Source organism: Gluconobacter sp. P1C6_b (assembly GCF_018811945.1).
Classification (GTDB): Bacteria; Pseudomonadota; Alphaproteobacteria; order Acetobacterales; family Acetobacteraceae; genus Gluconobacter.
Genome location: NZ_JACRVU010000012.1, coordinates 56,231 through 103,524, shown reverse-complemented (window position 1 = coordinate 103,524; position 47,294 = coordinate 56,231). Strand labels below are relative to the sequence as shown.

The window sequence follows — 47,294 nt, the reverse complement described above, 5'->3', positions numbered from 1 at the left end:
GCCAGAACCATCCCAGCGCACCGGTGCGCCACAGGATGCTCCGAAGCAGTAACGTCACAAAGACCGCCGCTACGGCATAAATGGAAAGCGGTGCAACGAAAACGCCAAACAGGTCAACTTCAGCCAGCATCAGGGACCGACCCCACCGTCAACCACCAGACTGCCACCCGCCAGACTGTAAGACAATTCGAACACAACGCTCCTCGCTCAGCCTCATCGACTCCCACTCAGTGAAAAAAGAGTCGGTGGGTGATATGGATCAAAAACTGAACCTCCTGACGAAAATGTCAACAGGATCTGTTTTCAATTGTGATGGTGTCATATAATCTATTGCCATGTCAACAGATGAGGTGTCAGCAGAAATGACCGTCCAGTACGATCCGTCCATTCTTCGGGACAGCAGTTTTCATGACATGGGGCTGACCTTTCATGTCCTGCGACTGTCGAGCCTGTGGCGGGCGCAGCTGGACCGTCTCCTGCGGCCCGAGGGCATGACGCTCGCGACAATGCGGCCCATGGCGTACCTGATGGTGATGGGAAACGGGATGAAGCAGAGCGATCTGGCGTCCGTCATGGGCGTGGACAGTTCGGCGCTCGTGCGGGTTCTGGATCATCTGGGGCGGGAAGGGCTGATTTCGCGGATGCCCGATCCACAGGACCGTCGCTCCAACCTTCTGGTTCTCACGGAAGCCGGGTGTGAGCGGTGCCGTCAGTTCCACCGCATCGCAGCGAGTCTGGAAGCCCGTCTGACCGAGGGGCTGCCTTCGGATGCCGTGGCGATGCTTCGCAGCCAGCTTGGTATGATGGAAGGGAAATTTTCCCTCTCCGGTTTTTCTTCCCCCTGATTTTCCGGACCTTTCATGCGCAATCCTTTTCGCCAGCTTTTTTCTTTCGACCGCAACAGCGTGCGGTGGCGGAATTTCGTCTTAACGGCGGCTTTTACGGCCAGGGTGTTCCTGTCCATCGGCATTGCGCTCTTCCTCGCGTTCATGATCCAGCTGGAATCGCCGATGAGTACGGTGACGACCGTCCTGATTGTCGCGAACCCGACCGTGGGCGCGCTTGTCTCCAAAAGTGTGTGGCGTATGACCGGAACGGTGATCGGCGCGGCCCTGAGTACGGCTGTCATGGCCATGTTCGTGCAGTCTGCCGTTCTCTATTTCATGGTGCTTTCGGCGTTCGTGGGGCTGGCCTGCATGACGGCGACATGCCTGCGCTATTTCCGGGCCTATGCGGCGGTTCTGGCGGGTTACACAATCATCATCGTGGCCGTTCCCGCGTTTGCCCATCCCGAGAATATTTTCATGTCCGCCATGATGCGCGTTTCGGACGTTGCACTTGGAATCGTGGTGACGGCAGCAGTGTTCATGGTGACGTCGCCCCGCAGACGTCAGGGCACGATGGACGCGCTTTCGGAGGCGTTCCGCGAGACGATCCGTCATGCCCTGGTGTTTCATGAAGGGCTGATGAACCGTTCCGGGGGGCGGGATGCTCCGGGCTCGGAACCTGTGGGGACTGAAGGGGCTTTCAGGAGCCTTCCGCAGACAATCTATGACGGACGGCAGCGTCTTTTGGGGCAGCTGGCACGGCTTGGACCGGCTATTGAATACGCAGCAACGGACAACCCCGATATTCATGCCGGGGTGCGGGGATACCGGCTCGCCGTCAGTCGCATGACGGGGCTTGTCGCGTCCTATCATCCGTACTGGCGTAATCTGGGAGTAGCAAACCCGCTCTCGGCGCCTGTTCATCGCGAGATCCGTGACACGCTGACCCGACTTCTCGTCCTGACGGAAACCGCCGGATGGATTGAGCGGCCGCAGGGTGTGCTGGCCTGTCTGGAAGAATCGCTCGGGCGGCTTGAGGTTCTGGAAGGAGGAGCGACATCCCCTGCGGTTCAGGCGTCCGTCGATAATGTTCGCGACATTCTTCTTCAGCTTCGTGAGACGGTTCTGGACCTGTCCAGCCCGCGCGGCCCGCATGTTCGTGTCCGGGTGCTGCCTTATCTGGAATGGATGTCGGCGATCTATAACGGGCTGCGCGGCATGCTGATCGCCTTTCTGGCCTGCATGATCTGGTACATCACCTATTTCCCGACCGGGCCGATGATGATCATGTATGTGGTCGCGGCATCAAGCCTGCTGTCCACGGCCCCCTCGGCGGCAAGGGCCAGTCTGCCGATGGCGATCGGGACGGCGCTGTCGGTTCCGGCCTGCTGGCTGTGTCATATCGCCGCGCTTCCCCGCGTGGACGGATATCCGATGCTCTGGCTGTCGGTTTGTGCCTGCATGCTGCCGGGCGTGTGGCTCCAGTTCCATCCGCGTTATGGGGTAGGGGCCTTTGGCTACACGGTTTTTCTGGCCATGCAGTTGATGGTGACGAATACCATGGTGGTCGATGACATCACGCTCATCAATACATGGCTGGCCATCCTGATGGGATGTGCGTTGCTGGTTCTGGTGTTCCGGGTGATCATGCCGGCCGATCAGCGGCTTTATGCCTCGCGGCTCGTCATTTCCCTTGGGCGCTCGCTTCAGAGCCTCTCGGCCCGGCCTGCTGCGAAGGTGCCGTCCTGGATGGCGTGGGAAGGGACGCAGATCCAGAAGGTCTCCATCCTGTTGATGCGTCTGTCTCTGGTCGCGTCTCCGATCGATCGTCAAGGTTATGTGGATGGTGCGTTTGCTGCCCTGTCACTCGGGCGTCTGCTGATCCGCCTGCGACAGGCTGTGGAACCGGCGGGATTGAGTGCTCATGAGAGGGAGGCTCTGGATATGGCGCTTGCGTCCTTCAGGACGCTGCGCCGGGATCCCGTCAGGACGGCTGCGTCTCTCATGGCGTCCGCCCGGCTGATCGGGGCGGACGAGGCTTCTGGTATGGAAGGGCTGTATCGGGTTCGTCTGGTGTCGTGTCTGGAGCAGATCGCTCATATCATCGACAGTATTCCGGGCTTCTTCCATGCGGATGGACCGTTGCATCTCTGGTATGACGAGCGGGGGCCTGCGACGCTGGTTGCGGTCAATCCGGCGCGGTAAGGAGGCGCGGTGAGGATCAGGTCGTTGTTCGCTGGCGGATGACGTCCAGCGACAGGGAGGCGGCTTCCAGAATATGCTGCTTTGTCAGGCGGCCGAGCTCCTCGCCGTCGCGGGCGCGGCAGGCCTGAAGGATCTGGAAATGTTCGGCGTCGGTCGCGGTTTTCCGACCCGGCAGTTCCAGATGGGCGCGGATATAGCGGTCGAGCCGGGAATGCAGGTCGTGGATCATGCCGTATAGTCGCGGGCGCTGTGCCGCGGCATAGATGGCGCCGTGAAACTCCCAGTTCAGACGCCCGGACTGTTCCATGCCATGGGTGCCCCCTGTTCCGCTGACAAAGGCCTCATAGGCGTCCTCGATCCGCGCCAGATCGACACGGGTGAGGGACGTCATCGCCAGTCCGGCCGCCATGCTTTCCAGCGAGGCGCGGATGTCCGAATATTCCAGAATATCCGCCTCGCTCAGCCCCGTGACCACAGCGCCACGATGGGGCAGGAAGGCGATCAGGCCTTCCGCCTCAAGCTGTTTGAGGGCCTCGCGGACCGGGATGGTCGAGACGCCGAAATTGCGGGCAAGTTCCGACTGTCGCATCGGCTGGCCATCGGTCAGGATGCCGTTCGTGATGGCACGGCGCAGGGCTTCGGCGATTTCGAGCGAGGCCGAGCCGCTTTTCGTATCAACAGGAGTGAAAATCGGCTCGGCTTCGCTCATGGGGTTGGTCGTCCGTCAGTTAGGGGCGATCCTCTTAGCATGATCGTAACGAACGATCATGTCAGGCCCTGTCATTATCCGATGGTCATCAGGCTGGCATTGCCGCCTGCTGCCGTCGTGTTCGTGCTGATGACCTTTTCCTGAAGCACCCATTCAGGGCGGATCGGGCTTTTTGCGTCCAGCATGTGGAGTTGAACGACTATGCCCGAACGCGACAGGGCCGTGCGGGCCTGTTCTGCCATCTGCTTCTCTTCCGGAGACGCAAGGATCGTCCGGCATCCCGCAACACGCCCGCCCTGCGTGCGGCGGATATGCAGCGCAAGGGCATCGGGAAGATCGGATACCCAGTCCGAAGCCACGTTGGGCCCCTGAACGAACGCCGTGTTTCCACCGCTGAGGGCGAGGCCCACGGCGCGGAGCATGGTCTCGCGGTCGCTGGCGATGCACAGGACGGCGCCACGCGGCAGAAGCTGATACAGGTTGGTTTCGCCGACCGGGCCGGGAAGTTCGCGCGTGGTGCCGCACATGCCATGCTGCATGCCATCCACGATTGTCTGATAGAGCGGAAAACTTGTCCGCATCAGCCAGGACAGGAACAGGCGTGCGGGCTCAGGCAGTTCCTGATTTTCCCAGCCTGTATGGTCAGGGACCATGCTCATCAGGCGACGCAGGATCAGCGGACCACCGGCTTTCGGCCCCGTGCCCGACAGCTTTTCGCCACCGAAAGGCTGGCTGCCCACAACCGCGCCGACCATGTTGCGGTTGACGTACAGGTTTCCAGCCTCGATGCGCGAGGTGACATGCGCCATGCGGCTTTCGATCCTTGTGTGCAGACCGAAGGTCAGGCCATAGCCGGACTGGTTGATGGCGTTGATCAGGGCCTCGAAGCCGCTGGATTCAAAGCGCAGGACATGCAGGACCGGTCCGAAGACTTCGCCATTGAGGTCCGCCAGACTGTCGATCTCGATGATCGTCGGGGCGATGAATGTGCCGTTCGATGTCGTGTCCGGTAGGGGGAGGGACCAGACGGCACGGTTCTGTGCGCGGGATGCGTCGATATAGGTCTGGATGCCCGACTGGGCTTCGCCGGAAATGACCGGGCCGACATCCGTGTGCAGTTCCGCCGGATTGCCCACGCGCAGTTCTTCGACCGCACCACGCAGCATGGTCAGGACGCGATCGACGCAGTCTTCCTGAACGCACAGGACGCGCAGGGCGGAGCAGCGCTGGCCCGCACTGTCGAACGCTGAGACCAGAACATCCGCGACCACCTGTTCGGTCAGGGCGGAACTGTCCACGATCATGGCGTTCTGGCCGCCGGTCTCGGCTACGAACGGAACGGGCTGCCCGTCCGCGCCGGTGCGTCCGGCCAGCGTGCTGGCAATCAGGCCGGCCACGGCGGTGGAGCCGGTGAACATCACGCCCGAAATCCGCGGATCAGCCACAAGGGCCGCGCCGGTCTCACCCGCACCCGGCACAAGTCGAAGGGCGTTTTCCGGAACGCCGGCTTCGCGCAGAAGGGCGACGGCGCGCAGGGCGATGAACGGTGTTTCCTCAGCCGGTTTTGCGACGACCGTGTTGCCAGCTGCCAGTGCAACCGAAATCTGTCCCAGGAAAATGGCGAGAGGAAAGTTCCACGGGCTGATACAGGCGACGATGCCGAGCGGCGTGCTGCTGCCTGCCTGTGCCGTCTCGCGGGCCTGCACGGCGTAGTACCGCAGGAAATCAACGGCTTCGCGGACTTCGGAGAGCGCATTGGCATAGGACTTGCCCGCTTCGCGGACCAGAAGGGCCATCAGCTCGCTCTGATGATCTTCCAGCAGATCCGCTGCACGATCAAGCTTTGTGCTTCGTGCGTCGGCGGACAACGTCGCCCATGCCGCGCCTTCGCTTTCGGCCGCATCAATGGCCTTGCGGACATCCTCTTCGGTTCCGAAACGGACACTGCCGATCCTGTCCGAATGGTTGGACGGATTGCGGATCTCCTGCGTCTCACCCGAGCAGGACAGGTCTTCCAGAATTTGTTCTGCGGAGGTGCAGACGGCTTCGGCCAGAGCCGTGACGGTGTGTTCGTCAGTCAGGTCCAGTCCGCGGGAATTGGTGCGTTCGGGCGCGAACAGGTCCTTCGGCAGGGCAATGGCCGGATGTGAGGCGCCCGGCGGCTGGACGGCTTTTGCGAGCGCGACCGGATCGGCGATCAGGGTCTCGATGGGCAGGCTTTCGTCGCCGATCTGGTTGACGAAGGACGAATTGGCGCCGTTTTCCAGCAGGCGACGCACCAGATAGGCCAGCAGCGTTTCATGTGAGCCGACCGGGGCATAGACCCGGCACGGGCGGTTGAGCTTCTGCGGGCCGACGACTTCGTTATAAAGCGTCTCGCCCATGCCGTGCAGACACTGGAACTCGTAGTCGCCGATCTGGAAGTTCAGGCCAGCCAGCGTGTAGATCGTGGCCAGCGTGCGGGCGTTATGGGTCGCGAACTGCGGGAAGACGACATCGCGCGCCGCCAGAAGCTTTTTCGCGCAGGCGATATAGCTGACATCCGTGTAGCATTTGCGCGTATAGACCGGGAAATCCGTCTGGCCTTCGACCTGCGCTTTCTTGATTTCGCTGTCCCAGTACGCGCCCTTCACCAGCCGGATCATGAGGCGGTGTCCGCTGCGGCGGCCGAGGTCGATCAGATAGTCCAAGACCTTCGGGGCACGGCGTCCATAGGCCTGCACGACGATCCCGATGCCGTTCCAGCCGTCCAGTTCCGGGCAGTGGCACAGATCTTCGATCAGGTCGAGCGAAAGGTCCAGACGTTCGCTTTCTTCGGCGTCGATATTGATGCCGATGTCATAGCGGCGGGCCTGAATGACGAGGTCCTTCAGCGTCTGGCCGAGTTCTTTCAGCACGCGCTCGCGCTGGGCAAAGGCATAGCGCGGATGCAGGGCCGAGAGCTTGATGGAAATCCCGGCCTTCTCATAGACATTCGCGCCGCGTGCAGTCTGGCCGATCACATCGATCGCGCGTTCGTAGTCACGGCGATAGCGCAGGGCGTCGGCTTCGGTCATCGCCGCTTCGCCGAGCATGTCGTAGGAATATTTGAAGCCGCGGTCTTCGGGTTCCGTGCTGACCTTGCGGGCTTCCTCAATGGTTTCGCCAATGACGAACTGCTCGCCCATCATGCGCATGGCGATGTCGAGTGCGCGACGTACCAGCGGCTGGCCCCCACGTCCCACGAGGCGGAACAGCGCGGCGGCGAGGCCCTCATCCGTGTCGTTGGTCAGCTTGCCCGTCAACATCAGCCCCCAAGAGGCCGCATTTACGAAAACGGATTTTTTGCCGCCAACATGGGACAGCCAGTCTCCCGTTCCGATCCGGTCGCGGATCAGGGCGTCCCGGGTCGCGGCATCCGGAATCCGCAGTAGGGCCTCGGCCAGACACATCAGGGAGACGCCCTCGGCGGAGGACAGCGAGAATTCCTGCACGAGGGCTTCAACGCCGCCCGGGCGACGCTGCGTGCGCAGGGAGCGGGTCAGATGGCGGGCGACGTCAAACGTGTTCTGCTGTTCCGTTTCGGTCAGCGTGGCCTGTTCGATCAGCGGAAGGATGCACTCTGCCTCGGGCCTGCGCATGTCTGCGGCGATGGCCTGACGAAGAGAGGAGCGGACTGGATAGGACGGCACAAAAGTTGACATGGACTCAGCCTCGGACACGACACTCGGTCTGAGTTCTATAATCATATACGATCTCGAATAAAATATATGAAATGAGGGTCAGATCATTTTTATGGCGTATCTTTGCATCCGAAGCGTTCGTGCCATGTCGGGAGTGCGGCGCTCCCGGGAAGAGGGGACGCCTCGTACACGCCTCGGGCGATGGCGCGGGCCGTGACCTGGGTGGCGGCATGGAGGATTTCGGTCCAGTCCTGACGGAGGGGAGCGGGTTTGTCGCAGGTCGAGACGCCGATCATGGCGTCCCCGTCCAAGGGTAGATGGGCTGGAAACACGCCCCGTGCCACGCCATCCTGTGCCAGCATGGCGAGGCGTCTGGCCTGCGTCTTGGTCAGGGTGGCGTCCGTGACGATAAGGCCGATCGTGGTGCCGGTGACGGAGGCCCATTTGGAACGCAGGCGCAGATCCTCGGCTTCCAGATGTGCGGGCATGCCCAGGCCGCCGAATTCGTCACCCTGCTCGAAAGGCGCGCCCCAGAAATGGGGGCCGTCGCCGATCGTGGCCGTTCCGACGGCATTGACGGCGACCAGTGCGGCCACGCGGTGCCCGGCGGGTGTGATCGCGCTCGCCGAACCCAGCCCCCCACGCAGAGTGGCGGTCGTCGCGCCGGTACCTGCGCCAGCCGTGCCCAGCGCGAAAGCTCCGTCGCGGGCGCTGGTCGCGGCCTGATGGCCCATTTCGGCATAGGGCGAATAGCGGCCCCATGTCGTCTGTCCGCCCTGTGGCAGATCGTAAAGACTGGCCTGTACTACGATGGGTACGCGGATGGTGCCCTGCGGCAGAGGCGTGTTGTCGAACTGCTCGCGTAGCCAGGCCTGAACACCGGTTGTCGCGTCCAGCCCATAGGTCGAGCCACCTGACAGGACGACCGCATGGATGTGTTCGACCATGTTTTCCGGCTCCAGCAGCGCGGTTTCCCGCAGGGCTGGCGCGCCGCCCGGGAAACTGCCGGAGGCGATGACGGGGCGATCGAACAGGATCGCCGTCACGCCCGTGCGCAGGTTCAGATCCTGGCAGTGACCCACGCGGATGCCGGGAATGTCGGTGAGAAGGTTCAGACAGGTCATGACGCCTCGCGGGTCAGTAGGTGTTTTCAAGAAGCGCCTTTGTGGCGGGCTGCGTGGGTGCATCCAGAATATCTGACGCCGCGCCAGATTCCACGATCCGGCCCTGATCCAGAACGGCGATATGGTGTGACAGATGGCGGATGATGGCCAGATCGTGACTGACGAAAACATACGACAGTCCATGCCGCTTCTGAAGATCGAGCAGCAGGTTCAGGACAATGGTCTGTGTGGAGACGTCCAGCGCGGAGACGGCTTCATCGGCGATGATGACGGAAGGACGCGTGATCAGGGCGCGGGCGATGGCGATCCGCTGTTTCTGGCCGCCGGAAAAGGCTCTCGGGTAGCGGCTGGTGATATCGGCGGAAAGGCCGACGTTCTGGAGGGCTGTGCGGATGCGGGCGTCCCGATCCGGGACAGGACCGAGCGCTTCCCCCACGATATCACCGACCGTCTGACGTGGATCGAGCGCGCCAGCCGGGTCCTGAAAGATCATCTGGATCGCGGGGCGGATTTTCTTCCGCATGGGCCCTGATGCGGTCGCGAAATTCTGCCCCTGATACAGGATCTGCCCTTCATCGGGCGCTATAAGGCCGCTGAGGATACGACATAGGGTGGATTTTCCGCTTCCCGAGGCCCCGATGATCCCGAGCGTCTGGCCAGCTTTCAGGTCAAGGCTGATGTTTTTCAGAATGGGGAGGCGTGCAGATCGCGTGAAGGAAAAACCCTGTCGGCCTGTCCTTCCATACGTCACATTCCTGGCCTGAAGGATCGGGGTCATGACGGCGCCGTAAAGATGGGCAGGGGCGTAAGCGGCGTGCGGGCCGCGCCGTGCAGGGACATGGCCAGAAGCGCCTGCGTGTAGGGATGGCGTGGGGCGTCAAACACGGAGGCGGTGGCGCCCTGTTCCACGCAGGCGCCGTCTTTCATGACCAGAACATGATCGGCGTGATGGCGCACCAGGCCGAGGTCATGGGAGATCATGAGGACGGCCATGCCCTGCGTCTCGCAGCGGCGCGTTACGAGGGCCATCATCGTGGCCTGGGTACGGGCATCGAGTGCTGTGGTGAATTCGTCCGCGATCAGGAGTTCGGGCTGGCAGGCCAGTGCCATGGCCAGAAGGACACGCTGCCTCTGGCCGCCCGAAAGCTGATGGGGATAGGCGCGTTCGCTAACGCCAGCTTCAGACAGGCCGACCTGCTCCAGAAGCATCCGCATTTCCGTGTCGATCTCGTGTCGGGAGAGCGTCGTATGGAGGCGAAATGTGTCTCCGATCTGGGTCCCTATACGGCGCGTGGGGTTCAGGGCCGTCATGGGTTCCTGAAAGACCATGCCCAGTCTTTTGCCCCTGATCCGGCACCAATCCTGTTCGGAGAGCGTGGAAAGCTCCGTGTCTTCAAGCCGGATGCTCCCGTGAGCCTGAAAACCGGGGGGCAGAAGTCCCATCAGGCTCAGGGCAAGCGTGGATTTTCCAGAACCGGATTCTCCGGTAACGGCAAGGATCTGTCCCGGTTCAAGCGTGAAGGAGACGTCATGCAGGGTCGGCCGGTCCGGGCTCTGGACGCCCAGACTCCGGACATGGAGCAGGGAACTCATGGGGTGTGCTCCTCATGGGCTGCGTCCAGCGTATCCCGCAGGCCATCCCCGAACATATTGAAGCCCAGCACGAGCAGCATGATCGTTACTCCCGGGATGGCGACCAGGAGCGGATGATCGAAGATATGGATCTGATACGATGCCAGCGCGCGTCCCAGATCCGGGCGAGGCGGCGGCGCGCCCAGACCGAGATAGGATAGTCCGGCATCGGACAGGATCGCGAGGGCCAGCGAGGATGTCGCCTGGACTGTCAGGAGCGGCAGGATATTGGGCAGGACATGTCGGCGCATGATGAAAACCGGGCCACGTCCGGCCAGTCGGGATGCGGCGATATAGTCCTGAATGAGGATGGAACGGGCGGCCTGCCGGGTGATGCGGATCTGGGCCGGGAGGCCAAACAGGGCAATGGCAAGGATTTCACCCGTGGCGGAGGCACCAAGAGCGGTGACGAGAAGGGCGGCGATCAGGATGGGCGGGAAGGCCAGGCCCAGATCGGCCAGTCCCATGATGGCTCTGGCGGATCGGGTCGCCGCGATCAGGCCGAGTGCCGTCCCCACAATTGTGGCGAGGCAGACGGAGATCGCGGCGATCGTCACGCTGCTGAAGGCTCCGGTCAGGACATTGACCAGCAGGTCGCGGCCGAAAGGATCGGTTCCGAGCGGATGCAGCGGGGATGGCGGCGCATAACGGTGCAGGACGTCAATGGCCGGCGCGTGACCGCCATCGAGCAGCGCAGTGACGGCTGCGGGGAGCAGGACAATTCCGAGCAGGATGCTGCCTGCCCGGAGCGTCCGGTTGGAATGCGCCTTCACGACGGGTCTGCTCCAAGGCGCGGATCCAGCCAGCGCACAAGGAGCGTCATCAGGAAGTTGAGGAGCATTACCCCCGCGACAATCAGCATGACGAGGTTCTGCACGACGGGAATGTCGCGCTGGTTGACGGCCTCCAGCAGGAGCTTTCCACAGCCGGGCAGGCTGAAGACGCTCTCGACGATGATGGTTCCGGTTACAAGGACAGGAAGCTGGATCCCGGCCAGGGTCAGGACGGGGATCAGAGCGTTGGGCAATGCGATGCGCCATAGAACGCCGCGTCTGCTGTAGCCCTGCGCGCGGGCCGTGCGGAGGAAATCCTGCGACAGGGTTTCGATCAGGGACGAGCGCATGAAACGCGCCGTGATGGCGGCCTGCGGAATGGCGAGAGCTATGGCGGGAAGGGTGAGGGCCCTGAGCGCCGGGAGGGCGCCATCATGCCAGCCGGGAAAGCCGCTGGAGGGCAGCCAGTGCAGGGTCAGGGAAAACAGGAACGTCATCATCATCGCCAGCCAGAAATCCGGGATGGATTTGAAAAGCTGGACGAATCCCATCAGTCCCGTATCAAGCATTGTTCCGCGCTTCGCGCCCGCCATTACGCCGAGTGGGATGCCTGCGCCCAGAGAAAGGAGCATGGCAAGGAGAATGAGGGGCAGACTGCTCTGCAGGCGTTCGTCGATCAGGCTGCTGACAGGGACGTCATAAATGTAACTCCGGCCCAGATCGCCACGGAGGAATGCGCTGATCCAGTGCGCATATTGCGCAGGCAGGGATGATTCCAGCCCCAGTTTCTGGTGCAGGGCGGCCAGACTTTCGGGGCTTGCATCCATTCCGAGCATGACCGCTGCGGGGTCGCCGGGCAGCAGGTTCATGGCCGCGAAAATGACGAGGCTTGCGACAATAAGGAGAAGCAGCCGTTCCAGTGGGATGCGGAAAGCAGCCATGCCCGTCATGGCGCCCAGGAAACGCCGGCGACCGGACAGCCTGCAATGGGCTGGTTGGTCCACAGCCCCTTAAGGCGCCGGTTCATGACGGTTTCGCGGGGGATCGCGAACAGGAAGACATTGGGCTCGTCCTGTGCGAGCTGTTCCTGCATCTGCACGGAAAGCTGATGCCGCCGGACCGTATCCGCCGTCGCTTCGTACTGTTCTGCGAGCCCGTGAAAGACGGGGCTGTGATAGTGAAAATAGACGGGCGTGCGGTCATAGATTGCGATGTCATGGGGCTCGGTATGGGCGATGACGGTCATGTCGAACTGGCCCTGTCCGTAAACCTGACCCAGCCATGTCGGCCATTCCACGGGCTGAAGCGTCACGATCAGCCCGACCTGTTCCAGATAGGCGGCAATGAGTTCGCTGCTGTCCCGCGCATAGCCGATGGGCGGGAAGGTCAGGGTCAGATGCATGCCGGGTGCCACGCCCGCCTCTTTCAGCAGGGCGCGGGCATGCTCCGGATCGTAGGGATAACGGTCGGGCAGGGGAACATAATCAGGATCATCCGGCGCGATATGGGATTGCAGAAGCGTCCCGTCTCCGTCGGCTACGGCCTGGATCAGCGCCTTGCGGTCAATGGCCTGTGCGATGGCCTGCCGGACACGGATATCGCTGAACGGGCGTCGGGCGTTGTTGAGCGCGAGAATGGCCTTGAAGGGAAAGCTGCCCCGGACGACCTGCAACTGCGTATTTCCGGTAAAGCGGCTCAGGATTTCTCGGGACGGGAAAGACGGATAGGCATCCAGCTCCCCGGCCAGCAGCGCGTTACTGGCGGAAAGCGGATCGGGCATGAAGCGGAACGTCACCGATCTCAGGGCGGGGCTGGCACCCCAGTAATCCGGATTGCGGGTCAGGGTCAGGTGGTCCCCGCGCCGCCATTCACCGAACATGAACGGCCCCGTGCCGACGGGATGGCTGATGTTCTGGTCCACGGACGCCGGCGAGAGAATGGCGGCATCGTTCCAGGCAAGCTGATAGAGGAAACTGCCGTAAGGATGCTGAAGCCGGATACTGACATGCTGGCTGTCCGGGCATGAGATGTTGGTGATCTGGCTGAAAATGGCTCTGTGCGGGTTGGTGCTGTCCGCCGCACCGGCCCGGAGCAGGGAAAACTTCACGCTGTCGCAGGTCAGGGGTGTGCCATCGTGGAAACGCACGCCGTCATGAAGCGTGAAATCATAGGTCAGACCGTCTGGCGAGATATGCCAGTCCTGCGCCAGGAGGGGTGTGAGGGCGCCGTGTTCGTCCAGCCGCATCAGCCCCTCATAGATGTTGCCGTATGTCACCATCCCGATGGCTTCGCTGGAGCCGCGCGTCGGATCCAGGCCCGGCGGTTCGATGGCCAGACCGATCGAGAGCGTATCGCGCGCATCGGCCGCCCGCGCCGTCCCGGGGAGGTGAGACGCCGGAAAGCCGACCGCGAGAACGGTCAGGAGAATGAACACGGTTTTCAATCAGGCGCTCCGCGAATTTGCAGCCTCAGGGCGCAGGATCACGGAAAATAGGGCCTTCGTCGCCTGAGCGAAAGGGGCTGCGCTTCAGGGACGCGGGCTGGTGCTGGCGATCCGGGCAGCGAGCTGTTCGACGAGGGTCCGGGTCAGGGCGACCTTGCCGCTGTCGGTCGTCACCGAGCCCTGTGCGGTGAAGGAGCCACGGCTGCGCTGGACGGGCTGGTGTTCGTCCGAGGGGATCAGCGCCCAGTCGGCGGTCAGGGCACCCTGACCACTGCTGTCGAGATCCAGTCGGCTGATATTGACTGCAAGACGCAGGGCCGGTGTTTCGGCCAAAGGCTGCGTGGTCACGACATAGCCTGGCCAGTCCTGTCCCAGATGGGCGGCAAGAAGGTCGGTCACGCCCTGGGACAGACGGCTTCCCCAGCGTCCGTTGGGGCTGCGGTCAAGCTGGTCGCCGTGGCGTATCAGAATATCCTGACTGTCGAGATAATCCGGGAGTGTGACATGCGACACGTTCAGAACCGGGGCCGATGCGGGTAGGGTGCCGCTGTTCTGCGCAATGGCGGGGGCGCCAAGCGTGTAGAACTGCATGGGTGGCGCGGCACAGCCTGACATCAGGGCGAAGGCCAGAAGGGCTGCGGATCGGGTCATGAGCCGTGTCACGGGTTTGGTCTCCGGAAGGAACAAAGGACGTCGGAACTGTCTGCTCATGGCCGGCGTCCTGTGAGGAGAAGCTGAGGATTGCGCTCCACATCCGTGGCAAAACCACGCAGGGCAGACGCGGCGGCGGCGATATCGCGCAGGCTTGCTTCGAGATTGGCGCGATCGGCAGAGCGCGGGGACGTCATGCTCTCCAGATTGGCCAGACTCTTCGTGGCCTGCTGGACGGCGTCGTTGCTGTTCTGCAGGACGGCATGGAGTTCATGGCCGCGTGCATTGAGCTGGGTCGTGCCCTCATTGGCCAGCCTGTCCACACTGAGCAGCGTCCGCGTCAGGACGGGTTCGAGCTCCGTCACCGTCTTGCGGGCGGCATCGACCATGTTCCGGCTGTGATCGGAAGTGTCACGGATGCTCTGCACGAGTGCTGGAAGTTCTTTGTCGAGCTGGTCCGAGAGCTGCCGGACCGATGCCAGCGTCGCATCGGCGTTCTCGCCGATCTGCTTCAGCGGCAGGTCCTGAAGGCTCTGCGTCATGGCCGCAATGGTGGACTGCCTGGTCGGAATTTCGGTGATATGCGCGATATCGGGATGCAGCACGGCCGGGGTCGAAGGCGCGAAATCCAGATCGATTTCAGACGTGCCGGTGACGAAGCTCTTGAGGTTCATCTCCCCGCGCAGTCCCTGCTGGACAAGGTCTTCCATGCTGGGGCGGTGATGGCTGTTGTTCGTCAGGATGATATTATCCGGCCGCATCGTGACGAAGACGGGGATATAGGCGTCTTTTGTGGCAGGATCGTACTCGATGACGACGCGGTCTACCGCACCAACCTGAACGCCTCGGAACGTGACGGGCGCACCGACAGTCAGGCCCGAGGATGCGCCATGGAACACGAGAACGGCTTTTTCCGTCCGGCTGAAAGGATGGAAATTGCCGAACAGGACGAACGCCGCGACAATCAGACCCGTTCCTCCAAGGACGAAAGCGCCGACAAGAGCCTGCCTGTTCATCACGTGTTTCCTTCTTCGTCGCGTTCACGGTGCATGAAGGCATGCACCTGTGGATCGGTACAGTGATCGCGCAGATCACGGGGCGAGCCGTGGGCGATCGGAGTTTTTGTCTTGGCATCCAGAAAGATGCCGTCATCCGCGATATGGAACAGGCTCGACAGTTCATGGCTTACGATGATGATTGTCGCTCCAAGCCCGTCCCGCAGGTTCAGGATCAGGTCATCGAGTCGGGCGGAAGTGATTGGATCGAGGCCGGCCGAAGGCTCGTCGAAAAACAGGATGTCCGGATCAAGTGCCAGGGCACGGGCCAGACCGGCACGTTTGCGCATCCCGCCGCTGATTTCCGACGGATAGAGATCAATCGCCTGCAACATGCCGACAAAACCCAGTTTCAGTTCCACGAGCCTGCGGATGACATCGGGTTTGAGGTCCGTGAACATCTGCAGGGGCAGGGCGATGTTCTCGCCGATCGTCATGGAACTCCACAGCGCGCCACTCTGGAACAGCACGCCGAAGCGGTGGTTCAGATCCGTGCGATGGGTTTCGCTTCCGGCCCAGTAATTCTCATCCCCGACATGATATTCGCCGGCGGACGGGCGCAGCAGGCCGATCATGCTCTTGAGAAGCGTGCTCTTGCCGCAGCCCGAACCCCCCATGACGGCGAAGATGCTTCCCTTGCGTACGTCGAGCGAGATGTTTTTCTGGATGATCTTGGGGCCGAAGGAGAGCGTGATATCGCGCAGGGACAGGACGGTCTGGTCAGGCATGGTCAGATCCCCAGAACATCGGCGATGACGGCGAAGATTGCGTCGATTGCGATAACGCCCACGATCCCCACCACGACAGCCCGTGTGGCAGCAATGCCCACATCCGCGGCCGAGCGGCCGGCCTTCAGGCCGATCCGGCAGCTTGTCAGACCGATGAAGGCTCCGAAGACGAGGCTCTTGGTGAAGCCGAAAATGAACTGGCCGATATGGAAGGCGGTGATGGTCTGATGGAAATAGCCCGCCGCCGTGATGTCCAGCATCGAGATGGCCACGACGAAGCCGCCCAGCATGCCAATCAGGCATCCGTACAGGTAAAGGAACGGCATCGTGATGATGAGGGAGAGGACGGCTGGCAGGATCAGATAGGTTGAGGTCGGAATGCCGAAGACGTTCAGGGCATCGATTTCCTCATTGCCCTGCATGGTGGAAATCCGTGCGGCATACGCGCCACCCGTGCGTCCGGCCATGATGATGGCGGTCATGACGGCGGCCATCTCACGCACCATGGCAATCCCGACCAGACTGGCCACATAGATGCCGGCGGCGAACTTCTGAAGCTCGACAGCGCCAACGAATGCCAGGATCGCACCAATCAGGAAGTTGACGATCCCCACGATGAGCAGGGCGTACGGACCGGCATCGGCCGTATTGGCCAGCAGATCGACCATGCGCATGCGGCTGCGGCCGAGGAGCGTCAGGAGTGCGCCCTTTGCCGTCAGCGCGCCCAGTTCGGTGACCACGCCGACTTCCGTCATCGATGCGATGGCGTGATTGCCGACTGTTTCCAGAAAAGGGGTGCGGGCCGTCTTGTGATGGACGGGTTCGTCGGGGACTTCCGGCAGCAGTTCGAGAAGCTGGCGCATCGGGCCGGGCAGCGTCTGCATGTCCAGACTGATGCCAGCGTCATGGGCGACGCGCTTGAGATCCCACAGGAACGCCACAAGCCCGGTATCCCAGACCTGAAGATCGGATGTCTGGAAGGACAGATGGGCGCCGGGCGCCTTTTTCAGCCCGTCTTTCGGGAAAACGGGAATATTGCCGGCCCGCGCCTGCCAGGTACCGCTCAGAACCATGACCGGCGCGGTCTGCTCTCCCTGCAGATGCCACTGCGGCGTTCTGTCTGCGGGCTGTGCGGCTGATGGTCCTGTCGTGGTCTGATCTGTCATGGACTCTGCATTTCCGGTCCTGACATCCCCTGATGCTGCAAAAGAGCGGAAAGGCTGGCGGGAAGTGACACTAAAAGAAACAACTGGCTGGCGGTTACGGGCGAGACGGGGTGGAAATCCGATCGCCGTCCTGATGTGGCACCTTATCGGCTGCAGGCAAAAGATCAATGCTCGCGAAGGGTTCTGACATGGATCGACTGTATCCGAAGAACGTTGTTCTTTTCCTGACGGGAGGGCTGACTGTTACGGAGATATTTCTGTTATGCTCATTCTGTCACGATTTGGAACCTGAAAACCCTCTATGGCCAGCCAGCTTTCCCTGATTGTCCCGTTCTGGAACGAAGAAGCCGCCATCAGCCATTTCGTACGGAGCATCCTGCCTGTCCTTGACGGGATCGCGGACACTGACTGGGAAATCGTCTGCGTCGATGACGGCAGCAGCGACGGCACCCTGCGGGAACTGATCGGGTTTTGCGAAACCGACCGGCGGTTCAGGGTGCTCGAACTGTCGCGCAATTTCGGCAAGGAAGCCGCGCTGACGGCCGGTCTCGATGCGGCGACGGGAGATGCGGTCATCATCATTGACGCCGATCTTCAGGATCCGCCCGAGATCATCCCGAAAATGGTGCAGGCCTGGCGCGATGGTGCGGAGGTCGTGCTGGGCAAACGGATCGACCGGTCCAGTGACAGTCTGCTCAAGCGCAAGACGGCATCCTGGTTCTATGCGCTGCATAACCGGCTTGCCCATATCCGGATTCCGGAAAATGTGGGGGATTTCCGCCTGATGGACCGATGCGTGGTCGAGGCACTCAAAAGGCTGCCCGAACGCCAGCGGTTCATGAAAGGCCTGTTCGCCTGGGTTGGCTTCCGGACGGTCAGCATCGATTACGTCCGTGCGCCCCGTGCGGCGGGCATGACGAAGTTCTCTGGCTATTCCCTGTGGAATTTCGCCCTGGAAGGCTTCACCAGCTTTTCCTCCGCCCCTATCCGGCTGTGGACCTATCTGGGAACGGCAGGTGCGCTGCTCTCCATGTTTTATGCGCTTTTCATCGTGTTGCGGACGATCGTCTGGGGCAATCCCGTGCCGGGTTATACATCCCTGTTCGTGGCGATCATTTTTTTCAGCAGTGTACAGATCATCAGTATCGGCATGCTGGGGGAATATATCGGCCGTATTTACATGGAGACGAAGCAGCGCCCGATTTACGTGTTGCGTCGCACGTACTGACGGGTCGAATGCTGTCAGGCATTCTGTTGCGTGATCGTAAAAAACAGCTACTCTTTTCCGTAAAGGATCAGGGCAGAGGAGAAATACGGAACATGCCGGAAAGGCTCGCCACAAAAAGGCACGGTTTTCTGAAGCGGCGCCATGTCCTGCTCGGAGGGGCTGCGGCCTGTGTCAGTCAGATGGCCGCCTGCGCGCGTCCGGGTTCTTCGTTTGGCTCAGTGGACGTTCTCGTCCGGGATGCCATCAGAAGAGGTGAAGCTCCGGGCGCCGTGGTCGCGATCGGACATGATGAAAAGATCGTGCACCGGTTCGTCTATGGAAAACGGGCGCTTGCTCCGGTGTCCGAACCTCTGGACTGGGAGACGCGCTTTGACATGGCGTCCCTCACCAAGCCGACCATGACAGCGCTCGCGGTCATGCAGTTGGTCGAGCAGCAGAAGCTGAATCTGGATGACCGCGTCAGCCAGTATTTTCCGGAATTTGTATCCAATGGAAAAGGCGATATTTCGGTTCGCCTGCTCATGACCCATTATTCCGGCCTGCCGCCGGACATTCCCCTGAAGGACCCCTGGACCGGAAAGGCCGAGGGCGTCAGAAGGGCCATGATGTCTCCGCTCGCCAATCCACCGGGCGAGAAGTTCGTTTATAGTGACATCAATTACATCATGCTGGGGCTTCTGGTCGAAAAGCTGAGCGGCCTGCCGCTCGATCAGTATGCGCGGATCAATATTCTTGAACCGCTGGGCATGACGGAATCCGGCTATCTTCCGGCAGCCGGTCTGCGCTCCCTCATCGCTCCGACACAGTACGACGAGCAGGGCAACATGCTGCGTGGCGTGGTGCATGATCCGACGGCGCGGAGAATGGGCGGTGTGGCCGGTCATGCCGGGCTGTTCTCGGATGCGCGGGACATGACGCTTTATGCACAGGCCCTTCTGGATCGTCTGAAAGGACGTCCGAGCCGCTTCCCCCTAGAACGGGAGACGCTCATCCTCATGACCACGCCGCAGCAGCCGGCGGGAAAAACGGAGCTTCGGGGACTCGGCTGGGACATCGACACCCATTATTCGTCCCCGAGGGGAGACGTGTTTTCCCACCGTTCCTTCGGACATACCGGCTTTACCGGCACGTCTCTCTGGATCGACCCGGACAGCGACAGCTATGTGCTGATCCTGACCAACCGGGTCCATCCTTCAGGGGGGCACAGTGTTGTGCGGCTGAGGCATGATATCGCCACGGCAGCGGGAAGGGCGCTCGGCCTTTCCGCGCCGGTCTAGGAATTTTTCGCTGCTGCGTTTCAGGGAACGTGCCGGACACCGACGAAGGGGTGAACCGGATCCTTCGGACAGGATCCGGGATAGAGGGCGATCAGTTCCAGAATATGCTGCGTCAGGGCATCGCGGCTGGTTCTGATCCTTTCTCCTTCGGCCTGCCGTACGGTATCGCTCTGCGACAGGAGATCGCCAGCATAGCCGACTTCCCGAGCCATTTCCGTATCCGGCAGTGCGGAGAGCGGTACGAACTGGACCGGAAGGTCAATCGTCTGAGCTTTTGTGCGGTTCGCGTCCGCCTGAAGGCCGAAAACGGGCAGCGTGCCGGAACTGCTGACCGAAAAGCTGCCCGAGGACGTAAAGCTCCCCGACAGTGACAGCGTAACCGGCCCGGAAATCATGGCGACAACCGGGTCGGCACCATGCTGGCTGCATTGCAGGGCGAGGACGTTCCGATCGAACCCTGCCTTCTGCTCCTCTGTCCAGTCCTGCACATGGGATGTGCTGACCACGCCGGTTTTCGTCAGATCCAGCTGGATGCCGGAAATGGCCTCACTGATCGTGACAGGGGACGGAGCCCCCGCCGAACAGCCGCTGAGAAGGGCAAGTGCCAGTATGCCCAGAACAGGACGACCGGGGAAAATCCGGCCGCTCATACGCCTCTCACTTCCGCCAGAAGGGCCTCAAAGGCTTCTCCGTTCGGTGATATGCCGGGAATGCCGATCCAGTTCTGACGCGACAGCAGGCCATAGGCTTCGTCGGCAATTTTCGTGAAGGTGTCCCAGGGCATGAATGTCCGCGTGCCCCAGGTATTGAAGAAAAGCCCTTCGGGATTATAGCCCACGACAGCGATGGCATGACCGCCCACCGGCGTGCGGTTGGAAATGGCGTTCCAGTCCCATGTCGCGCCCAGGGGAAGATCCATGAAGCCCTGAGGCACCTGAACCCCTGCGAGAACACCCCCAAGATAACAGATGCCGCGACGGATACCGTCGCAGTCCTGCGGATCGATCGTGCCGTAAGCCGTCAGGTAATCCAGGGTCTGTCCCGGACGGTGCAGACCCTGGCGCAGCCAGAAGTTCAGCTCATCCAGCAGAACCGTCCCATTATCCCGAGCCCCCGTCTGCGGATCGAACCCGGTGACGGCTCCGTAGTTGTTCAGCACCATGTCCGTAGACAGCACGACCAGCCCCTGCGCGGCATGGGTCCATGTCGCCGTCAGGGCTGCATGGGCCGCGAACGCACAGCAGCCATACCGGTCATTGCCCCACATCTGATAGGGCACCCCCCCGGACCAGTCTTTCTGCACCGGAACGGCGGGAAGGCGTGAGGCCAGTATGGGCGCCAGGCGGTAGGTTCGCAGATCATGCTTGGGCGCACGTTTGCCAAGGCATCGGGACATGGACAACTCCGGCAGGAACATAAAAAAGGAGCGGTTCAGGTGAACCGCTCCGGTCTTCGGACGGATGGACGAAAAAGCGGACGGAGCGTCAGACGCCCTGATAGATCCGGGCGCGGATCAGTTCCGGCGACTGCGTGGCGGCTGTGAAAGGGGCGGCCGTAACGCCTGCGAGAGCTTCGACCAGCGGGATCATTGCAGACACCGTGCTCATGTAAGTGGCGGCGGAGGGCGAGTAGACCTTCACGATCGGCGTTGCGATCGCCAGCAGAGTCTGAAGATCCGTACCGAGGCTCTTGGCCCAGTCCTTGCCGGTCGCAATCGTGATGGAGCCGTTCGAGTTGGCCGCAACCTGTGCGGTCACGCTCTTGATCTGGGCGATCAGGTTGTCGAACGTCGCTTTGTCCGTAGCGGACAGATGACTTTCCAGATCTGGAATGCTTTCGATGGCCTGAACCGCATAGGCAATGGCGGCAGCGTCACTGCTCAGGGCCTGGGTGTTGAAAGTGGTCGTGCTGCCGGTGGTGGTGCAGGCGCTCGTGGAAGCGAGAAGAACGGCGCCAAGGCTCAGGGCGATCAGACGGTTACGCATCAGTAAAAGCTCCAGAAATGAAAAAGCCGCCTCAGGGGGCGGCTATGGATCGTGAAAATGAAAATTGTCTCCGGGCAGGCTGTCAGCCCGGCTGTGAAATGACCGGGGTTGAAATCAGTTGACGCGACGGGGCGGCTCACCAACCTTCGGATGTGTCGAGACCATATCCAGCCCCAGTTTTTCGGCGTCTTTCGCACGAGAGGAGCCAACCGGCACCATGATGGCTTTCGCCCCAGGCTGATAGGCGCTGGTATTCCAGCCTTTCGCCTGCGCGATCATGCTCACGATCCGGAACAGCGGCAGCAGCTTCGACGTGCTGGCCGGTGGTTTCCAGAAGCGAAGAGCCAGCGCGGCCGCGGCAATGAGAAATGTGATGATTGAAACAATATCGCCAGCGTATCTGGCAGGCAGATAGGGCAGGATTGTCTGGAACAGCGATGTCCAGTCCATTGTCACCTCCGGCTATGAAAAACCGCCCCGAAAAGGCGGCCGTGTCAACACACACTGCCGGTCTAGGGAGGAGTTTTCGCACGCACCAAGGAGAAAATGCCGTCAAGCGCCAATTGGCAGTTTCCGCACGCTTTCGGCAGCGGGATCAGTCGTTTGACGATCCTTCCTGAACACCATACGGTTCGGCATCATCACGAGTATTACAGGCGATTTCATGGCTTTCAATTTCAGGCTTGCCGCAGTCCTTGCGGTTTCAGCGTTTTCCCTTTCAACGGAAGCGCATGCCGCTTCCACGAACCCGTTCTTTTCGGCCAGCACGCTCCCCTATCAGGCTCCCCGTTTCGATCAGATCTCGGACAGTGACTACGCTCCGGCCTTCGAGCGCGGAATGGCCGAGCATCTGCGTGAGATCAAGGCAATCGCCGGGAACCGCGCAGCTCCGACGTTCGACAACACCATTGCCGCCATGGAGCGCGCGGGCCAGACCCTCAACCGTGTGCAGATGACGTTCTACGGTGTTTACCAGGCCAATACCGACGATACGCTGGACAAGGTGCAGAGCCAGGAAGCGCCCCGGCTGACGGCCCATGAAGATGAAGTCTATCTGAACGCGAAGCTCTTTGCCCGTGTGAAGTCCCTCTATGACCGCCGCGAGAAGCTCAACCTGACGCCCGAACAGGCCCAGCTTCTCGACATCTATTACCAGCAGTTCGTCCATGCTGGCGCCCAGCTCTCCGCGGCGGACAAGACGAAGCTGCGCGCGATCAACACGCGTCTCTCCAATCTTGAGACGCAGTACGAACAGAAGCTGATTGCCAGCGCCAAGAACGGCGCCCTGATTGTGGACAACAAGAAGGCGCTGGCCGGTCTGGATGACAACACGATCGCCTCAGCCGCCAAGTCCGCGCAGGAGCGGGGACTGACCGGAAAATGGGTCATCCCCCTTCAGAATACGACGCAGCAGCCCGCCCTGTCTTCCCTGACGGATCGCGAAACCCGGCAGGCCCTGTTCGAGCAGAGCTGGACCCGTGCCGAGAAAGGCGACGACAACGATACCCGCGCCACGATCGCCGAACTGGCAGAACTCCGCGCGCAGAAGGCCGCGCTCTTCGGCTATCCGAATTTCGCCGCCTATACGCTGTACGATCAGATGGCCAAGACGCCGGAAGCTGCGGACAACTTCATGCAGCAGCTCGTCCCGGCCACGGTTGCGGAACAGAAGCGCGAAGCCGAGGTCCTGCAGAAAGCCATCCGCAAGGACGGCGGGAAGTTCGATCTGAAGCCGTGGGACTGGGAGCATTATTCCGATCAGGTACGCCGCGCGAAGTACAATCTCGATCAGGATGAAATCAAACCGTATTTCGAGCTCAAAACGGTCCTGACGGATGGTGTGTTCTTTGCCGCCAACCAGCTTTACGGGATTACGTTCCAGCAGCGGACGGATATCCCCGTCTATCAGCCTGACGTCATGGTCTTTGAAGTCCATGACAAGGACGGCTCTCCGCTGGGCCTGATGTATTTCGATTACTTCAAGCGGGACAACAAGTCCGGCGGTGCGTGGATGTCCAACTTCGTCGGGCAGTCCAGGCTGCTGGGTACGAAGCCCGTCATCTACAACGTCGCCAACTTCACCAAGGCGGCCCCCGGCCAGCCGCAGCTCATCACGTCCGACGACGTGACGACCATGTTCCACGAGTTTGGCCACGCCCTGCATGGGCTTTTCGCGGACCAGACCTATCCGTCGCTGTCCGGCACGAGCGTGGCGCGCGACTTCGTGGAGTTCCCCTCCCAGTTCAACGAGAACTGGGCGCTGGACCCGAAAGTCCTGTCGAATTACGCCCGGCACTACAAGACCGGCGCTCCGATGCCCAGGGCCCTGGTCGAGAAGATCCGCAAGGCCGCACATTTCAATCAGGGCTATGCGCTGGGTGAAATCGTCGCCGCAGCCGAGCTGGACATGAAGTGGCACAGCCTACCCGCGACGGCACCGCGTCAGGACGTGGACAGGTTTGAGAGCGATGCGCTGAACAGCACGGGGCTGGACGTCGCAGCCGTTCCGCCGCGTTATCGTTCCAGCTACTTCCTGCATATCTGGTCCAACGGATATTCCGCCGGCTATTACGCCTATCTGTGGACGGAAATGCTGGATCAGGACGTGTTCTCCTGGTTCCAGGAGCATGGTGGTCTGACACGTGAAAACGGACAGCGCTTCCGCGACATGATCCTCTCGAAGGGACACACCATGGATTACGGCCCGATGTTCCGCGCCTTCTACGGCCGCGACCCGGACATCACTCCGATGCTGGTGCATCGTGGGCTTGTTTCCGAACAGGGCAAGTAATTACAAGCCGGGAGGAAAGACCTCATCTTTCCTCCCGGTCTTTTCTTTCTGGACAAAAATATGCCGACACCCATGAGCAGAATGAGATTCCTTCCTTTTTGCGGCCCATTCCTTGCGATGCTTGCCGCGCTGTATTTCGGCCTGAAGACGTTTTTCGGCCTCGGAGCCTCACCTTTCGGCGATGAATCCGGCCATATCCTCGGCGGACTGGCCATCGTCAGGGGCGATATCCTGTATCGCGATTATATCGACGCGCACGGCCCGCTGATTTTCGCCCTGTCGTGGCTCGTCGGCCTGGTGACCGATTTCCGCCATGCCTATCTCATGCGGCTCATCCCGGCTGTCTGTACGATGGCCAGCGCCATGACCGTCTTCCTGTCCCCGGCGCTCAGAAAACCATCCGTTCGGTGCCTTGCAACTGCGGCATGGCTTGTCGCAATGGGCGCGCAGTGGACGATCCAGGCGTTCAACATGGACAGTTACTGGACCATCGGTGGTGATCTGCTTGCGGGCGCCATGGCGCTGCTGGTTCTTCCGGTTCTGCTGGGAGAGGAGGTTGGCAACTGGCAGGCGCGATGCGGTGGGGCCTGCATCGCCCTTCTGCCGCTCACGGCCTATTCCTTCGGTCCGACAGCAGTCCTGCTGGGGCTGGTCATCATTGCCGTAAGACGTCCGGGCTACTGGAGCGGAATCCTGCAGGTTCTGCTCGGTGCCGGCGCGGCCCTTGTCCTCAGCGCGCTCTGGATGGCGGTTTACGGCGATCTGGGCGGTATGATCGCCTATCACTTCGTCGCCAACCAGTTCTACTATGCCCCCTATATCGACGTGGGCCTTGGCACCCTGTTTCTCAGCCTTGTTCCATCCTTCCGGCCCGATACCACGATCCAGTCCCTGGCCGTAATCTGCTTCGTGATCGGCAGTATTCTCGTTCTCGCAACATCCCGGCACAGACTGTCAGCCCTGCTGCTCGTGGGAGCGGTGCTGATGATGCAGGTGCGCGGCGCATTCGGATTTCAGAACGGAACATTCGTCATGGGCGCGCTCACACTCTGCGTTCTGATGATGATGCGGGTATTGCAGTCCCATGACCGTGCCGCACCATGCCTCGCGCTCGCCTTCTGTGTCCTCTATGTCATCGGGGCCCGGCACGCCGTCTCCTCACTCCATGGCCTGACACGGCAGCAGCAGCGTCAGGCTGGCTTTCATCCGATCCGCGAAAACAGGGATGTCGGCTTCGTGAAGGCCATTCAGGCCCATTCCCGCCCGGATGAGCGCATTCTGGTTATTCCCTATAATCCGGACGTCTATATTTACGCCGGCCGTCTTTCCATGAAGAAATACCATGAATACCTGCCATGGGAGGCGGACTACGCGCGTCACCCCTGGCATGGCTATGAGCGTGACCTGTGCCATGACCTTCCGCAGGATCTTCCGCCCGTCATCTATTTCGATGATTATCACGTGTGGGGCAGGTGGGCCCCTGCGGATTTCATGCCCTGCGTCCTGAAGATACTCGCGCAGGATTATCAGCGCGATCCGGTTGAAAAGAGCGTCTATATCCGCCGTGATCGTGTGGAACCGGTAGCACTGAAAGACGCCGCTCCGATTTCTTCTTCCCAGAACCGTAACTGAAGATATGGTCTTGCCATGACACAGAAGACATTCCCCCGACGCAGCCTGTTTCTCGGTACTGCCCTGACAGCGCTTCTTTTCGCTCCGGTCGCCGGTCATGCAGACCCGACAGCCGAGATCAGCCCGTCGCGCATGTCGGAGACGATGAAGATCCTGGCGTCCGACCGCTTCGAGGGCCGTGCCCCCGGAACGGAAGGGGAGAAGGTCACGGTTCCCTGGCTGATCGAGCAGTACAAGGCTCTGGGGCTTGAACCGGCAGGCGAAAATGGCGGATGGACGCAGACGGTTCCCATGCTCCGGACCAGAACCGCTGCGAACGGTTCCATCAGTGCCCGGACCGGTGATAGGGCGCTCCCCCTGATCCAGCTTCAGGACATCTATCTCTCGACGCTGCTGCCGGAAGACCGCCTGCGCGTCAAAGACGCTCCGATGGTTTTCGTGGGCTATGGTGTGCATGCGCCGGAGCGCCACTGGGATGATTTCAAGGGCGTCGACCTCAAGGGCAAGGTCGCGGTTTTCCTCGTCAACGATCCCGATTTCGATGCGGCTCCCGGTGAACCCGTCGCCGGTCGCTTCGGCGGCAAGACCATGACGTATTACGGTCGCTGGACCTACAAATACGAAGAAGCCGCCCGCCGTGGCGCCGTCGCTGCCCTGATCGTGCACGACACGGCAGGCGCGTCCTACCCCTGGAGCACGGTCGTGGCACCGGGCGGTGAGGCGTATGATGTGGAACATGCTGCCACCGAAAGCCGCCCCGTCCCCGTTCAGGGCTGGCTTGAAGGCAAGGCTGCGGCTGCGCTCTTCCGGCAGGCCGGGCTGGATCTTGATGCCCTGCGCATTAAAGCCCGTTCCCAAAGCTTCCGTCCCGTCACGCTGAAGCACACGACGTTCTCAGCCGACCTGCCGGTCACGGTCGATCGTCTGCAAAGCCAGAACGTGCTCGCCAAGATTACGGGCGCGAAATATCCGGACGAGACGGTCATGTTCGGGGCGCATTGGGACGCATACGGCAAAAGCACCGACGCGCAGGGCCATACTGTCATCCGTCGCGGTGCGATCGACGATGGCTCCGGCATTGCGGCGCTGTTTGAAATCGCCCGCGCCTTCAAGGCCGGACCGAAGCCCGACCGTACCATCCGTTTCGCCGCCTGGACGGGCGAGGAGCGCGGTCTGCTGGGATCAGGCTGGTACGTTGCCCATCCGCTGGCGCCGCTGGACAGGACGGCTGCCAATCTGACGATGGACGTGCTCCAGATGGCAGGACCTGCGCATAATGCCTTCATTATCGGCGCCGGGCAGGACACGCTTCAGGAGCAGTTCGCCGCTGCCGTCGCCCTTCAGGGCCGCACGGCGCAGCCGGAAGCGATGCCCGAGCGTGGCGCCTTCTATCGTGCGGACCATCTGCCCTTCGCGCGTGCCGGGGTGCCGGTGCTTGCTGTCATGGATATGGCCGGAAAGTTCGCTCTTCTGAAAGGTGGGACGGAAGCGGGCGGCAAATGGCTGACGGCCTATATGGCCTGCTACCATCAGGCCTGCGATGCCTGGAGCCCGGACTGGGATGTGCGTGGTGCCGCGCAGGACGTCTGGGCCGTGTGGAAAGTCGGGCATGACGTGGCCTTTTCGCATGACTGGCCACAATGGAAGGCTGGTTCGGAATTCGCCGCGATCCGCCAGAAGACCGCTCCGGCTACGGTTCAGTAAGGCACGTTTTTCCGGTTCCGTCAGATCGTCCAGGGCGGAACCGGCCCATAGCGCTCAACCAGAAAATCGATCATCGCCCGGATCTTGAGCGGGACATGCGGTGTCGGCGCATAGACGGCATGCAGTTCCGGCCCTGTCATGACGGCCACATCGAGCGGCAGCGGAACCAGTCTGCCGGATTTCAGTTCATCCGAGACGATGAATGTCGGCTGGTAGATGATGCCCTGTCCCGCTACGGCAGCCTCGCGCAGGATATCGCCGTTATTGGCGTGCATGGGGCCGCTCACCGGGACCGTGCGCTCGCCATTCGCACCAAAGCTCCAGCGCGCGCTGCTGATCTCGTCGCCGAGCGTGTAACCCAGACAGCGGTGGTTCGTCAGTTCGGCAACGCTGCGGGGCGTGCCATACTCTTCCAGATAGGACGGTGCTGCGCAGACCACGAAATCGACCTGCGCCAGCCGGCGCGACCGCAGTGCACTCGATGGCATCCGTCCGATGCGCAGCGTCAGGTCCCATCCTTCCGTGATCGGATCAATCCGCCGGTCGTCCAGCCCCAGTTCGACCGTAACGAGGGGGTGGCGTCGGTTGAACTCTGGCAGGATCGGTCCGACATGCCGTATGGCGAACGAGACCGGCGCATTCAGGCGCAGAAGCCCGCGCGGCTCCTGGTTTTCCGCCGAGACTTCCTGTTCCATCTCTTCCAGATCCGTCAGGATTTTCTGACAGCGGATGAATAAGAGACGACCCGGTTCCGTCAAAGACAGCCTGCGCGTACTGCGATGGAACAGCGAGATCCCCAGGCGGCTTTCCAGAGCGGCAATATGTTTCGTGACCATCGTCTGTGACAGACCCAGCGAACGTGCGGCACCTGAAAAGCTGCCTTGAGCCACCACTCTCGCGAAAACCTGCATGCCCGTGAAGCGATCAAGCATTCACCTCACACTCCTGGTGTCAGATCCTATCCCGGATGAGGGAATTATTCTTTTTGGGTGAGGGTGGCAAGATCAGTTCCATCGCACGGAACGGAGGCAATCACGATGACCCTGAAAGATCAGGACACTACGCGGCAACCCGTTCTTTTTCTGCCGCATGGTGGCGGTCCGTGCTTCTTTATGGAGTGGGGGACGACATGGGATCGCATGGCAGCCTATCTCCGGTCTGTAGAGCCATCCCTGCCACGTCGTCCGAATGCCATTGTGGTCCTCTCCGGCCACTGGGAGACATCGGATATGGTTGTCGGATCAGCAGCCCATCCGTCGCTGATCTATGATTATTACGGCTTTCCACCTCACACCTATCAGCTTGAATATCCCGTACCCGGAGCGCCTGCCTTGGCCGGGAAAATCCGTGACCTCGTGCGTAACAGGGGCATTGCCTGCACAGAAAATGCCACGCGCGGACTGGATCACGGAGTGTTCATTCCCTTCATGCTCGCATTTCCCGATGCGGATATTCCGGTCGTGGAAATTTCTCTACCCGGGTCGCTGGATGCCGCAGGCGTTCTGCAAGTGGGGGAGATGCTGGCGCCTCTGCGGGATGAAAACATCCTGATTGTGGGCACGGGCATGACTTACCACAACATGCGTCATCTGATGCGCCCCGATGCCGTGTCGGATGCCAGGTCGGTCGCATTCGACACCTGGCTTCAGCAGGCGGTCGAGGCTCCGCCTGATCGTCGCACAAAGAGCCTGCTGGACTGGGAGCACGCCCCATTCGCGCGGGAGTGTCACCCCCAGCCAGAACATCTCCTGCCGTTGATGTTTGCCGCCGGAGCCGCGGGAACTGACGCAGGTCATTGCGATTACAACGATATCGTCATGGGGAAGGCCCTGTCCGGTTTCCGGTTCGGCTGATCTCCTCAACTCACCTTCCATGAAAGATCATGACGTCATGCAAACACGTTTTCTCAAGAGCGCAGGCGCTGCGTTCGCTCTCGCCCTCCTGTCTTCCACGGCTTATGCCGCCAACCCTGCTGAGGTGCAGTCCGGCGCCTATACGGTCGAGACCACCCATACGCAGATCGGCTTTTCCGTGCTGCATTTCGGCTTCACCTATTATTCCGGCCAGCTTTCCGGCGTCACCGGCGCGCTTCAGCTTGATACGGCCAATCCGGAGGCCTCGCACCTGAACGTGACCATCCCGGTTTCGAGCATTTCGACCACCAGCACGGTTCTGACAGGCGAACTCAAAAACAGTGAATGGTTCGATGTCGCGAAATATCCGGATGCGACCTTCGTCTCGACGCAGGTCCGCCGCACAGGCACAGATGAGGCTCTGGTGACCGGCAACCTGACGCTGCATGGCGTCACGCACCCGGAAGTCCTGCACGTCCATTTCGTGGGCGCAGGCGTCAACCCGATGGACAAGGCCTATACGGTCGGCTTTCAGGCCGAAGCGACGATCCATCGCAGCGATTTCGGCGTGAAGAAATATGTCCCCTATGTCGGCGATGACGTGACGCTGACGATTGCCGGGGCGTTTGAGAAGACTGCCGCGAAATAACGCGCATAAAAAAACGGCCCACGAAAGTGGGCCGTTTTCTTTTTCGGACTGTCCGGAAAAATCAGGACGTCTTGCGGACTTTCCATCCGGTTTCCTTGAGCAGGAAGCCGAGCACAATGGCAATTCCGATACCGACGACCAGCGGCAGGAAAGCCGTATGGAACTGTTCCATCGTCTCCGGCGCATCCTTGCCCATGAGGGCGGAAACAAGCGGGGACATGATGCCGGTTGTGCCGAACACGAGGAAGTTCATGACACCGGCGGCCGTTCCCTTGACCTCGGGCGGATTGACTTCCTTCATCGAGGAGAACGGGATCATGGCCGCACCGGACGCAATACCCATGATCAGCGCCACGGAGTAGTGCGGCATAACGCCGACCGGCACGTAAAGTGCGCAGAGCGACGCTGCCAGCAGCACCAGTGCGCCGCCGATCATGACAGGCTTGCGACGGCCGATCTTGTCGGAAATCCAGCCCAGAAGCGGGCAGCCGATGACCCAGCCGATGGGGACCATCGACACATCCGTGGCCGCAAAGCCCATCGTCGTGTGTTCGCCCTTGCTCAGCATCAGCGCACCCCAGCCCAGAGCACCGATCGTGGTCGGCACGAAGAGCAGGCCACCGGCAAGACCGGCAATCCAGCTCTGCGGGTTGGAGAAGATGATCTTGAAGGGACGCAGCAGGTTGGCCATGGAAAAATCACCATGGTGTTGGGCGCTGTCACCCGTATCGCGCGGCATGACGAAAAAGACTGCCACAGCCAGCAGGAGCCCGATGACACCAAAGCCCAGCCAGACCGACTGCCAGGGGATGTGGAAAGACCCATGCGGATCGATCAGGATGCGCGTCGGCTTGGAGCCGAAGGCGGCACCAGCCATGCCCATGCACTGCGTCAGACCGACGAAAAGCGCCAGCGTCCGGGCCGGAAGATAGCGCGCGGCAACATAGGACGCACCGACGAAGGCACAGATCGCACCGATGCCCTGGATGATGTAGCCGCCAATACCCGCAACCAGACTGCCCTGGCCGAAGATCAGACAGCCCACGCCCGTGATGGCAATGAACATCGGCATGATGGCATGGGCGCCATAGCGGTCCAGCAGCACGCCCACTGCAAGGGCCATCAGCGCGTAGACGATGTAATAGGACGCAATCATCAGGCCGAGATGGCTGTTGCCCCAGGCCTGGGTCAGCTCATCCTGCATGATGCCGGGAGCGGAACGGATCGCATACTGATAGAAGTAGAACAGCGCGCACAGGAACCATGACAGCACATAAAGCGGCTGAAGTTTCTGCGGTTGCGTCGGGGACGGATTCAGGGGCTTGGGGGGCGCCTGAGTTGTTGTGCCGGACATGAAATTCTCCAGTGTGTCATGGCGGGCCTGTCAGACCGGAAACCATGACTGTGAGGGCGTGAAAGTCTTGAAAAAGGCCTGTTTGCGATTGGAATGATTTGTCAGGGAATGTGAATATTTCACCAGATGCTATTGCTGGAAGGGGTAATAACGGAAGGTCACATACACCGTATGTCCGTAAGTCGTGGGATCGACGGCATGATCCGCGCCGTCATTGCCTTTGAAGGCGAACTTCCGGATATAGGTGTACTGAAGCCCGCCCATGACACTGCCGTAATGGCCGTCCAGGAAGTGCCACCAGCCACCCGTCGTCAGGGAGGCCAGCGTTCTCGTCTGGGCGGAGCACGTTCCGAATTCGTATTCACAGCCGGACAGGTTCAGGTCTGTCGCGCCATAGCCATGCTGGATGCCATCGGCGCCCAGATAGGTGCGGCGTCCCGCGCTCTCCACACCGCCATAGGTGTAAAGCAGCACGGAGCGTGCCGGATGCCCGACCAGCCCGAGCGACCCCATGATTTCCGGGATCGGAGTGGGATTGCCGTTGCTGTCGAAGGTCGTATCGGGAATGAGGCTGGGGCCGTAACGTCCGACACCCTGACCGGCAAGCACGTTTCCGGTCAGCTGAAGCTTGTCGGTCCCGAGCGGCACGGTCATGCCAGCGCCCACGCCACCGCCGAACTGGGTGCTTTTATGGGTATGGTTCTCCCCGGCCGGCTGAACCAGTCCCCGGAACCAGCGGGCAAGACCAAAGACTTCATAATGCCCGAACGACGTATCGACTGCCGTTTTGAGGACGATGTCGGGTGCCGGGTTGTAGCTGTACTGCGTGTTCGGATTCAGCAGGACGCCACCGCTATTGGCGTAATAGACACGTGGCCCGGCCAGATGGCCGTAACTGGCTGGCAGGGTCCCACCGGAGCTGAGCGTATCAGAGAAGCCGACCGTCGCCTGGGGGTCCTCGATTGACAGCGCGATCCAGTATTTCTTGTCCCAGTCCTTGGCGATCCGGATCTGTGGCACGCGGGTAAAGGTAATGCCCGGGATCTGGTTGTTATCCGTAACGGCCGGGAGCTGTTCCTGACGGGGAATGACGCCCTTGGCGTAATTGGTCGTCAGGCTCCAGGCCTGGCCCATGAGGACGTGCAGCCCCCAGTCTTTCTGCGTGAAGGTGAAATATCCCTGCCGCAGACGGGGGGTATAACCATTGATCTGCACACTGTTCGTCGTCCCGCCAGACCCACCGAAATCGGTTTCCACATAGGCCTGAAGACGGACGGACTTGGTCGGATTGGCTTCCAGAAGCGTGGAGAAACGTGAAAGCTGTGCGGAAAACCGTTCCTCGCTCAGCCCGTGATTTGGGCTGTTGGCATACGGGAAATTGTTCCACGCCGTCGCAGGGCCACTGGTCATGTTCGAACTTCTCCAGATGTTGGAGAAATCGATGAACCCGCCCAGCCTGACGGTCAGATTGCCAATCTGGAAGACCGGCGGAAGATGATCCACTTCCGTCTGGGTAATGGCGAGCGGACTGGACGATGTCAGGTCGATGGATGTCCGGTGCGCCTCGTTGTGCTGGTTCCCCAGCCACTGGAACAACGGCGGCGGTGTCTGATGGGCCGGCGTAACGATCGGGGTCGAAGGGACCGTTGCGGAGCCTGCCGTGACGCTGTCCGGGACCAATCCCGCTGTTGAAACCGGCATGATCCCGCTGCCGGGGCGGGGAATGCTGCCGGTCGGAGAGGACGGCGATGTTGCCGCTCGGGCGGTTTCGATTTTGGGAGCCTCGCCCTTTATCGGCACCCTGTGCGCGACGGATGTTTTCGCGGCATTCGGATGGGCCGCATGGGAAGCAGATCCGGCATGGCGGCGTTGTTCAATGGCCTGGAGACGGCCTTCGAGCATGCGCATCTCTGCCTTGATGGCGGCCAGTTCCTGGTCGTCGGCGCTCTGGGCGAAGGCCGGAAGGGGGGCACCAATGAAGAAGACGGCACCCAGAAGCAGTCTATACCGTCTGGGCAGGTAATTTCCCGTGATCTTCAGGCCACCGAGAGGAGACACACTTTTCCCTTCCTAAAATCCGTCCGAGGAATTCCATCAATTACCCGACCGCCACGCCGGGCATGTCGATGGGAACTGCCCGTCAGGAGAGACTTACGCGGTCACGGAAGTTTGAAAATTGATATACCTCAAAAATAACGAAAATTACACATTATTTATGGATCAGAATAACAACTTACCACGCTTTATGGAAGTATATTCGCTATCCTGCTCCAGGTATTTAATGATTTTCATATTGGGGACAGGATACCGAGGAGGGGTTATTCAAATACATCCCTCCTCAATAATGGTTACTGTATTTTCTTATTTGGTCTTCTTTTTCTTGCCCTTGGAGCGTTTTTCCTTTGCTGCGCTCTGGGACGGGGCGGATGTTCCACCTTTGGCGCGCTCGATGACGAACCTGGCATAATCGTCCATGTCGCCATCGAAGGGAACGATCTGATTGTCTGCGGCCAGCCACAGCCGGTCCGCGACCAGTTCCATGAGCGAGCGGTCATGGGTGATGAGGATGACCGCGCCTTCGTAACTGTTCAGGGCGTCCAGCAGGGCGCGGCGGCTGTCGATATCCAGATGGTTGGTCGGCTCATCGAGGATCAGAAGATGCGGGGCGGCCATTGCGACCATGTTCAGCAGCAGGCGGGCACGCTCGCCGCCGGAGAGTGCTTCGACCTTGGTGCCCTGCTTTTCGAAATGGATACCAAACTGCGCAAGACGGGAGCGGTGGGACTGGTCGCTGTCCGTCGGACGGGCTTCGCGCATGATGTCGAGCGGGGTCTGTTCGGGGTCGAGCGCCTCGATCTGATGCTGATGGAACCAGCCGACCTCGATCCGGGGGGAGCGGGAGACCTCTCCGGAACGGACTTCGAGTGCACCCGCGATCATTTTCGCAAAGGTGGACTTGCCGGCACCGTTGACACCGAGCAGACCGATACGGTCGTCCACGTCGAGGCGAAGGTTCAGATCGCGCAGGATGGCCGGATCGTCGCCATATCCGACCTCGACGTTTTCCAGCCGGATGAGGGGCGGTGCCAGCGGACGAGGGGGGGAGGGAAGCAGGAACGGCGAGACCGAAGCCTCGATTGTGGTTTCGATCGGCGTCAGTTTGGCGAGGCGCTTGACGCGGCTCTGGGCCTGCGCAGCTTTCGCGGCGGACGCCTTGAAGCGGTCCACGAAGGACTGAAGATGGGCGCGTTCGGCTTCCTGCTTGGCGCGGGTAGCGCTCTGCAGGCGGATTTTCTCGGCACGCTGGCGCTCGAAATCGTCGTAGCCGCCGGTGTAGAGTTCCAGCTTTCCTTCCGTGACATGCAGCGTGAAATCGACGGAATTATTCAGCAGTTCGCGGTCATGGCTGATGATGAGCGCGGAATGGGGATAGCGGGCAAGGCGTGCTTCCAGCCATAGCGCGCCTTCAAGATCGAGATAGTTCGTCGGCTCATCGAGCAGCAGCAGGTCGGGCTCGGCAAACAGCGCAGCGGCGAGCGCCACGCGCATCCGCCAGCCGCCAGAGAACTCGGCCATCGGTCGGTCGAGATCGGCCGTGGAGAAGCCCAGACCGTTGAGAATTTCAGCCGCGCGAGAGGGAGCGCTGTCGGCGTCGATTTCGATCAGCCGCATCCAGATATCGCCCATCCGCTCCGGATCGGCCGTTTCCAGCTCGGCCATGAGGGCGGCGCGTTCGGTGTCGGCGGCGAGGATCGTGTCGATCAGGCTGATGGGGGTGGCGGGATGCTCCTGATCCACGGTCGCCACGCGGGCGGCACGGGGGATGACGATCTCACCGGAATCCGGCTGAAGCTCGCCCTTGATCAGTTTGAAAAGTGTGGATTTCCCGACGCCGTTCCGGCCGACCAGAGACACCTTGGACGGGTTGGGCAGGTTGGCGCTTGCACGATTGAAGAACTGTCGTCCCCAGGCGTTGAAGACAAGGTTTTCGATCTGAAGCATGGGGCAGGATGGTCCGGTGGCGGTAAAACGGGAGCGCCATCCCTATAACAGTTTGGCCGCCCCGGACAGGGACGAGGCAGATCTTTTCCGCCTCGTCCGGGTGTTCGTGTGAGTGTATCAGTGGGTGTGGGCGGCAAGCCAGTCGTGGATCTGGCTCTGGGTCGCCTGAACCGCTTCCTTGCGGGCGGCAACGGTGTTGAGGGCATGGGCCGTGGCAATCTTCGCGCCGGTCGTCTTGCTGGAAGACGGATCTTTCTGAAGCTCGGCCAGAATGTCCGAGTTGTTGGAATGTCCTGCGATGGCGGGCAGGAACCCGTCCTGCGACCAGGGGGCCAGATGCGTGCGGATCTCGGCCTCGTGCTGGCGGACCAGCTTCCAGACGAGATCCGGGTTTTCGCTGGCGGAGGCGACCTGTGACAGGGCCATGGAAATACGGCCGTTCGGAATGGCGCCGCTATAGGCCAGTTCCACGTTGCGACGGATCAGGTCCGGATCCGTGGCGTTCGCGAGGGCCTGGAACAGACGGAGCTTGAGTTCGGTTGCCTGGGTGTCGCGGACCTTCTTTGCCATGATCTCCCAGGTTGCGGCGTCGGTATGCTTCATCGCCAGAGCCGAAACTATTCCCACAAGATCGGGACGCAGGGATGCCGGGTTTTTCAGCCAGATTGCGAAACGGCGCTTGGCCTCGGTCAGCACGGCCGGGTCATTGAAGGTGCCGAGTGCCGAAATGACGGAGGGGCGCAGCATCGTGTCCAGCACGCTTTCATGCGGCTTCTGGTCCCAGCCGAGACGCTTCAGGACCGGGGCAAGGCGGCTGCGGGCATAGGCCTGGAATGCAGGGCGGTCCGGGCTGCCGATTTCGTAGAAATCCAGCGTCTCCAGCTTGCCGATGATTTCCTCAAGCGTGGCGATGTCGGTCTCATGCGCGGCTGTCAGACGATCAACGAGGTCGAAATAGGAGGACAGCGCGCCATGCCCGGCCCGGAACTGGGCGAACTGGTCGCCGAGGATGTTGGCGCGGTCTACCGGAGCAAATTTTGAGATCGATGCGGCGATCGGGGCGAAGGCCACGTCGTCATAATGTACGCGGTAATATCCGCTCTCGCCCAGATCGAGCTTGAGGGGCGCATTGCAGCGGGGCAGGGTGAAGGTGGCGGGTTCCGCACCAAGCACCAGCTTCCTGGTCTCAAGACCGGGGCCACCTGCGACAACCGGAATGTTCCAGGTCAGGGCCTTCGCATTCGGGTCGTGGATGGTGAAGCGGCTCTGCGTCAGGGTGTAGGTTGTCTGACCATTTTTGCAGACGGCCGCGACATTGACCTGCGGAATACCGGGCTGTTCGGTGAAGCTGCGGGCGACCTTGCCGACATCCTGCCCCGACGTGCCGGAGAGCGCGTTCCACAGATCCTGACTGGTTGCGTTACCAAAGGCATGGGCCTTCATATAGGCGCGCATTCCGTCGCGGAAATGGTCCTCGCCAAGCCAGCCTTCCATCATGCGGATGACCAGCTCGCCCTTGCCGTAGCTGATGCCGTCAAACGCGGAATTGGCTTCGCTGACATTGTGGATGACCTGCTGGATCGGATGGGTCGTAGACAGGGCGTCCGTGGCCATCGTCTCTTCACGGGTTTCGTGCTGGCGCGGCCAGATGTCCCAGTCCGGGTTCATCTTGTCCGTCGCCTTGATTTCCATCCAGGAGGCAAAGCCCTCGTTCAGCCAGATATTGTCCCACCAGCCCATGGTCACCAGATCGCCGGACCACTGATGCGCCATTTCATGCGCGACGACTTCATAGATCAGTTCGCGGGTGCGCGGCGTGCTGTTCTTCGGATCGAACAGGAGAACGTTGTCGATATAGGTCAGTGCGCCCCAGTTCTCCATCGCACCGGCCTGATAGTTGCCGGGGATGGCCAGCATGTCCATTTTGGGCAGCGGATATTTGATGCCGAAATACTCGTTGTAATAGGGCAGGATCTTCTCGGCGGCACCCAGGGCGTAGGTCCCTTGGCTTTCAAGACCGCTCGGCGCGAAGACGCGGATGGGTGTGCCGTCCGCCTTGCCGTCCACGGAGGCCATGTCACCGGCCACCAGTGCGAGCAGATAGCTCGACATGCGGGGCGTCGGGCTGAAGGAGACGCGCTTCGTCTTTTCATCCTGCTGCGTCGTGCCGATGATCGGCATGTTGCTGACAGCCGCGTATTCGAACGGCAGCGTGACGTTCAGCTGATACGTTGCCTTGAAGGCCGGCTCGTCCCAGCCTGGGAACATCCGGCGTGCGTCCGCGACTTCGAACTGCGTGACCAGCATCCGCTTCGGCTTGCCTGCCGGGTCGGTGTAGTCGTCAATATAGATGCCGTTCGGCGTTTTCAGGATAGGGCCGGAATACTTGATGGCCAGTGTGTGGACGCCAGCCGGAACAGGAGCCGGGAAGTGCAGGGTGACGGTTTCGGCGGCATCATCCTGACGGATCTCGGCTTTCTGCGAGTTGTCCAGAAGGGCGCTGGCCAGTTTGAGGCCTGCCTGATTGAGCGTGACATCCGCGGTCGGGCTTTGCACTTCAACCCGGATGATCTCATCGCCCTGAAGCGTCAGATGTTCCATGTCGGTTGTCAGGTCGATGATGTAGTCCGTCGGCACGACGGTTTTGGGAAGCTGACCCGGTGTCGTGGCGAAGGAAAACGTGCCTTCAGCATGGGCGGGGAGCGCGAGGGGCAGGCCTGCAAGCAGCGTTGTGAGAACCAGAAGACGGCGCATGAAACGCAGTTCCTTGAAACGGTTGAAGGATGGGAAACGGAACGGACCGTTCGTTTTTGTTACGGAGACGGTGGCATAGCGTTGTCATGCGGAAAAGTGTCTCTCCCTAAAAACCTTGTCATCTCTTGACAGGTTGGGGCCTTCACGGCTTTTCATGGCGCAGAAGGCAATGGATTCTGCCTGACCTTTACCCGGTCGAACCGCTTCATCCGGAAGCTGATGATTCCTGTCCCTCGTCCCCTTCGGACAAGACAGGAGAACTGCGTCCGTTATGAGTGCACTTCAGAATCAGCCCCGTTTTCCCGGTATTTTCAGCCTTGTTCGCCTGAGCGCGGTGCTTGTTGTGCTGTCGGTCTGTATCGGCAGTGCCTGTGCTCTGTTCCTGTGGCTTCTGGAACGCGCCACTTCGCTGCGGATCGAGCATCCGGTGCTGCTGTTCGGCCTTCCGTTGGCGGGTGTGGCGGTCGGGTTGTGTTATTTCTGGTTCGGCCGCGACGTTGAGGCCGGAGCGAACCTGATCGTGGATGAAATTCATGAACCGGGCGCGGGCGTTCAACTGCGGATGGCGCCTTTCGTGCTGATTGCCACGGTGGTGAGCCATCTGTTTGGCGCTTCCGTGGGACGGGAAGGGACGGCGATACAGGTTGGTGGAAGTCTGGCCAGTGCAGCGGCCAGGCTGTTCAGACTGCGGGCTTCGGAAACCTGTGTTCTGCTGACATGCGGCATTGCGGCGGGGTTTGGTGCCGTTTTCGGCACGCCCATCGCTGGTGCCGTGTTCGCCCTTGAGGTTCTGACGCTCGGGCGGCTGGACTACCGTTTTCTTCTTCCCGCCGCGATGTCATCGATCATTGCGGACTGGGCCTGTCGCGCCTGGGGCATCCATCATGCGTCCTATCCGCTGGTGTTTCAGGGGACGCTGAATTCTGACGGTTCCGTCTCGCATGTGGACATCATGCTTGTGGTGCGCGTTGCCATCGCCGCGCTGGCTTTCGGGCTGCTGAGCCGGGTGTTTGCCGAGAGCGTGCACCGTCTGGCGGCGTTCATGAAAAAGCTCTGCAAGACGTCATGGCTGCGGCCGGCGATTGGCGGAATTCTGACCATTCTTCTGGTGATGATCGTCGGAAACCGGGATTATCTGGGTCTGGGCGTTCTGCCGGCCGAACCGGGTGGGGCGTCGATCGTCAGTTTCTTCGGGCCGACGATTTATCCGTGGTCCTGGTTCTGGAAGCTGGTTTTCACGGTCACGGTTCTGGCGACCGGGTTCAAGGGCGGTGAAGTTACGCCACTGTTCTTTCTTGGGGCCGCGTCGGGGAACATTCTCGCGTTCCTGCTGCATGTTCCAGTGGATCTGCTGGCGGCTGTCGGGTTCGTGTCGGTTTTTGCGGGGGCGGCGAACACGCCTCTGGCCTGTACGCTGATGGGGGTGGAACTCTTCGGGGCCGGGGATATCGTTTATTTCGCGACCGGATGTTTCGTGGCCTATGCCTGTTCGGGCCACACCGGAATCTATCTGTCCCAGCGGATCGGGACGCCTAAAAACGCGTCCCGGGCCGGGATCGGCGGCATGACATTGCGCGAGGCGCGGATGCCGCAGATCCCAGACCAGGACTGATGAACCTTACCGTGTCCGGGTGGGTTCGTTGAGCGCCATGACCAGCGCCGCAACCCACCCGATGATGGTCCAACCCAGAAGCACGGTTATCATCGCGATCCGGTGCTGACGGATCGTATTGCGGCGGTAGGCGATCAGGACCGGAACAAGATAGAGCGCCAGTCCGAGGGCGCCGAAAACCGCGAACAGGCCTCTGGATTTCGCGGGAGCAGCCGAAGCGGAGAGGGCCTGGTCCCTTTCGGGTGGCTGGGCTGCGGCGGATGAGGGCGGGTTCGGGGTCTCGTGCGGCGTGGCCGCGGGTGGAACGGACGGGGCCACCGAAGCAGACTCATGATTGTCCGTTACGGATGCCACCTGTTCTGGCGTGATGTATCCCGCGCGGACGAGGAAAAGGGACAGAGCCTGCGGGAAGGGGAGCAGTTCTTTTTCTTTGGCGGAACAGGCATGGCCGTTCTGCTTGTCAGCGGGCGGTTTGAGATCGCATGCCGAGAGACCGAAACCAGATTCTTTCGTGGACTGTGCATGAGCCAGCATGTCACGCCAGCCCTCCTCGAGCCGGCCCATATTGGCCATGGTCGCGACTTCGTAGGCCAGGAAGCCATTGGGCTCGAAACGTCCGGACTTGATCCAGTTGCGCCGTCTGTCCGCCAGATCCTTCGCAAGATAGTCTCGGTAGGCCGGATCGCGCGTGACGTTTTCAAGGACGCCATCGTGGTAGCGGGCGATGACGACAGGGGCTTCGGATCCGGCATGGGATGCGAAGGCATAAAGGAACGACTGATCGGATGTCAGGATTTCCTGTTGCCCGTTTCCGGCGATATCCACGACGTCCGGTTCTCCGTCGCCATCCATCGCTCCGAGTTCGAGATGCTGCCAGCTTCCGCCGGAGCTTCCATCAGGGCGCAGATCGAATATGGATGTGAGCGAGCAGCAATGGGCACCGCCGGTATAGGCAGAGACCATGACCTGCGGGAAAGGCGATGATGCGTCCAGATGTCGCAATGACATTTTCAGCTGCGCCATGCCGTCATCCTCGGTGCCGTAAGGCGTCAGAGGGAATGAGGCAGGGCGGGAGTGGGTGTTCCCGGGCTGGCTTAGTGTCAGGAAGGCCATGCTGCACGGAGATGCCGGGCTGGTATCGGCGTCGGCCCAGACGACGGGCACGTTGCAGCGTGTGGTCCGACGGACGTCCAGGGTGGCAACAATACCCCGTGCGGACAGGGCGGCATGGGTGCTGGTTCCCATCTCCGCCCGGGCGATCGGTGCGAGCGGATGGAGGGTGGCAGACAGGGCCGGAACGCCTGTGGCAAGGAGTGCCGGAAGCATGACACCGATCAGGGTTTTCATCTTGATGATGGTCTGTCTCCGCTTTCCTGTCATGCGGGCTCCGTGCTCCGCAGAATCAGGCATATCCCGACTTTCCCATGTAACGCCAATGGATGATGCGGAGTTTTCATTTTCTGCAAGGAACAGCGTGCCGAAGCCGGTGATGCCTTCTGACGGAAAGAAATTGGAAAATCAGTTGGTTGTGCGGGGTTCCCTGATCCACTAACACCGGGGCAGTCCCGGATGGATACTGCCGAACCGGGTATGTGAGGTGTTATTGAATTTCCTGTCGTATCTTCCGATCTGTGCTCTTCTTGTCGTGCTGCCGGCGCAGGCTGCGTCCTGCCCGGACATGTTTGCTGAGGGCGTCGCACCCCAGGTGCTGAATGAAACGCTGCGGATCGGGACGGTTCAGCTGTGTAATGCGGATTATGCGGTGCTTGCGTCGGAAAGCACGAAGGGGCCGCTGTGGTCGGCCGAGGATCTGACGGAAGAAAATCTGGAAATCGCGGACCGCACGCGCCGGCAGGGAAGTTTTTATCCTGATGAGCGCCTTCCTGTGAGGATGCGGGCGGCGCTCGAGGATTACAGGGCCTCGGGTTACGACCGGGGACACATGACACCCAGCGGGGATGAGCCCGGTATGCAGGCCCAGCAGCAGTCCTTCCTGCTGTCGAACATCGTCCCACAGACTGCGGAGCTGAACCGGGGGCCATGGGAAGGGGTCGAGAGCGCTGTCCGTGGATGGGCCCGGCAGGAAGGAGAAATCTTTGTCGTGACCGGACCGGGTTACGATCCGGCTCAGACCCGGACGATCGGGGCGGGGCGTATTCCGGTGCCTGCCGTGACCTGGAAAGCGATCTATGATCCGGCGGCTAACGGGATGGGGGCGTATGTGTGTCTGAACACGCGCCGTCCGACCTGCCGGATTACGAGTGTCGCGCTTCTGACGGAGCTTGTGGGGATTGATCCGTTTCCCGCACTTCCGGCCTCCCTGAAGGACCACGTCAGTGCCATGCCGCCGATCAGGGAAACGCCGGAAGCCCTTTCGAGACAGCCCCGCTCGCGGGGACTGCTTCAGGAATGGGGATCGAAAGCGGCCCAGAAGGCTCTCAAGGCACTTTTGAAAGCACTCGTGCAGTAGGCGCTGTGTGTGGGAATGCAGACAGGGCGCTGCATGTTCGTATATTTTTATTTCTCAAGTCATGAGTATGAATATTTTATGAAAACCAAAAACGTCATAATTAAAAATTCCTGAAATGGACTAAGGCAGGGTTCTAAATAACGGAATCCGGACTTCATGCTTCATTTTGACCCATCCTCGGCGACATCGCTTGTCGCGCTGTGCCTCTGCTTTGTTCTGGTCTGCGTCTTTGAATTTGCCAATGGCTTTCATGATACGGCCAATGCTGTCGCAACTGTCATCTATACCAATTCGCTCAAGCCGACCGTTGCTGTCGTCTGGTCGGGACTGATGAACCTTCTGGGCGTGATTCTGGGCGGCATTTCCGTCGCCTACGCGCTCGTGGAACTTCTGCCGCCGGACGTTCTCTCGCCGCCAAGTGGAAATCCGGCCGTTCCTATGCTGGTCGCGCTGTTCGGAACCGCCCTGGCCTGGAACCTGATGACCTGGTGGTTCGGAATTCCGAACTCGTCCTCGCACTGTGTCATCGGATCGCTGGTCGGCATTGCGATCGGTGACTCCTTTGTCCATGCTTGCGAACTCGGCCACAGTGTAGACTGGAGCCAGATCTGGAAGGTGCTGCGTGCGCTTGCCGTCTCCCCGCTGCTGGGCTTTGTTGGCGCACTTTTGCTGTATTTCCTCATCAAATCCCTCGTGAAGATGCCGGAAATGTACAGGGCGCCCACGCCGGAACAGAAGCCGAACCCGATCGTGCGGGCGGTGCTGGTTTTGACCTGCACGCTGGTCAGCTTCTCGCATGGCAGCAATGACGGTCAGAAGAGCATTGGTCTGATCATGCTGACGATCATCGGCATCATGCCTGCTGCTTTCGCACTCAACCCGGCTTCTCCGGTCAGCATCGAGCAGATCCGCCAGGACGCGCAGCAGGCCCTGCCGCTGGTCACGCAGTATGACCGTTATTCCTTCAAGGGGGATGCCGTCGCTTCGATCAGCCGTCTTTCGCAGACGGAAGGTCCTGCCGAGGCCCCGTCCGAACTGCGGGGTGATGTCTATCAGGTTCTGTCCGGTCTGCGGTCGGTTGCGGCCAACCCGGCAGCCTCGGACGCGGACAGGAAGCTGGCATCCCATCTCGCATCCGAACTGCGTCCGACGGTGGAATATGCGCCGGGCTGGGTGCGTCTGCTGAGCGCGCTGTGCCTCGGGATCGGGACCATGGTGGGCTATAAGCGGATTGTCCGGACGCTGGGCGAAGGTATCGGCACGACCCATCTGACGCCAGCGCAGGGTGCTGCCTCCGAGGTTGTCGGTGCGGGTCTGATCATGACGGCGGGCTATACCGGCCTGCCGGTCTCCACGACGCATATCATCACGTCTGGCGTGGCCGGGACGATGGTGGCTGCCGGGTCCGGCATCAACAAAAAGATGCTGACGAAGATCGTGATGGCGTGGCTTCTGACGCTGCCAGTGACAGTCTGTGTCGCAGCGACAGTATTCTACGCTCTCGCCTGAGGGGCGGAACTCTTTGACTGGAGCATGACTGCTCCGGTCCTGATCGGGAAAGGGACGCGATATTGTATCGCATCCCTTTTTTATTTCAGACCCCGGCGATTTCCAGTGCCAGTTGTGCCATGCGGATGGCGCCGTCGCGGCTGCCTGCACCGCAGATGAAGCGGGCCGGATGGGCAAACACTGCATCAGACACGCCGGAGACAGCAGCCAGCTTTTCCCGCTCCAGCCCACCCCAGGCTTCGGGAAGGGAGACGCGCTGCCCGAAATCCCCGCGGACGGGCGGGACGGCCTTGACGTTCCACTGCTCCGGGCCAGCGGGAGAGACCACGTACACGACGGGCAGGTCATGCTCGAAAATGACCTTTTCGGTCGGCATGCCGGTGCCCATGACGAGGATACGCTTGTCTTCGGCATTTTCATAAGCTGCCAGAACGCGGTCCGTCGCCTTGAGGCTGGCGCGAACACGGTCCACGACATTCGTCAGGTGTGATGCGACGGAGGTGGCAGCATTGGCGAAACCGAGGGATTCCCGGGCGCGGGCTTCCTGTCGTCCGTAGAGTTCGGCCGTGTCCCAGGGCGGGCTGCAGGCGGAGACGATATCCGCCAGAGAAAGCTTGCCCATCTTGACCACGCCATTGTCATCCTGATCGATCGGCAGGATCAGGGACTTGTCGAGGCTCTGCCAGATCAGGTCCACCGTGGCGTTATCGACCGGCGTCTTGAGGATGTTGCGGATGGCGGCGTGACCGTAATCCTTCCACAGCAAACCGGCTGCGCTGTATGGCGTGCCGTCTTCGCGAAGAGGCTTGTCCTTCATGTGGTGGTCGTAACGGCCATGCGGAGGGTCATAGAGGCCGCCGACGTCGAAGACGATATCGGCCGATTTGATGACATCCGGATTGCGGGTACGGATGAAGGTCAGGCGGTCGGCGGATTTTTCTTCGAGAACGCGTGCGCGCAGATCACCCTGCGGGGCGAGCGCGTAGTGCAGAATGACATAGCCCATGGTCTCGTCGACGTGAAAATTGCCCGAATGGGTCAGCGCTGTGACGGGCGCTGCGCCATTTTCGAGACCAATGGGAGTATGTTCGGACATCTTGAGAACCTGCGGCAGGGAGAAGGGGATGAAGTGGCCCCTTCATGCCGCAGGGTCGCCCGGCAGACAACCTTGTCGCCGGGGTTAGTTGGTCAGAGGCCCTGTTTCAGGAAGCTTTGTACAGGGCGCAGAGCTTGTTGCCGTCCGGATCGCGCAGATAGGCAAGATAAAGGTCGCCCATCGGCGAGTGCCGGATGCCAGGCGGGTTTTCGATCGCCTTTCCGCCGTTCTCCACGCCCGCCTTGTGCCAGGCATCGACCTGCTCGGGGCTGCTCATGGCAAAACCGATCGTCCCGCCATTGGCAGGAGTTGCGGGCTCGCCGTTCAGGGGCTTCGTGATGACCAGACGGCCGCCGGAATGGGCATAAGCCAGGCGGCCCTTGGCGTTGGGTTCGGCAGGCTCGCAGCCGATGACGCCCATTGTCGCATCATAGAATGTCTTGGAACGGGCAATGTCGTTGCTGCCGAGCATGATATGGCTGAACATGAAACTCATTCCTCTATAATACAGGGGAAGGACGGGCGTGCCGTCCTGAAAATTCAGTCGATATTGATATTGCGGATACCACCCGGAATGCGGGTCTTTGAATCGCGCGCGACGAAGGGCTGCCGGTTGGTATTGTAATCCGGATTTTCCGCCATCGCCTGAAGGGTCGTGTCATCGCGTACATCCAGCGGTCGGTCATGACCGCCATTGTCCTTGCGCGCCGTGGCGGCACAGGTGCCGGCAGCCGTGGCGAAGGCGTGCGGATTGCCGCCAGCGCCGCTCAGCATCTGCTCGCGAATACATTTGCTGTCGGTGTGACCGGTAACCCAGGGCGCTGCGGAGCATGAGGCAAGCAGAAGCAGGCTGGGGAGAAGGACGAAACGCATGACAGAAACCTACTCGTGACGGAGAATGGAGTAAAGCGCGGGATCAGGTTGATCCTGACAGTCTATTGGATCGCGACTTCGCGAAAGGTCAATGTCTTTGATGGATCTTCAGGGGCACGGCTTTTGGCAGCGATCTGGTATCCTTCGCTTCATTTGAATGATGGAGAGCAGCCATGACGTCATCCGGGTATCCGCTTCTGAACGATCCTGACATCCTTCGGGACATTACGGCCCTGTCCGACCGTTACGAACGGGCCCTGGGCGAGAATGAACTGCAGGAACTGGACAGGCTGTTTTATGACGGGCCGGAGACGGTGCGTTACGGCGTGGGGGAAAATCTCTACGGCTTTGACGAGATCAAGGCATTCCGCCGCAACAGGACGGGTGGTTCGCCACCGCGGGAAGTCCTGCGCCGCGTCATTACCGTCATTGGGAGGGATGTGGCGACGGTGGACCTGGAGTTCCGGCGGATCGGAGCGGAGCGTATCGGGCGTCAGAGCCAGACATGGTTCCGGACGCCCGAAGGATGGAAGATCATCGCAGCCCATGTCTCGCTGATGGGCACGGGCTCCTGAATACCAGGCCTCAGCTGCCGCTGGAGACATATCCCGCTACCGCCCGGTTCCAGGCGAGGATCATGACGCCAAGAAAGGCGAACCCCGCCACGGGCGAAAGCGCGCCGATCCATGTCGGCATGCCAAGCGGGTCCGGGTGGGCGAGGCTGAACAGCGTTGGGTAATAGCAGACGGCCGCGAGCGGCAGGACAAAGGTGATGAAGCGCCGGAGCCAGCGTCCGAACATGGTCAGTGGGTACTGTCCGGCCTCCACGCCGCCATAGGTCAGGACGTTTACGACCTCCAGTCCTTCAACGGTGATGAAGCACAGGGCAGCCTGTCCGATCAGGACACCGAGGAACATGGCCGCACCGCCCGCGATGGCCCAGGGCAGGACCAGAACGGCGCTCCACTGCACATGTGGGGCGAGCCACAGACCCGCCGCGAGCACGAACAGCCCCTGAAGGAAACGTCCGATCGGGCGCAGGCGCAGTTCGTGCCCCAGAAGCAGCAGCAGCGTCGAACGCGGGCGCAGAAGGAGGCGGTCGAAGCTTCCGGTCCGGACATATTCGCCACCAAAGACCTCGAAGCCGCGCCCCAGAGTTTCGGCGACGGCAAAAGCCACGTTCACAAGGCCGTACAGGACGGCGACGGTTCCGATATCCCATCCCGCGATGCTGCCGAAGCGATGGAACAGGCTCCAGATGCCGAAGAAGCTGAGGAGTGTTGTGACGAAATTGCCGATGGCCTGAATGACAAAGGTGCCGGGATAGCGGAGTTGCGCCAAGATCGAAGCCCCGGCCATGCGGCGATACAGGCCCGGACCGCTGAGCGTGCGGGACGGAGATTGCGTCATGTCAGGCACCCTGCACCTCCAGTCGGTTCACGGTCTGGCGCATCCACAGACGCCCGAGAAGTGTCAGGGCCGCCAGCCAGAAGACCTGAAGACCCAGACCCGTTGCAACACCGCCGGGGA

At 61.0% G+C, this 47,294-nt stretch carries 41 protein-coding genes and 1 riboswitch (1 of these 42 cut by a window edge); of the genes, 13 read left to right on the top strand and 28 right to left on the bottom strand.

The window, feature by feature from the left end:
* On the bottom strand, positions 1-130 hold a 130-nt coding region (locus KP701_RS10100; protein ID WP_215747097.1), incomplete at its 3' end, for a DUF1656 domain-containing protein.
* A 232-nt stretch (positions 131-362) separates the two neighbouring features.
* Between KP701_RS10100 and KP701_RS10095 the strand changes: the two genes are divergently transcribed.
* Positions 363-845, top strand: coding sequence for a MarR family winged helix-turn-helix transcriptional regulator (locus tag KP701_RS10095; protein ID WP_215747092.1), 483 nt, complete (start codon positions 363-365; stop codon positions 843-845).
* Between the two features lie 15 nt (positions 846-860).
* Entirely contained in the window at positions 861-3,032 is a 2,172-nt protein-coding gene (locus KP701_RS10090; protein WP_215747091.1) for an FUSC family protein, read from the top strand.
* Positions 3,033-3,048: 16 nt separating this feature from the next.
* Here the strand turns inward: KP701_RS10090 and KP701_RS10085 are convergent, their stop codons facing one another.
* The 12 genes from KP701_RS10085 to KP701_RS10030 form a co-directional block, all read right to left on the bottom strand.
* On the bottom strand, positions 3,049-3,741 hold the full coding sequence (locus KP701_RS10085) for a GntR family transcriptional regulator (protein ID WP_215747090.1): 693 nt from the start codon (positions 3,739-3,741) through the stop codon (positions 3,049-3,051).
* 74 nt (positions 3,742-3,815) lie between these two features.
* Positions 3,816-7,424 carry a bifunctional proline dehydrogenase/L-glutamate gamma-semialdehyde dehydrogenase PutA gene (gene putA / locus KP701_RS10080; protein WP_215747089.1) on the bottom strand — a complete coding sequence of 1,203 codons (3,609 nt, stop codon included), beginning with the start codon at positions 7,422-7,424 and terminating at the stop codon, positions 3,816-3,818.
* An 89-nt stretch (positions 7,425-7,513) separates the two neighbouring features.
* Complete coding sequence (locus tag KP701_RS10075) at positions 7,514-8,527, bottom strand: P1 family peptidase (RefSeq protein ID WP_215747088.1); 1,014 nt, start codon at positions 8,525-8,527, stop codon at positions 7,514-7,516.
* Positions 8,528-8,540: 13 nt separating this feature from the next.
* On the bottom strand, positions 8,541-9,305 hold the full coding sequence (locus KP701_RS10070; protein WP_215747087.1) for an ABC transporter ATP-binding protein: 765 nt from the start codon (positions 9,303-9,305) through the stop codon (positions 8,541-8,543).
* On the bottom strand, positions 9,302-10,120 hold the full coding sequence (locus KP701_RS10065; RefSeq protein ID WP_215747086.1) for an ABC transporter ATP-binding protein: 819 nt from the start codon (positions 10,118-10,120) through the stop codon (positions 9,302-9,304). The genes KP701_RS10070 and KP701_RS10065 overlap by 4 nt, the downstream gene beginning before the upstream one ends.
* Positions 10,117-10,932, bottom strand: a complete 816-nt coding sequence (locus tag KP701_RS10060) for an ABC transporter permease (protein WP_215747085.1) — start codon at positions 10,930-10,932, stop codon at positions 10,117-10,119. Before KP701_RS10060 ends, KP701_RS10065 begins: the two co-directional genes overlap by 4 nt.
* Entirely contained in the window at positions 10,929-11,873 is a 945-nt protein-coding gene (locus KP701_RS10055; protein WP_252345536.1) for an ABC transporter permease, read from the bottom strand. The genes KP701_RS10060 and KP701_RS10055 overlap by 4 nt, the downstream gene beginning before the upstream one ends.
* A gap of 5 nt (positions 11,874-11,878) precedes the next feature.
* Positions 11,879-13,366 carry an ABC transporter substrate-binding protein gene (locus KP701_RS10050; protein ID WP_371818948.1) on the bottom strand — a complete coding sequence of 496 codons (1,488 nt, stop codon included), beginning with the start codon at positions 13,364-13,366 and terminating at the stop codon, positions 11,879-11,881.
* A 93-nt stretch (positions 13,367-13,459) separates the two neighbouring features.
* Positions 13,460-14,038, bottom strand: a complete 579-nt coding sequence (locus KP701_RS10045; RefSeq protein WP_371818947.1) for a membrane integrity-associated transporter subunit PqiC — start codon at positions 14,036-14,038, stop codon at positions 13,460-13,462.
* 44 nt (positions 14,039-14,082) lie between these two features.
* Positions 14,083-15,042 (bottom strand): MlaD family protein, encoded by a 960-nt coding sequence (locus KP701_RS10040; RefSeq protein ID WP_215747082.1) that lies wholly within the window; start codon positions 15,040-15,042, stop codon positions 14,083-14,085.
* Positions 15,042-15,809, bottom strand: a complete 768-nt coding sequence (locus KP701_RS10035) for an ABC transporter ATP-binding protein (RefSeq protein WP_215747081.1) — start codon at positions 15,807-15,809, stop codon at positions 15,042-15,044. Before KP701_RS10035 ends, KP701_RS10040 begins: the two co-directional genes overlap by 1 nt.
* 2 nt (positions 15,810-15,811) lie before the next feature.
* Positions 15,812-16,975 carry an ABC transporter permease gene (locus KP701_RS10030; protein WP_215747080.1) on the bottom strand — a complete coding sequence of 388 codons (1,164 nt, stop codon included), beginning with the start codon at positions 16,973-16,975 and terminating at the stop codon, positions 15,812-15,814.
* Between the two features lie 301 nt (positions 16,976-17,276).
* On the opposite strand from KP701_RS10030, the gene KP701_RS10025 reads away from it, so the two are divergent.
* Both KP701_RS10025 and KP701_RS10020 read left to right on the top strand, forming a co-directional pair.
* The gene (locus tag KP701_RS10025) at positions 17,277-18,203 is read left to right on the top strand and encodes a glycosyltransferase family 2 protein (RefSeq protein ID WP_215747079.1); all 927 of its coding nucleotides are present in this window, start codon (positions 17,277-17,279) and stop codon (positions 18,201-18,203) included.
* Between the two features lie 92 nt (positions 18,204-18,295).
* Positions 18,296-19,480 (top strand): serine hydrolase, encoded by a 1,185-nt coding sequence (locus tag KP701_RS10020; protein ID WP_215747078.1) that lies wholly within the window; start codon positions 18,296-18,298, stop codon positions 19,478-19,480.
* A gap of 20 nt (positions 19,481-19,500) precedes the next feature.
* On the opposite strand, the gene KP701_RS10015 is transcribed toward KP701_RS10020, so the two are convergent.
* The 4 genes from KP701_RS10015 to KP701_RS10000 form a co-directional block, all read right to left on the bottom strand.
* Positions 19,501-20,130, bottom strand: a complete 630-nt coding sequence (locus tag KP701_RS10015) for a hypothetical protein (RefSeq protein ID WP_215747077.1) — start codon at positions 20,128-20,130, stop codon at positions 19,501-19,503.
* Positions 20,127-20,876: a hypothetical protein gene (locus KP701_RS10010; protein ID WP_215747076.1), complete on the bottom strand. Its 750-nt coding sequence runs from the start codon at positions 20,874-20,876 to the stop codon at positions 20,127-20,129. The genes KP701_RS10015 and KP701_RS10010 overlap by 4 nt, the downstream gene beginning before the upstream one ends.
* Before the next feature lie 88 nt (positions 20,877-20,964).
* Positions 20,965-21,465, bottom strand: a complete 501-nt coding sequence (locus KP701_RS10005; protein WP_215747075.1) for a hypothetical protein — start codon at positions 21,463-21,465, stop codon at positions 20,965-20,967.
* 114 nt (positions 21,466-21,579) lie between these two features.
* Entirely contained in the window at positions 21,580-21,915 is a 336-nt protein-coding gene (locus KP701_RS10000; protein ID WP_215747074.1) for a hypothetical protein, read from the bottom strand.
* Positions 21,916-22,129: 214 nt separating this feature from the next.
* Here KP701_RS10000 and KP701_RS09995 point away from each other — a divergent pair, with 214 nt between their 5' ends.
* From KP701_RS09995 to KP701_RS09985, 3 genes are all read left to right on the top strand, one after another.
* The gene (locus tag KP701_RS09995; RefSeq protein WP_215747073.1) at positions 22,130-24,256 is read left to right on the top strand and encodes a M3 family metallopeptidase; all 2,127 of its coding nucleotides are present in this window, start codon (positions 22,130-22,132) and stop codon (positions 24,254-24,256) included.
* Between the two features lie 81 nt (positions 24,257-24,337).
* Complete coding sequence (locus KP701_RS16290) at positions 24,338-25,888, top strand: hypothetical protein (RefSeq protein WP_252345535.1); 1,551 nt, start codon at positions 24,338-24,340, stop codon at positions 25,886-25,888.
* A 15-nt stretch (positions 25,889-25,903) separates the two neighbouring features.
* The gene (locus tag KP701_RS09985) at positions 25,904-27,592 is read left to right on the top strand and encodes a M28 family metallopeptidase (RefSeq protein ID WP_215747072.1); all 1,689 of its coding nucleotides are present in this window, start codon (positions 25,904-25,906) and stop codon (positions 27,590-27,592) included.
* Positions 27,593-27,612: 20 nt separating this feature from the next.
* Here KP701_RS09985 and KP701_RS09980 read toward each other — a convergent pair whose 3' ends face one another.
* Positions 27,613-28,524 carry a LysR family transcriptional regulator gene (locus KP701_RS09980; RefSeq protein WP_215747071.1) on the bottom strand — a complete coding sequence of 304 codons (912 nt, stop codon included), beginning with the start codon at positions 28,522-28,524 and terminating at the stop codon, positions 27,613-27,615.
* Between the two features lie 105 nt (positions 28,525-28,629).
* On the opposite strand from KP701_RS09980, the gene KP701_RS09975 reads away from it, so the two are divergent.
* Both KP701_RS09975 and KP701_RS09970 read left to right on the top strand, forming a co-directional pair.
* A complete protein-coding gene (locus KP701_RS09975) occupies positions 28,630-29,445 on the top strand; it encodes a class III extradiol ring-cleavage dioxygenase (protein ID WP_215747070.1) in 816 nt (271 codons plus the stop codon).
* A gap of 37 nt (positions 29,446-29,482) precedes the next feature.
* Complete coding sequence (locus KP701_RS09970; RefSeq protein WP_215747069.1) at positions 29,483-30,094, top strand: YceI family protein; 612 nt, start codon at positions 29,483-29,485, stop codon at positions 30,092-30,094.
* A 61-nt stretch (positions 30,095-30,155) separates the two neighbouring features.
* On the opposite strand, the gene KP701_RS09965 is transcribed toward KP701_RS09970, so the two are convergent.
* The 4 genes from KP701_RS09965 to KP701_RS09950 form a co-directional block, all read right to left on the bottom strand.
* Complete coding sequence (locus tag KP701_RS09965; protein ID WP_052327571.1) at positions 30,156-31,448, bottom strand: MFS transporter; 1,293 nt, start codon at positions 31,446-31,448, stop codon at positions 30,156-30,158.
* A gap of 129 nt (positions 31,449-31,577) precedes the next feature.
* Positions 31,578-33,506, bottom strand: a complete 1,929-nt coding sequence (locus tag KP701_RS09960) for a hypothetical protein (RefSeq protein WP_215747068.1) — start codon at positions 33,504-33,506, stop codon at positions 31,578-31,580.
* 303 nt (positions 33,507-33,809) lie between these two features.
* On the bottom strand, positions 33,810-35,450 hold the full coding sequence (locus KP701_RS09955) for an ABC-F family ATP-binding cassette domain-containing protein (RefSeq protein ID WP_215747067.1): 1,641 nt from the start codon (positions 35,448-35,450) through the stop codon (positions 33,810-33,812).
* 117 nt (positions 35,451-35,567) lie between these two features.
* A complete protein-coding gene (locus KP701_RS09950) occupies positions 35,568-38,204 on the bottom strand; it encodes a M1 family metallopeptidase (protein ID WP_215747066.1) in 2,637 nt (878 codons plus the stop codon).
* 156 nt (positions 38,205-38,360) lie between these two features.
* Positions 38,361-38,440, top strand: a riboswitch (Fluoride riboswitch).
* A gap of 35 nt (positions 38,441-38,475) precedes the next feature.
* Here KP701_RS09950 and KP701_RS09945 point away from each other — a divergent pair.
* Complete coding sequence (locus KP701_RS09945; protein ID WP_215747065.1) at positions 38,476-39,816, top strand: voltage-gated chloride channel family protein; 1,341 nt, start codon at positions 38,476-38,478, stop codon at positions 39,814-39,816.
* 6 nt (positions 39,817-39,822) lie between these two features.
* Here the strand turns inward: KP701_RS09945 and KP701_RS09940 are convergent, their stop codons facing one another.
* Positions 39,823-41,226, bottom strand: coding sequence for a superinfection immunity protein (locus KP701_RS09940; RefSeq protein ID WP_215747064.1), 1,404 nt, complete (start codon positions 41,224-41,226; stop codon positions 39,823-39,825).
* A 193-nt stretch (positions 41,227-41,419) separates the two neighbouring features.
* On the opposite strand from KP701_RS09940, the gene KP701_RS09935 reads away from it, so the two are divergent.
* Both KP701_RS09935 and KP701_RS09930 read left to right on the top strand, forming a co-directional pair.
* Positions 41,420-42,286 (top strand): DNA/RNA non-specific endonuclease, encoded by an 867-nt coding sequence (locus tag KP701_RS09935; protein ID WP_215747063.1) that lies wholly within the window; start codon positions 41,420-41,422, stop codon positions 42,284-42,286.
* A 156-nt stretch (positions 42,287-42,442) separates the two neighbouring features.
* Positions 42,443-43,795, top strand: a complete 1,353-nt coding sequence (locus tag KP701_RS09930; RefSeq protein WP_215747062.1) for an inorganic phosphate transporter — start codon at positions 42,443-42,445, stop codon at positions 43,793-43,795.
* A gap of 85 nt (positions 43,796-43,880) precedes the next feature.
* On the opposite strand, the gene KP701_RS09925 is transcribed toward KP701_RS09930, so the two are convergent.
* The 3 genes from KP701_RS09925 to KP701_RS09915 all read right to left on the bottom strand — a co-directional run bounded on the left by KP701_RS09925 (position 43,881) and on the right by KP701_RS09915 (position 45,764).
* Positions 43,881-44,891, bottom strand: coding sequence for an MYG1 family protein (locus KP701_RS09925; protein WP_215747061.1), 1,011 nt, complete (start codon positions 44,889-44,891; stop codon positions 43,881-43,883).
* 106 nt (positions 44,892-44,997) lie between these two features.
* Entirely contained in the window at positions 44,998-45,378 is a 381-nt protein-coding gene (locus KP701_RS09920) for a VOC family protein (RefSeq protein ID WP_215747060.1), read from the bottom strand.
* A 53-nt stretch (positions 45,379-45,431) separates the two neighbouring features.
* Entirely contained in the window at positions 45,432-45,764 is a 333-nt protein-coding gene (locus KP701_RS09915) for a hypothetical protein (protein WP_215747059.1), read from the bottom strand.
* A 173-nt stretch (positions 45,765-45,937) separates the two neighbouring features.
* On the opposite strand from KP701_RS09915, the gene hpxZ reads away from it, so the two are divergent.
* Positions 45,938-46,339 carry an oxalurate catabolism protein HpxZ gene (hpxZ, locus tag KP701_RS09910; RefSeq protein ID WP_215747058.1) on the top strand — a complete coding sequence of 134 codons (402 nt, stop codon included), beginning with the start codon at positions 45,938-45,940 and terminating at the stop codon, positions 46,337-46,339.
* Positions 46,340-46,349: 10 nt separating this feature from the next.
* Here the strand turns inward: hpxZ and KP701_RS09905 are convergent, their stop codons facing one another.
* Positions 46,350-47,174 (bottom strand): ABC transporter permease, encoded by an 825-nt coding sequence (locus KP701_RS09905; protein ID WP_215747057.1) that lies wholly within the window; start codon positions 47,172-47,174, stop codon positions 46,350-46,352.
* A gap of 1 nt (position 47,175) precedes the next feature.
* Positions 47,176-47,294, bottom strand: the final stretch of a protein-coding gene (locus tag KP701_RS09900; protein ID WP_215747056.1) for an ABC-2 family transporter protein. It continues 706 nt past the right edge of the window; 119 of the gene's 825 nt are visible here — the last part of the coding sequence; the start codon falls outside the window, past its right edge; its stop codon occupies positions 47,176-47,178.

Bases quoted from the DNA above. Each gene is read 5' to 3' on its own strand.
- KP701_RS09965 (WP_052327571.1), bottom strand. From the start codon at position 31,448: ATGTCCGGCACAACAACTCAGGCGCCCCCCAAGCCCCTGAATCCGTCC.
- KP701_RS10015 (WP_215747077.1), bottom strand. From the start codon at position 20,130: ATGAGCGGCCGGATTTTCCCCGGTCGTCCTGTTCTGGGCATACTGGCA.
- KP701_RS09905 (WP_215747057.1), bottom strand. From the start codon at position 47,174: ATGACGCAATCTCCGTCCCGCACGCTCAGCGGTCCGGGCCTGTATCGC.
- KP701_RS10010 (WP_215747076.1), bottom strand. From the start codon at position 20,876: ATGTCCCGATGCCTTGGCAAACGTGCGCCCAAGCATGATCTGCGAACC.
- KP701_RS09925 (WP_215747061.1), bottom strand. From the start codon at position 44,891: ATGTCCGAACATACTCCCATTGGTCTCGAAAATGGCGCAGCGCCCGTC.
- KP701_RS09945 (WP_215747065.1), top strand. From the start codon at position 38,476: ATGAGTGCACTTCAGAATCAGCCCCGTTTTCCCGGTATTTTCAGCCTT.
- KP701_RS10005 (WP_215747075.1), bottom strand. From the start codon at position 21,465: ATGCGTAACCGTCTGATCGCCCTGAGCCTTGGCGCCGTTCTTCTCGCT.
- KP701_RS10030 (WP_215747080.1), bottom strand. From the start codon at position 16,975: ATGACAGATCAGACCACGACAGGACCATCAGCCGCACAGCCCGCAGAC.
- KP701_RS10035 (WP_215747081.1), bottom strand. From the start codon at position 15,809: ATGCCTGACCAGACCGTCCTGTCCCTGCGCGATATCACGCTCTCCTTC.
- KP701_RS09930 (WP_215747062.1), top strand. From the start codon at position 42,443: ATGCTTCATTTTGACCCATCCTCGGCGACATCGCTTGTCGCGCTGTGC.
- KP701_RS10040 (WP_215747082.1), bottom strand. From the start codon at position 15,042: ATGAACAGGCAGGCTCTTGTCGGCGCTTTCGTCCTTGGAGGAACGGGT.
- KP701_RS09995 (WP_215747073.1), top strand. From the start codon at position 22,130: ATGGCTTTCAATTTCAGGCTTGCCGCAGTCCTTGCGGTTTCAGCGTTT.
- KP701_RS10000 (WP_215747074.1), bottom strand. From the start codon at position 21,915: ATGGACTGGACATCGCTGTTCCAGACAATCCTGCCCTATCTGCCTGCC.
- KP701_RS10085 (WP_215747090.1), bottom strand. From the start codon at position 3,741: ATGAGCGAAGCCGAGCCGATTTTCACTCCTGTTGATACGAAAAGCGGC.
- KP701_RS09985 (WP_215747072.1), top strand. From the start codon at position 25,904: ATGACACAGAAGACATTCCCCCGACGCAGCCTGTTTCTCGGTACTGCC.
- KP701_RS10025 (WP_215747079.1), top strand. From the start codon at position 17,277: ATGGCCAGCCAGCTTTCCCTGATTGTCCCGTTCTGGAACGAAGAAGCC.
- KP701_RS10055 (WP_252345536.1), bottom strand. From the start codon at position 11,873: ATGGCTGCTTTCCGCATCCCACTGGAACGGCTGCTTCTCCTTATTGTC.
- KP701_RS09955 (WP_215747067.1), bottom strand. From the start codon at position 35,450: ATGCTTCAGATCGAAAACCTTGTCTTCAACGCCTGGGGACGACAGTTC.
- KP701_RS10095 (WP_215747092.1), top strand. From the start codon at position 363: ATGACCGTCCAGTACGATCCGTCCATTCTTCGGGACAGCAGTTTTCAT.
- putA (WP_215747089.1), bottom strand. From the start codon at position 7,424: ATGTCAACTTTTGTGCCGTCCTATCCAGTCCGCTCCTCTCTTCGTCAG.
- KP701_RS16290 (WP_252345535.1), top strand. From the start codon at position 24,338: ATGAGATTCCTTCCTTTTTGCGGCCCATTCCTTGCGATGCTTGCCGCG.
- KP701_RS10020 (WP_215747078.1), top strand. From the start codon at position 18,296: ATGCCGGAAAGGCTCGCCACAAAAAGGCACGGTTTTCTGAAGCGGCGC.
- KP701_RS09970 (WP_215747069.1), top strand. From the start codon at position 29,483: ATGCAAACACGTTTTCTCAAGAGCGCAGGCGCTGCGTTCGCTCTCGCC.
- hpxZ (WP_215747058.1), top strand. From the start codon at position 45,938: ATGACGTCATCCGGGTATCCGCTTCTGAACGATCCTGACATCCTTCGG.
- KP701_RS09950 (WP_215747066.1), bottom strand. From the start codon at position 38,204: ATGCGCCGTCTTCTGGTTCTCACAACGCTGCTTGCAGGCCTGCCCCTC.
- KP701_RS09940 (WP_215747064.1), bottom strand. From the start codon at position 41,226: ATGCCTGATTCTGCGGAGCACGGAGCCCGCATGACAGGAAAGCGGAGA.
- KP701_RS09975 (WP_215747070.1), top strand. From the start codon at position 28,630: ATGACCCTGAAAGATCAGGACACTACGCGGCAACCCGTTCTTTTTCTG.
- KP701_RS10090 (WP_215747091.1), top strand. From the start codon at position 861: ATGCGCAATCCTTTTCGCCAGCTTTTTTCTTTCGACCGCAACAGCGTG.
- KP701_RS10070 (WP_215747087.1), bottom strand. From the start codon at position 9,305: ATGACCCCGATCCTTCAGGCCAGGAATGTGACGTATGGAAGGACAGGC.
- KP701_RS09920 (WP_215747060.1), bottom strand. From the start codon at position 45,378: ATGTTCAGCCATATCATGCTCGGCAGCAACGACATTGCCCGTTCCAAG.
- KP701_RS10065 (WP_215747086.1), bottom strand. From the start codon at position 10,120: ATGAGTTCCCTGCTCCATGTCCGGAGTCTGGGCGTCCAGAGCCCGGAC.
- KP701_RS09915 (WP_215747059.1), bottom strand. From the start codon at position 45,764: ATGCGTTTCGTCCTTCTCCCCAGCCTGCTTCTGCTTGCCTCATGCTCC.
- KP701_RS09980 (WP_215747071.1), bottom strand. From the start codon at position 28,524: ATGCTTGATCGCTTCACGGGCATGCAGGTTTTCGCGAGAGTGGTGGCT.
- KP701_RS10075 (WP_215747088.1), bottom strand. From the start codon at position 8,527: ATGACCTGTCTGAACCTTCTCACCGACATTCCCGGCATCCGCGTGGGT.